This window comes from Marmoricola sp. URHB0036 (genome assembly GCF_000426045.1).
Taxonomy (GTDB): domain Bacteria; phylum Actinomycetota; class Actinomycetes; order Propionibacteriales; family Nocardioidaceae; genus Marmoricola.
Genome location: NZ_AUEP01000020.1, coordinates 1 through 57,671, shown reverse-complemented (window position 1 = coordinate 57,671; position 57,671 = coordinate 1). Strand labels below are relative to the sequence as shown.

The 57,671-nt window shown below is 71.0% G+C and carries 47 protein-coding genes and 1 riboswitch (1 of these 48 running past the window's edge); of the genes, 23 read left to right on the top strand and 24 right to left on the bottom strand.

Translation table 11 applies throughout. The annotated features are described in order from the left end of the window. The 4 genes in view from H976_RS0120025 to H976_RS0120010 are tightly spaced (at most 30 nt apart) and all read right to left on the bottom strand, a layout consistent with a single transcriptional unit that may run on beyond the window. A protein-coding gene (locus tag H976_RS0120025) for a hypothetical protein (protein ID WP_027862986.1) crosses the window boundary here: on the bottom strand, nt 1-4,513 show its 5' portion. It extends 101 nt beyond the left edge of the window; the window shows 4,513 of its 4,614 coding nt (coding positions 1-4,513); the start codon lies at nt 4,511-4,513; the stop codon falls past the left edge of the window. 3 nt (nt 4,514-4,516) lie between these two features. Then, complete coding sequence (locus H976_RS0120020; protein ID WP_027862985.1) at nt 4,517-7,801, bottom strand: hypothetical protein; 3,285 nt, start codon at nt 7,799-7,801, stop codon at nt 4,517-4,519. 3 nt (nt 7,802-7,804) lie between these two features. Continuing rightward, nucleotides 7,805-9,913, bottom strand: coding sequence for a DUF6603 domain-containing protein (locus tag H976_RS0120015; protein WP_027862984.1), 2,109 nt, complete (start codon nt 9,911-9,913; stop codon nt 7,805-7,807). A gap of 30 nt (nt 9,914-9,943) precedes the next feature. Further along, nucleotides 9,944-10,780 carry a hypothetical protein gene (locus tag H976_RS0120010; RefSeq protein WP_027862983.1) on the bottom strand — a complete coding sequence of 279 codons (837 nt, stop codon included), beginning with the start codon at nt 10,778-10,780 and terminating at the stop codon, nt 9,944-9,946. Nucleotides 10,781-10,972: 192 nt separating this feature from the next. Here H976_RS0120010 and H976_RS0120005 point away from each other — a divergent pair, with 192 nt between their 5' ends. From H976_RS0120005 to H976_RS27525, 4 genes are all read left to right on the top strand, one after another. Continuing rightward, nucleotides 10,973-13,762, top strand: coding sequence for a LuxR C-terminal-related transcriptional regulator (locus H976_RS0120005; RefSeq protein ID WP_027862982.1), 2,790 nt, complete (start codon nt 10,973-10,975; stop codon nt 13,760-13,762). A gap of 127 nt (nt 13,763-13,889) precedes the next feature. Next, a complete protein-coding gene (locus tag H976_RS0120000) occupies nt 13,890-14,585 on the top strand; it encodes a hypothetical protein (protein ID WP_027862981.1) in 696 nt (231 codons plus the stop codon). Then, on the top strand, nt 14,582-15,265 hold the full coding sequence (locus H976_RS27530) for a DUF2306 domain-containing protein (RefSeq protein WP_036227570.1): 684 nt from the start codon (nt 14,582-14,584) through the stop codon (nt 15,263-15,265). The genes H976_RS0120000 and H976_RS27530 overlap by 4 nt, the downstream gene beginning before the upstream one ends. Beyond that, nucleotides 15,262-15,537 carry a hypothetical protein gene (locus tag H976_RS27525; RefSeq protein ID WP_051277151.1) on the top strand — a complete coding sequence of 92 codons (276 nt, stop codon included), beginning with the start codon at nt 15,262-15,264 and terminating at the stop codon, nt 15,535-15,537. Before H976_RS27530 ends, H976_RS27525 begins: the two co-directional genes overlap by 4 nt. 145 nt (nt 15,538-15,682) lie before the next feature. Here the strand turns inward: H976_RS27525 and H976_RS0119985 are convergent, their stop codons facing one another. The 4 genes from H976_RS0119985 to H976_RS31025 all read right to left on the bottom strand — a co-directional run bounded on the left by H976_RS0119985 (nt 15,683) and on the right by H976_RS31025 (nt 19,050). Then, nucleotides 15,683-17,047 carry a HAMP domain-containing sensor histidine kinase gene (locus H976_RS0119985; protein ID WP_027862980.1) on the bottom strand — a complete coding sequence of 455 codons (1,365 nt, stop codon included), beginning with the start codon at nt 17,045-17,047 and terminating at the stop codon, nt 15,683-15,685. A 27-nt stretch (nt 17,048-17,074) separates the two neighbouring features. Next, entirely contained in the window at nt 17,075-17,746 is a 672-nt protein-coding gene (locus H976_RS0119980; RefSeq protein WP_027862979.1) for a response regulator transcription factor, read from the bottom strand. A 118-nt stretch (nt 17,747-17,864) separates the two neighbouring features. Further along, nucleotides 17,865-18,239: a VOC family protein gene (locus tag H976_RS0119975; RefSeq protein WP_027862978.1), complete on the bottom strand. Its 375-nt coding sequence runs from the start codon at nt 18,237-18,239 to the stop codon at nt 17,865-17,867. A 22-nt stretch (nt 18,240-18,261) separates the two neighbouring features. Continuing rightward, a complete protein-coding gene (locus tag H976_RS31025) occupies nt 18,262-19,050 on the bottom strand; it encodes an ArsR family transcriptional regulator (RefSeq protein ID WP_051277149.1) in 789 nt (262 codons plus the stop codon). Between the two features lie 43 nt (nt 19,051-19,093). Between H976_RS31025 and chrA the strand changes: the two genes are divergently transcribed. Beyond that, entirely contained in the window at nt 19,094-20,491 is a 1,398-nt protein-coding gene (gene chrA, locus H976_RS0119965) for a chromate efflux transporter (RefSeq protein WP_155918558.1), read from the top strand. 11 nt (nt 20,492-20,502) lie between these two features. On the opposite strand, the gene H976_RS27520 is transcribed toward chrA, so the two are convergent. The 8 genes from H976_RS27520 to H976_RS0119920 all read right to left on the bottom strand — a co-directional run bounded on the left by H976_RS27520 (nt 20,503) and on the right by H976_RS0119920 (nt 27,614). Beyond that, nucleotides 20,503-20,904: a response regulator transcription factor gene (locus H976_RS27520; RefSeq protein ID WP_196804155.1), complete on the bottom strand. Its 402-nt coding sequence runs from the start codon at nt 20,902-20,904 to the stop codon at nt 20,503-20,505. Nucleotides 20,905-20,980: 76 nt separating this feature from the next. Then, nucleotides 20,981-22,228: an MFS transporter gene (locus H976_RS0119955; RefSeq protein ID WP_027862975.1), complete on the bottom strand. Its 1,248-nt coding sequence runs from the start codon at nt 22,226-22,228 to the stop codon at nt 20,981-20,983. A gap of 30 nt (nt 22,229-22,258) precedes the next feature. Next, entirely contained in the window at nt 22,259-22,594 is a 336-nt protein-coding gene (locus tag H976_RS27515) for a hypothetical protein (protein ID WP_036227566.1), read from the bottom strand. 18 nt (nt 22,595-22,612) lie between these two features. Continuing rightward, nucleotides 22,613-22,906: a hypothetical protein gene (locus H976_RS27510; RefSeq protein ID WP_036227563.1), complete on the bottom strand. Its 294-nt coding sequence runs from the start codon at nt 22,904-22,906 to the stop codon at nt 22,613-22,615. A gap of 290 nt (nt 22,907-23,196) precedes the next feature. Next, a complete protein-coding gene (locus H976_RS0119935; RefSeq protein ID WP_027862974.1) occupies nt 23,197-23,553 on the bottom strand; it encodes a lipopolysaccharide assembly protein LapA domain-containing protein in 357 nt (118 codons plus the stop codon). A 40-nt stretch (nt 23,554-23,593) separates the two neighbouring features. Next, on the bottom strand, nt 23,594-25,411 hold the full coding sequence (locus H976_RS0119930) for a sugar phosphate isomerase/epimerase and 4-hydroxyphenylpyruvate domain-containing protein (RefSeq protein WP_027862973.1): 1,818 nt from the start codon (nt 25,409-25,411) through the stop codon (nt 23,594-23,596). Beyond that, complete coding sequence (locus H976_RS0119925) at nt 25,411-26,265, bottom strand: shikimate dehydrogenase (RefSeq protein WP_027862972.1); 855 nt, start codon at nt 26,263-26,265, stop codon at nt 25,411-25,413. The genes H976_RS0119930 and H976_RS0119925 overlap by 1 nt, the downstream gene beginning before the upstream one ends. After that, on the bottom strand, nt 26,262-27,614 hold the full coding sequence (locus H976_RS0119920) for an MFS transporter (RefSeq protein WP_027862971.1): 1,353 nt from the start codon (nt 27,612-27,614) through the stop codon (nt 26,262-26,264). The genes H976_RS0119925 and H976_RS0119920 overlap by 4 nt, the downstream gene beginning before the upstream one ends. A gap of 123 nt (nt 27,615-27,737) precedes the next feature. Between H976_RS0119920 and H976_RS0119915 the strand changes: the two genes are divergently transcribed. After that, on the top strand, nt 27,738-28,754 hold the full coding sequence (locus H976_RS0119915) for a LacI family DNA-binding transcriptional regulator (protein WP_027862970.1): 1,017 nt from the start codon (nt 27,738-27,740) through the stop codon (nt 28,752-28,754). A 327-nt stretch (nt 28,755-29,081) separates the two neighbouring features. Here H976_RS0119915 and H976_RS27505 read toward each other — a convergent pair whose 3' ends face one another. Further along, the gene (locus H976_RS27505) at nt 29,082-29,831 is read right to left on the bottom strand and encodes a GAF and ANTAR domain-containing protein (protein WP_036227561.1); all 750 of its coding nucleotides are present in this window, start codon (nt 29,829-29,831) and stop codon (nt 29,082-29,084) included. Further along, the gene (locus H976_RS30480; RefSeq protein WP_051277143.1) at nt 29,828-30,478 is read right to left on the bottom strand and encodes a GAF and ANTAR domain-containing protein; all 651 of its coding nucleotides are present in this window, start codon (nt 30,476-30,478) and stop codon (nt 29,828-29,830) included. Before H976_RS30480 ends, H976_RS27505 begins: the two co-directional genes overlap by 4 nt. Nucleotides 30,479-30,872: 394 nt before the next feature. On the opposite strand from H976_RS30480, the gene H976_RS0119895 reads away from it, so the two are divergent. The 5 genes from H976_RS0119895 to H976_RS0119875 all read left to right on the top strand — a co-directional run bounded on the left by H976_RS0119895 (nt 30,873) and on the right by H976_RS0119875 (nt 35,764). Further along, nucleotides 30,873-31,631 carry a sensor histidine kinase KdpD gene (locus H976_RS0119895; protein ID WP_027862969.1) on the top strand — a complete coding sequence of 253 codons (759 nt, stop codon included), beginning with the start codon at nt 30,873-30,875 and terminating at the stop codon, nt 31,629-31,631. Between the two features lie 157 nt (nt 31,632-31,788). Continuing rightward, entirely contained in the window at nt 31,789-32,601 is an 813-nt protein-coding gene (locus tag H976_RS0119890) for an SDR family oxidoreductase (protein ID WP_027862968.1), read from the top strand. Beyond that, nucleotides 32,598-33,686, top strand: a complete 1,089-nt coding sequence (locus H976_RS0119885) for a diacylglycerol kinase (RefSeq protein ID WP_027862967.1) — start codon at nt 32,598-32,600, stop codon at nt 33,684-33,686. The genes H976_RS0119890 and H976_RS0119885 overlap by 4 nt, the downstream gene beginning before the upstream one ends. Beyond that, nucleotides 33,683-34,744 carry an MBL fold metallo-hydrolase gene (locus H976_RS27495; RefSeq protein WP_051277141.1) on the top strand — a complete coding sequence of 354 codons (1,062 nt, stop codon included), beginning with the start codon at nt 33,683-33,685 and terminating at the stop codon, nt 34,742-34,744. The genes H976_RS0119885 and H976_RS27495 overlap by 4 nt, the downstream gene beginning before the upstream one ends. Nucleotides 34,745-34,822: 78 nt before the next feature. Then, the gene (locus tag H976_RS0119875) at nt 34,823-35,764 is read left to right on the top strand and encodes a homocysteine S-methyltransferase family protein (protein WP_027862966.1); all 942 of its coding nucleotides are present in this window, start codon (nt 34,823-34,825) and stop codon (nt 35,762-35,764) included. Here the strand turns inward: H976_RS0119875 and H976_RS0119870 are convergent. From H976_RS0119870 to H976_RS30175, 3 genes are read right to left on the bottom strand one after another with little or no spacing between them, the layout of a single operon-like run. Beyond that, complete coding sequence (locus tag H976_RS0119870) at nt 35,754-36,851, bottom strand: class I SAM-dependent methyltransferase (protein ID WP_027862965.1); 1,098 nt, start codon at nt 36,849-36,851, stop codon at nt 35,754-35,756. The two genes, H976_RS0119875 and H976_RS0119870, sit on opposite strands and share 11 nt — an antisense overlap. Next, the gene (locus H976_RS29140) at nt 36,848-37,543 is read right to left on the bottom strand and encodes a hypothetical protein (RefSeq protein ID WP_051277139.1); all 696 of its coding nucleotides are present in this window, start codon (nt 37,541-37,543) and stop codon (nt 36,848-36,850) included. The genes H976_RS0119870 and H976_RS29140 overlap by 4 nt, the downstream gene beginning before the upstream one ends. Before the next feature lie 56 nt (nt 37,544-37,599). Then, nucleotides 37,600-40,800, bottom strand: coding sequence for an AAA family ATPase (locus tag H976_RS30175; RefSeq protein WP_027862964.1), 3,201 nt, complete (start codon nt 40,798-40,800; stop codon nt 37,600-37,602). Between the two features lie 48 nt (nt 40,801-40,848). Beyond that, nucleotides 40,849-40,964: riboswitch (TPP riboswitch) on the top strand. Between H976_RS30175 and H976_RS0119855 the strand changes: the two genes are divergently transcribed. From H976_RS0119855 to H976_RS0119840, 4 genes are all read left to right on the top strand, one after another. Next, nucleotides 40,958-42,013, top strand: a complete 1,056-nt coding sequence (locus H976_RS0119855) for a thiamine ABC transporter substrate binding subunit (RefSeq protein WP_155918555.1) — start codon at nt 40,958-40,960, stop codon at nt 42,011-42,013. It overlaps the preceding riboswitch by 7 nt. Beyond that, nucleotides 42,010-43,635, top strand: a complete 1,626-nt coding sequence (locus H976_RS0119850; protein ID WP_027862962.1) for an iron ABC transporter permease — start codon at nt 42,010-42,012, stop codon at nt 43,633-43,635. Before H976_RS0119855 ends, H976_RS0119850 begins: the two co-directional genes overlap by 4 nt. 70 nt (nt 43,636-43,705) lie before the next feature. Next, entirely contained in the window at nt 43,706-44,725 is a 1,020-nt protein-coding gene (locus H976_RS0119845) for an ABC transporter ATP-binding protein (RefSeq protein ID WP_027862961.1), read from the top strand. Between the two features lie 11 nt (nt 44,726-44,736). Further along, on the top strand, nt 44,737-45,810 hold the full coding sequence (locus H976_RS0119840; RefSeq protein ID WP_027862960.1) for a phosphatase PAP2 family protein: 1,074 nt from the start codon (nt 44,737-44,739) through the stop codon (nt 45,808-45,810). On the opposite strand, the gene H976_RS27485 is transcribed toward H976_RS0119840, so the two are convergent. Beyond that, complete coding sequence (locus H976_RS27485) at nt 45,800-47,005, bottom strand: amylo-alpha-1,6-glucosidase (protein WP_051277132.1); 1,206 nt, start codon at nt 47,003-47,005, stop codon at nt 45,800-45,802. The two genes, H976_RS0119840 and H976_RS27485, sit on opposite strands and share 11 nt — an antisense overlap. A gap of 274 nt (nt 47,006-47,279) precedes the next feature. On the opposite strand from H976_RS27485, the gene H976_RS29135 reads away from it, so the two are divergent. The 4 genes from H976_RS29135 to H976_RS30475 all read left to right on the top strand — a co-directional run bounded on the left by H976_RS29135 (nt 47,280) and on the right by H976_RS30475 (nt 51,845). After that, nucleotides 47,280-48,497 (top strand): NlpC/P60 family protein, encoded by a 1,218-nt coding sequence (locus H976_RS29135; protein WP_196804154.1) that lies wholly within the window; start codon nt 47,280-47,282, stop codon nt 48,495-48,497. Nucleotides 48,498-48,586: 89 nt separating this feature from the next. Next, nucleotides 48,587-50,548: an acyl-CoA dehydrogenase gene (locus tag H976_RS0119825; RefSeq protein WP_027862959.1), complete on the top strand. Its 1,962-nt coding sequence runs from the start codon at nt 48,587-48,589 to the stop codon at nt 50,546-50,548. Further along, nucleotides 50,548-51,531, top strand: a complete 984-nt coding sequence (locus H976_RS29130) for a class I SAM-dependent methyltransferase (protein ID WP_051277126.1) — start codon at nt 50,548-50,550, stop codon at nt 51,529-51,531. Before H976_RS0119825 ends, H976_RS29130 begins: the two co-directional genes overlap by 1 nt. Next, on the top strand, nt 51,516-51,845 hold the full coding sequence (locus H976_RS30475; protein ID WP_196804153.1) for a hypothetical protein: 330 nt from the start codon (nt 51,516-51,518) through the stop codon (nt 51,843-51,845). The genes H976_RS29130 and H976_RS30475 overlap by 16 nt, the downstream gene beginning before the upstream one ends. Here the strand turns inward: H976_RS30475 and H976_RS0119810 are convergent. Then, nucleotides 51,839-52,333: an inorganic diphosphatase gene (locus H976_RS0119810; protein WP_027862957.1), complete on the bottom strand. Its 495-nt coding sequence runs from the start codon at nt 52,331-52,333 to the stop codon at nt 51,839-51,841. The two genes, H976_RS30475 and H976_RS0119810, sit on opposite strands and share 7 nt — an antisense overlap. Before the next feature lie 128 nt (nt 52,334-52,461). Between H976_RS0119810 and dacB the strand changes: the two genes are divergently transcribed. Genes dacB through tilS form a run of 3 tightly spaced genes read left to right on the top strand, consistent with a single transcriptional unit; the run spans nt 52,462 to nt 55,980 of the window. Beyond that, complete coding sequence (dacB, locus tag H976_RS27470) at nt 52,462-53,916, top strand: D-alanyl-D-alanine carboxypeptidase/D-alanyl-D-alanine-endopeptidase (protein WP_051277124.1); 1,455 nt, start codon at nt 52,462-52,464, stop codon at nt 53,914-53,916. Next, nucleotides 53,913-54,977 (top strand): zinc-dependent metalloprotease, encoded by a 1,065-nt coding sequence (locus H976_RS0119800; protein WP_231389001.1) that lies wholly within the window; start codon nt 53,913-53,915, stop codon nt 54,975-54,977. The genes dacB and H976_RS0119800 overlap by 4 nt, the downstream gene beginning before the upstream one ends. A 7-nt stretch (nt 54,978-54,984) precedes the next feature. Then, on the top strand, nt 54,985-55,980 hold the full coding sequence (gene tilS / locus H976_RS27465; RefSeq protein ID WP_036227555.1) for a tRNA lysidine(34) synthetase TilS: 996 nt from the start codon (nt 54,985-54,987) through the stop codon (nt 55,978-55,980). Nucleotides 55,981-56,033: 53 nt separating this feature from the next. On the opposite strand, the gene H976_RS0119790 is transcribed toward tilS, so the two are convergent. After that, the gene (locus H976_RS0119790) at nt 56,034-57,077 is read right to left on the bottom strand and encodes an LLM class flavin-dependent oxidoreductase (RefSeq protein WP_027862955.1); all 1,044 of its coding nucleotides are present in this window, start codon (nt 57,075-57,077) and stop codon (nt 56,034-56,036) included. Nucleotides 57,078-57,140: 63 nt separating this feature from the next. Here H976_RS0119790 and hpt point away from each other — a divergent pair. Beyond that, a partial coding sequence (gene hpt / locus H976_RS0119785; RefSeq protein WP_027862954.1) for a hypoxanthine phosphoribosyltransferase occupies nt 57,141-57,671 on the top strand: 531 nt, incomplete at its 3' end.

Below are 57,671 nucleotides of genomic sequence, written 5' to 3'. Positions count from 1 at the left end.
CGCGCACGTAGGTGAGCGGCAGGAACTCGTCGATCCCGCTCCCGGCGAGGTCGTCGAGCTCCACGGCTCGCAGCTTGGCCAACGCGAGCGCCTCCGACGCGGTCTCGGCCAGCAGCTGCCAGCTCCAGGGCTGCGCCGGATCGGGGTGTACGGCGAGCAGGATGGTCTGGGGCGGCCGGGCGCTCGGGGCGTCGAAGTACGCCGCGACGCCGGTCGTCACGGTCGGAGCCGGCAGGACCTCGCTGACCTCGTCGACGACGAGGGCGGTCGCGCTCGGTGCCGTCACCAGTCCGGGCCGGCCGGCGGCCACGACGTGGGCGCGTGGTCCGTCGGGCCGGGTCCATGCCCGCAGCTCGTTGCCGCTGGCGGAGGGCTTCAGCTCGTCGGCCAGCCAGCCCTCGGCCGGCACGAGGGGCAGCTGGAAGGCCTGCAGCGACGCGAGGTCGCGACCGTCGGCCTCGAGGAAGAGCCGCAGGTCGTCGTACGCCGCCACGCTGCTGCGCACCCGACCCATCCGCGAGAGCCAGTCCTCGACCGCGAGGGCATCCACATCGGGCACGGCACAGTCCCCGAGCCCACTCTCGACGTCGAACGTCGGCACCACCGCCTGGCCACCGAGGCGACGGGTGATCGCGACCAGGCTGTCGACGGCCTGCGGAGCGGCGCACACGGCCTCCAGTCGCGCGGCACGGGTCTTCGCGTCGGCCGACGGCGGCTGCGGCATGCCCTGCGTGATCAGCAGGTCGACGTCGCGCAGCACGGTCGCCCCGGCCGACGCGACCCCGATCGCGTCGCGCGCGCTGACCTCGGCTCCGCGGTGCTTCGACCCGGGCAGGCCGAGGTCGCGGAAGGGGGTCATCAGGTCGGCGTCGAGACGGGCGTCGGCGAGCGTGTCCGGGTCGAGGTCCTCGGCCGCGTCGGCCACGGTCTTGATCGCCTGGGCCAGGTCATCGAGAGCGGTCGCGAGGCGGTGCGCCGTGGGCAGCAGGTCGCCGGCAGCGGGTCGCGCCACAGCGAGCACCGTTCCGGCGTCGGTCGAGGCGGCCTCGGCGGGCGGCACCAGGTCGGCGGGCAGGGCCGGACGCGACCGGGCCAGGACCTCGCCGGCAGCCTGGGCCAGCGAGAGCAGGCGTCCGAAGGCCTGTTCCTCGACGCGCGCCGCCGGGTCGTCCTGGGCCGCGACGAGCCGGTCGTGGAGGGGCGGCACGCTCGCTGCCCCTGCTCGCGCCTCGACCAGCACGTCGAGGGCGCACACGTCGAGGTCGTCGAGCCCGACCTGGTGGTCGCCGACCCTGATCTGCCAGTCGGCGGCCGCGCCGAGCACGTCCTCGGCCCAACGCTCGGTCGCGGGGGCGAGCACGGCGCGGGGTGCCGTGCGGGTCCATCCCGGCGTGCCGCCTCCAGGGTCGAGGACGACGACCGTGCGGTGCGTGAGGGTGACTCCCGACCTCGGCTCCCGGACGACGTCCACATCGGGCGGCGGGGTGCCGTTGGCGGCGGCCGTGAACGTGGCACCCGCTGACTCGGGCCGCCCGGTCGTGATCTGGTGCACGCCTTCGGCCACGAGGAGGTCGGCCACGCTCTCGACGACCTGGTCGAGCTGGGTGATGACCTCCTGAAGGGCGGGCCGGTGGTCGGCGTTCGTGCAGGTCGCCAGTGCCTCGGCCTGGTGCTGCCACACCTCGTAGCCGTCCACGACCTCCTCGGGCACGACGAGGTCGCTGCCCGCAGCGACGGTGCCGGGGTCGCCCTCCGTACGACGCTGGGGGAAGGCCGCTCGCAGGGCGGCGATCTCGGCGTACATGGTCCGGTCGGCGAGCAGCCGCTCCAGGCGGTAGCCGAGGACGGCACCGAGGGGCTGGCCGTTGCCGAGAGCATCGAGGACCTCGCGGCCGAGCCGGACCCGGCGCGAGGTCAGGTCGAGAGAGGCGAGGGACGACTCGTCACCGGCGTGGGCCAGCTCTCCCGCACGCAGCACCCCGGCCGTCCGCGCCTGCGCCAGCGACGGGGCGTGCACGTAGCCGACCTGTTGGGGCGGTGACACCAGTGGTGCGGGGGTGACCGAGTGGCCCGGCGAGCCTGTCCATCCGGCCGGAGCCTCAGGCACCACGGCAGACGGTCGGGGGCGCACGTCGGTGAGGATGCCCCAGGCGCCGACCTGGAGTCCGGTCGGTCGTGCGGAGCGCTGCTGGTCGAGGCGCTGGGCGGCCAGGGAGGTGTACCAGGCGTCCAGACGGGTGCTGGCGCAGGCCAGCGTCTCGCTGGTCAGGCGGGTGTAGTCGGCGTCGCTGAGCTCGGACTCGGCCAGGACCCGGAGGGCGTCGCGCGTGCCGGCGAAGCCGTTGACGTGCTCGTGCGGGAGGTTCAGGGCGCCGAGGAGGGCCGCGCGCTTGGCGTCGTCGAACACCTGGCTGGTGATCGTCTCGCTAGGCAGCTGCTGGGCCACGCCCGCCCCGGCGATCTCGGAGACGGTGCTGGTCATGGCCGTGGCGAAGGCGTGCGCCGCGGGCAGCTGCGTGGCCGCGACCTCGGTGGGCACGGACACGGCCTGGCTAAACAGCTCGAGGTTGGCGGCTCCGAGGATCCGGATGCTGTCGAGCTCGCCGGCCAGCGCCAGCGCGTGCTCGGCGAGCAGGAAGAGGAGGTCGTGCGGGCGTTCGTCCTGCTGTGGCTGGACGAGCAGGAACAGGTCGATGACGTCGCGGCACAGGCGCGAGAGATAGGTGGACGGGGACTCCCAGCCCTGCCGGTTCTTGTTCGTCCTGGCCACCGGCACCCGCATCGGCTTGATGCCGTTGAGGGCGAGCCATTCCAGCTCGGTGCCGTGGATCAGGTCACCGAGGGTCAGCGCCATCAGGTGGCGGTACGCCGGCAGGGTGATCTCGGCGTTGACGAGTCCGGTGGCCGCGATCGAGCGCACCAGCTCGGCATTGGACCCGTGGGCCTGTGCGGGGACGGGCGGTGCCTGGTCCATCATGAAGATGATGCTGGCCGCGCGTCCGACGACGTCGCGGACGGCGTACGCCCCCGGGTGTGGCACCGGCGACAGGCCCAGGATGCGGACCAGCTCGGTGGTGGTGTCGGCGACGCTGCGGAGCCGCGGCACCGCCTCGGCCACGGGCTCGAAGAACGCCCGGGCCACCCTGAGCACGTCGTGCAGCCGCGTCAGCTGCTCCGGCTCGCCGTCGGATCGGGTCCACCGTGAGGCAGGCAGGATCGGGAGCACGCCGTAGGGCTGGCGCCCGATGCGCAGGGTCGGCACCGGGCCGCGACCCCGGACGAAGGCACCCACGTGCTCGCGGACGAAGGGCATCACGGTGTCGAGCTGGTCGAGGTAGCGGTCGACCGCGGTCTGGTTGATGATCCCGTTGATCGACCCGGGGCGTCCCAGTGTCCCGACGACCTCGCCGATGGTGGCGGGGAACAGCGCGAGTGCCATGTTGCGGGCCAGCCACTGCTCGCGGCGGGAAGCGCCGTCCCATCCGGCGGTGACCCCGGCCGGCAAGCCGAGCGCAGCCTCGAACGTCGTACCGTCGGGTGCGCCGCCGCGCAGCGCCGACAACGCGGAGAACGGCGCAGATGCGGCCTGCGGGTTCACGACCTGGTCGTAGCCGGCGTACACGTCGCCGGTGGAGGTCCACCCGGAGGGCTGGTCGGTGAGGTTGTTGGTCGGCGTGCCCTGCGCGACGAAGCCGACCTTGTCGGTGCGGGCGTGCGCCGAGAGCAGGCCGGCGAACGCCTCGGCCTCGATGTCCGGCGTGCGTCCGGCGGCGTCCGGCGGTCGCGCCCCCACGACGACGAGGCGGTCGAGGCCGCGCCTGGAGACCGCCGACTGCGCTCCCGCCTGCACCTCCTGGACGGTGGCGAGGTCGATGACCGTGGCCATCCCGATGGCAACCGCGGCGTCGAAGTCCGTGGCCCACCTCAGGCCGTCGTCGGGGTGCAGGAGGTGGGGGTCGTCGGGGTCGAAGGCATCCTGGCCCTGGTCGCGCGACGGGCCGACCTGGAGGTCCGCGGCCGCTCGCGTGACGTGTTCGAGGAGGACCTGCTGCCCGTCGAGGAAACCGACGACCACCCACGAGTCGGGGAGCAGGGCGGCCGTCGCCGCCTGCTGGTCGCGGTCCGGCACCGGGTCGGCACCGGGTCGAGTCGCGTCGGCGACGTACGCCGTGCGGGTGGGTCCCACTCGCCGGGCCAGCACCTCCCAGGCGGCGCGGCGGCGGTGGTCCAGCGCGCCTGGCACGGTCTTCTCGTCGTCGGTCTCCGGCGCGGCCTGCGCGGTCCAGAAGTCGGCGCCGGCCTCCTTGTCGACAGCGGTGAGGCCGGGCTCCGAGGTCGCCACGGAGATGTCATCGGGATAGATGCGGACGCGGAGCACCGGGATCGGAACGGCGGTGCCGTCGGGCAGCGTCTCGTCGCGGGTGCCGTACTTCGTCTCGAGGCGCACCGGCACGAGCGCGACGGGGAGGTCCTGCTGGAGGTCGGACCAGAGTCCGGGTGGCGGGGTCGGCATCGCTCACTCCGTCGGCAGGTAGTCGGGGGCGCGCAACAGCAGCCGGAACGGGCGTTGGAAGAGGCTGGCGCCGACGACCGCGCTGCTGTCGTCGGCGAACACCGCGGCGGGAGTGAGGTGGGCGATGGCGGGCTGGATGCCTTCCCAGCTCCAGTCGTCGGTGACGGTGTAGGTGCGTCCGGGCGGGCCTCCGGGATCGGCGTTCCTGGGCGGCTGCGGATCGGTGTTCTCGTCCAGCCCGAACCTCGGCTCGTCGTGGGGCTCGAGCAGCGAGATGTACCAGCAGTGCCGCCGGTTGTCGGGGGCGACCTCGGTGCGCAACCGCGCGATGGGGATGTCCAGGGCGACGTAGGTGACGTCCTCGCCGAGGAAGCCGCGGAACAGCTCCTGGGCGATCTCGTTGTCGCTGGTGAACTGCGGATCGTTCTTGTCGGCCGAGGCGGTGCCGTGCTCGGCGCTCACCAGCGTGGAGGGGTAGCGCCGCAGCAAGTCACCCTTGATGACCACCATCGTCAGCTCGTGGCGCTTGCCGGCCGGGCCGTGGTCGGGGAAGTCGCCCACCCAGGTGTCCATGCTCGCGATGTCGGGGTCCGGCGCCCCCCAGAACTTCGCGAAGCAGGTGCCACGCAGATCGGTGGGGTAGCCCCGCCACAGCAGCTCGCGTGCCATCTCGTGGTTGGCACCGGCGAGGAAGGCCTCCACGAACCGCCAGTTCACGGCCAGCAGGCAGATCGAGTTCGGCGGCAGGTCGCGGACTCCTCCGAGGATCCAGTCCTCGTCGAGCGCCCGCAGCCGCTCGACCTGCGGTTGCGGGAACCGGGGCGAGGCCATCGCCGGGAAGTACGGCGACCTGGGCCGGCGTACGACCAGGCTGCTCCAGCTCGGGTGGGCGTACTCCAGCATCCGGCCGTACGCCGCCCGCGGCTCCAGAGCGTCGACCATGGTCTCCCGGGTCGCGAGGTCGAAGGTCGCCAGCGACGGCGGCACGATCCGGGCGTCGATCGGAGTGCGGTCGGCGGCCACCCCGTCGAAGACCTGGCGCACGATGGCGCGGTCGTCCTGGGCAACCTCGCCGACGACGTCCTCCAGCGTGGGCGAGGTGATGCCGAGGTTGGTGAGCGCGGCCGACCGGAGCGCGTTGCTCGCGTTGAAGACCTGGGCACGCTCGGCGGTGACACCGACGGCCTCGGTGAACACGCCCAGGGTGGCACCCAGCTGGTCGGAGATGCCTATCTGCACGCTGGCGGCGCCGAGGTCGATCCGTGCCTTGCCCGCGGCCTCGTTGTCGGTGATGGCGAAGGCGTTCATGGCGGCGACCGTCGCCATCGAGACCATCGGTCTCTCGGCGTCGGGCAGCTGGGCGATCTCCTCGCTCACGTCCGGACGGAAGTGGTGCGCGCGGGCCGCGACCGGCAGCTCCTCGACGACACTGCCGAACTGCGAGGCCTTGCGCCTGCTGATGAACACGTGGACCGGACCGTGGTCGATCTCCTCCGGCCCGTGCGCCGGCTGGACATCCTCGAACCGGGTCGCGATCTGGGTGACCTCGGCGGGGACGTCGCGGATCCGTTGCAGCAGCTCTCCGGGGTCAGCCCCGCCCTGCTCGCGTACGCGCACGGCCAGGTCACCGGTGTCGAGGACCTGGCCCAGCACCCCGGGATCGATCGCTCGGGGGGTGGTGAAGCGACTCGGCAGCACCGCGGCGTCGCTGGTGCGGATGGACTCGACGGCCGTGCCCACTGCGGTGACCAGGGACGTCGGGTCGTCGGCTCGCAGGTCGGCGCGGACGCCGTAGCGCGCCACCTTGGCGAACGTCGAACCCAGGACCTCGCGCGGCAACGTGGTGGCGTCGACCGCAGCTCGCACCGTCGTACCCGGATCCTCCAATACGCGTGCGAAGGCAGGGGCCGTGACGCGCAAGGCGCTGGCGGCCGACGCGCTGCCCAGCCGGTCGTGCACCACCAGCGCAGCCTCGGAGAAGAGGCGACTCCACCGCATCCGTGCGTTGGCCGCGAGCACGGAGGAGAGCTGCGACCAGGCGTCGGTCATCAGCGGCTCCTGGTCCTGCTGCACCACGCGGGTCCCCATGCCGGCGGCCATCCGGAGGTAGGGATCGGCGTTGAGCTGCTCGACCCATGTCTGCGCCTCGCGCTCGCCTGCAGCAATCTCCCGCAGCGTCGGCTGGTCGGGCTCGCCGTCGAGGGAGGTGACGCAGGCCGGCCACTGCCCGTAGAGCGGCGGCCCCACCACCGGGGTCTCCTCGGCAGCGCCGGCCACGATGTCGAGCAGCTCCTTGATCCGGCGGTGCAGGGCGTCGGCCTGCGGCTCGGCCGGAGACCCGACCGACAGCGGGCCGGCGACGTCGTCCCTGGCGATCGCGGTCGGGACGTGGTGCACGACGGAGGGGAACAGGTCCGGCGGGTCGTCGCGCTGCATCAGCGCGGCCCGCGACTCGATGGTGACCAGTCGTTCGCCGAGATGTTCCAGGCTCGGGCCGGTGATCCCGTGCAGCTTGCGGGCCAGCGTCTCGAAGTCACCGGCCGGCCCGGTGCGGAACCGCCACGAGTCGTAGACCGGGAGCACGAGTCCGCCCGCCGGGGTCCAGAAGGCGGTGCTGGCATCGCCCTCAAGGTCGCCGAGGCCCACACGACGGCCGGCCTCGTACGTCGGCAGCAGCACCGCCACGTAGTCGTGGTCCGGGGCCAACCGGGTCGGGCAGACCAGACGCGAGCGGATGTTGGCCGCCACTGGCTGGTCGCCCCGGACGGCGGCCTTGGCCCCCTCAGCGTCGGCGTCGTGCACCTGAACGTGGGCCCACGCCCACGCGTCGGCCGGCGACGGCACCGCGGCCGGACCGCTGAGCTTGAGCACCGGGTTGGGGCTGCCCGGGCGCACACTGACCTGCATCACGGTGCGATCGACGACCGCGAGCATCAACCACGGGTCGAGCCGCTCGTCCCGGCCGGGCGCGACCTGGGCCGGGCTGAACATCCAGGGCAGGTCAGGGTGCGCGAACTCGATGACCGCGAGGTAGTTGGGCTCGAGGTTGTGGCTGTCGGGACGCGGGGACCGGCGCACGATCTGGTCGCTGCTCACGCCCTCGACGTCGCCGGGCCCGAGCACCGCCATCGGTGCCGAGTCGGCGGGCATCGTGCTCGGCGTCGCCTGGCCCTGCCGGTTGGCGGTGACGGTCACCGAGGTCGTCACGAGGCGCCGACTGCCGACCTGTCCGGTGGTCTTCCCGGCGCCGACACCGCGGCGTGACCACGACACGAACTGGAGGCTCATCTCCTAGCCCACCTCCCAGGCGCGCGCCACCTGCAGACCGGCGGCAGTGGTGGCGTCCTGCGCGGCCAGGCCGGCGATCAGCTCACTGGCGACACCGGCGTGCTGGCCGGCCAGGGAGAGACCCGTCGCTGCCGCCACGAGTGCCGGGTCGCCGGATCCGGCGTACGCCTCGGTGAGGGTGGCGGTGGCGTCGCGCAGCTGGTCGACGGAGGCGATCACGGTGACCCCGGGGTCGCGCACCGTCACGAAGGGCTGGTGCACCTCCTTGGGCACCATCGAGTGGCCGGCCATCGTCATGACTCCGGCCGCGAGCTCGCACACCCGCTTGGGGATGAAGAAGTCCTCGGCCAGTACGGCGATCTCGGGATGCACGTCGTCGCGGCCCTGCGGGGCGTCGCCCGAGGTTCCGCCCTGCGGGTCGAGGTCGAACCCGGCGTCGAAGCGGGCATAGCCGGCCGAGGACAGCTTGGCCTTGTCGTCCTGGGTACGGAACTGCGAGGGCGGGAACTGGTCCTGCTGCATCCGGAGCTCCGGCTGGCCCTCGGGTGCGGCGACGCCCAGGGTGGTCGCGACCGGGAGGGGTACGCCGTCCATCCGCTGCAGGTCGATGTCGAGGGGTACGGCGGTCTGGCGGAACGCCACCTCGGCCATCGGGTGCATCGCGGCGTGGTCCTCGGCCACACCCGGGCGCAGCCGCACCACGTGCGGGACCTCGCGACTCGTCGCGGTCCAGTTCGCCGGGACGCCGAGCTCGTGGACCAGCACGCCGAGCGGGTCGCGAGCGGGGGGCAGGGCGGCCGCGTCGGGGGATCCGAAGGTGATCTCGGGAATGTCGACGCCGACGGAGAAGAACAGGATGTCGACCTCCGCGTGGCCGCGGATGCGCCAGGGCGAGGTGCCGGAGAGATGACCGTCGAGCTCGATGCTGCCGATGTCGAAGTCGGCGCACTCGATGCTGACCCCGGCCGAGAAGTCCACCTGGAAGCCGAACGGGTCGAAGACGATCAACGCGTCGAAGTCGAAGTGGCCCTTGATGCCGAAGCCGTCGATGCCGGCCTGGAGCTCGGCGTGGGCACCGAACTGCACGGAGTTGGTGGTGACCGCGAGGTAGGCGCCGAAACGCGCACGGAGGAACGGGCCCGGGGAGAGCTCGGTGCCGATGCGCTTCATCCCACCCATGCCCTCGGGTGGGGTGAAGGCGGGGTGGAATCCCCCGGCGGAGAAGGCGAACAGGGCGTTGTCGCCGCCACGGATGCGCACCTTGATGTCGCCCTCGACCGGGAGGCCGACGATCTGGGAGTTCGAGAGCGTGGCGTCGAGGGCGAGGCCGTCCGCGTCGATCGTGACCAGGACGAGGGCCTCGAGCCGGATGATGGCTGCCTGCTCGAACGGCAGTGTGATCGCGAGCCGCCCGACGATGACGACGCCGTCGTTGGACACCAGCACCGCCAGGGTGGCGGCGACGATGGTCGGCGTACCCCAACCCAGCTTGAGCATCGGGCCCACGACGAGGTCGCCCGGGGAGTGGGGGAAGCAGCTCGAGAGCACGGGCAACAGGTGCGGCGCATCGGCGACCGGGTCGTGGGGGAACAGCAGGTTCGACAGGTCGCCCGAGGAGGCGGCGGCGCGCAGGGCGTCGGTGTCGGGCCGACGGTTGATGCCGACCAGGCCACCGACCCCGACGAGGGTGAAGCCGAAGGAGAGCTGGATCGGCGGCGTGAACTCGGCCGCGAGCAGGATCAGGATCGAGAACTCATCGGTGGTGAGGATGCCGAAGCCGCTGACCGAGACCGGACCGAGGCTGGCAGAGATCGCGCCCTGCCACTCGTCACCATGCTTGGCCAGATAGCCGCCACCCGAGAAGCCGGGCAGGTCGAGCTCGGCGCTGGCTCCCTCGGGCGGTTTCAGCGCGAACGTCGGTGTCAGCGCAGGTCCGTGGTCACCGAACGCCACCGCGAGCGACAGCGAGAGGCGGGCCTTGTCGACGGCCAGCTTCAGACCGGCCAGGTCGAGGTCGGCCGAGGCCACCACCTCGAGGCTGATCGAGCTCTCCTTCAGGCCGGGATGACCGGCAACGTCGAGTCCGAGTTCGATCGAGTTGTCGTCAGCCACGGCGCACCGGCTCCGTCGTCGTACGCCGACTCATGCGGAGCTCTTCTCGCCGAGGCTGAACTGGGGGCCGGCGCCCTGGGTCAGCACTAGCTCGGGGGTGTAGCTCTCGTCCAGGGCGGCGACGTGCACGATGGCGCCGAGGGCTCCCAGCAGCTGCCCGAGGTCGACCTTGGCCTCGAGACCGGGCCGGGCGGCATCGCCGAAGCCGAGCCTGAGCGAGTACAGCGGAGCCCCCGGAAGCGTGGACAGGACGGCAACCAGACGAAGCGCGCCCACACTGATCCCGGCGGTGTCGTTGCCGGCGTGGATCCCCGGATCCCAGGAGAGCTGGGCGTTGATGGAGGCCTGCTCGGCCGGTGGCTGCACCCCGCCGGAGAACGCCATGCGCCAGCTCGCGTCGCCCTGCGAGGAGACGGCGAAGGTGAGCGGTCCCAACGGCGTGGCAGCGATCGCGAGCCCGGCCGTGGCCTGGAGCACGATGCCGTGCCGGGCCGGAGCGGGGTCGGTCATCGCGAAGCCGATCGTCACGCTCTTGCCCGGCTCGACGGTGTAGGTGAGGGTGACGGCCCGTGACCAGCCGTCAGGTTGCATCGATCCCACGCTGAGGTGGTCGGGGTCGAGGTCGCGGACCTTGAGCAGGAGGAAGATCAGCAGCGAGGCCCAGTCGGGTGGGTCGATGAGCTGCTCGAGCGCGGTCAAGGCGTCGGCCGGGAGCTGCTCCGCCTGGTCGACCGTGCGACCGACCGTCTGGCCCGCCTGGTCGAAGACCTGGCTGAGCGCGTCAGGAGCAGCGGCTGCCGCGTCCGCGGCCGACTGGAGCACCTGGCCAAGGACCTGGCCGAGCGTCTCTGGCGTCGCCGTCACCATGCGGAGCTCCTGCCGACGAGCCCGAGCGCGAGCTCCGTCTCCAGCGAGCCTGTTGCCCTTCTGCTGGGCTGTCAAGGAGTGGACCCGCGGCGGTCTGGACGGGAGCCACTCGCGACCCGTGGCACGAGGAGACATCTAGGCCGCAGGGGATCACACACGGCACTTCGGGCGCGTGGCTCCTATGATCCGTAGGTGTCGACAGCAGTGCTCGCCACAAAGCTGTTCGCGCCGGCCAGGCGCCCGCAGGCCGTCGAGCGCACCAGGCTGGTCGAGATGCTCGACGCCGGCTTCGCCCCGGGGCATCGTCTGACACTTGTCTCGGCGCCGGCCGGGTTCGGGAAGACCACCGCGCTCAGCGACTGGGTCGCCCAGCTGCGTCAGCGGCACCCCCTCGCCCGCGCCGGGTGGGTGTCGCTCGACGCGGGGGACAACGACCTGACCCGGCTCCTGACGCACCTGGTGGCGGCCTGGGCACACCTCGGGATCGAGCTGGAGGCGACGACGGCTCTGCGACCGCTACCCGACAACCCCTCCGCCGTACTGACGGCCCTGGTCAACGCCGTCGCCGAGGCAGCCGAGGAAGCGCCCGGGATGCAGAGCATCCTGGTCCTCGACGACTACCACGTCATCACGAGCCCCGAGGTGCACGAAGCCACCACGTTCCTCCTCGAGCACCTTCCCGATCAGCTGCACCTGACCATCGCTACTCGCGCCGACCCGCCGCTGCCGTTGGCTCGGCTGCGCAGCCGTGGCCAGCTCACCGAGGTGCGTGGCGCCGACCTGCGCTTCACCAGCGACGAGGCACAACGGTTCCTCAACCAGGCGATGGGTCTGGACCTGGATGCGGCTGACGTGGATGCCCTCGAGGAGCGCACCGAGGGTTGGATCGCCGGTCTTCAGCTGGCCGCTCTGTCGTTGCGCGCCATGGCGACCCGGCCTGAGGTCACCGACTTCATCGAGGCGTTCACCGGCAGCAACCGGTTCGTCATCGACTACCTGGCTGACGAGGTTCTGGCCCGGCAGCCGGACGAGGTGCGCCACTTCCTGTTGCGCACCTCGGTGCTTGATCGACTCACCGGGCCGTTGTGCGACGCGGTCAGTGGCCTGACGGGCGGAACAGCAATGCTCGTAGATCTGGAGCGCGCCAACCTCTTCGTCGTCCCGCTGGACACGCAGCGTGCCTGGTACCGCTACCACCACCTGTTCGCCGACGTGCTGCAGTCACGCCTCCTCACCGAGGAACCGGAGCTGGTTCCCCAGCTGCACCGGCGGGCCTGTGACTGGTTCGCCGCGAAGGGCCTGACCACGGACGCCGTGCGGCATGCGCTGGTGGCCGAAGACTTCACCCGGGCCGCCCACTTGATGGAGGAGGCGCTCCCCGAGGTCCGTCGCGCGCGACAGGACAGCCTGTTGCTCGCCTGGGCTCGATCGTTGCCCGCCTCGGTGCTCCGTCGCAGTCCGATGCTGAGCATCGTGGCCGGTTGGGAACGCATGATGGCCGGCGACCTCGACGGGCTCGAGGCCTGGCTCGATGACGCCGACGCAGCGCTCGCGGCGGGAGCCGACGAGCCGGGGCTGGCGAACGCGTGGGCGGCCAACGACGAGCTTCGTACGGCGCCGGCCACGATCCTGGTCTATCGCGCGTCGCTGGCCCAGGCGCGGGGCGATGTCGCCGGAACGGTGCGCCACGCACGCGCGGCGTTCGACCTGGCCGACTCCGGGGACCACCTCGTGAGAGGCAGCGCGGGCGGCTTCCTCGGCCTGGCTGCCTGGGCTGCTGGCGACATCGAAGAAGCGATTGCCACGTTCTCCGAGGCACTGAGAAGCCTGCACGCGGCCGGGAACCTCGTCGATGAGCTGGACGCCACGGTCGTGCTCGCCGACATGTGGGTTGCCGCCGGTCGACCCAGCGGGGCCCGCGCCCTCCACGAGCAGGCGCTGGTGATCGCAACTGCGAACGGAGAGCCGTATCCGCGTGCGACCTCCGACCTGCACGTCGGCCTGGCCGAGCTCGACCGTGAGGTCGGCGACACTTCGAGCGCCGAGACACACCTGGAGACGGCCGCCGTACTCGCCGAGCAAGCCTCCATCAGCGAGAACCGGTACCGGTGGCCGCTGGTCAAGGCCCAGGTGCGCGTCAGCAGAGGCGACTTCGAGTCGGCACGATCGCTGCTGGAGGAGGCCGCCAGCCTCTACCGTCCCGGCTTCCACCCCCAGGTGCGGCCGATCGAAGCGATGGTGGTCCGGCTGCACGTCGCCACCGGCGACCTGGCCTCGGCCGCGAGCTGGGCTGAAGCGCAGGGCCTGAGCGTGGACGACGAACCGGAGTACTTGCGCGAGTACGAGCACCTGACCCTGGCTCGGCTGCTCCTGGCGCAGCACCGCACCGACGCCGCCGATCTTTCCGGGCTCCTGGCCCTGCTGGCACGAATGGAACGTGCGGCCGCGCACGTCGGACGCCTCGGCAGCCTGGTGGAGATCCGGATGCTGCAGGCCCTCACCCACCATGCCCGTGGCGATCATGCGGCAGCGTTCGGGCACCTGGTCCAGCTACGCGCGGAGGCCGCGGAGCCGCAGAGCTACGTGCGGTTGTTCCTCGACGAAGGAGCTCCGATGCTGGAGCTGCTCCGAGATGCGGCCGGCCCCCGCGACGTACCCGACCAGCGCCTCGATCCGAAGGACCGGGCCGAGCAGGAGGAGCGAGACGAGCTGGTGAGGGCGTGGGCTCGCTCGCTGCTCGAGCGCGAACAGTCACCGGTCGAGGCACCTGCCACAGCGCAGTCCCTGCCCGAGCCGCTGAGCCAGCGCGAGGTCGAGGTCCTCCAGCTCCTGGACTCCGAGCTGACCGGGCCGCAGATCGCCGATGAGCTCTACGTCTCGCTGAACACGTTGCGCAGCCACACCAAGCGCATCTTCACCAAGCTCGACGTCAAGACGCGGGCTGCCGCCGTACGCCGGGGGCACGAGCACGGCGTCCTGTGAGCCCCGGCTGGGCCCCGATGTCACATCGTGAATCACATCATGTGGTGACGCGGCCGATCCCCGCCCGTCCCTAGGTTCCAGGTACCCCCGCGGGACCCGCCGCGGACTACCGAAGAGGGATCCCGACATGACCATCACCCCGAACAGGCTGACCCGCTGGGCCGGCATCGCCGCCGCTGCCGCTGGTGCCATCTTCATCGGCGTCCAGATCAACCACCCGCAGCTGAGCGCGACTTCCATCCAGACCACCGACGTCTACGTCCGCGACTCGTTGAAGCTGCTCATGGGCGTACTGGCGCTGGCCGGCATCACCGGCATGTACCTGCACCAGGTCCGCAAGAACGGGCTCCTCGGGCTGATCGGCTACCTGGTGTTCGCTGCGGGGTATCTCAGCATCATCTGCGTCTCGTTCACCGCCGCCTACGTGCTCCCGGAGGTGGCCACCTCCAGTGCCGGTTTCGTCAACGACGCGATCGCCGTCAACACCAGTCGCGGCACCGTGCACGGCGACATCGGGGCGCTCGCTACCGTGATGAAGGTCGGCGGCCTCGCCTTCCTGGTCGGCAGCCTGCTGTTCGGCATCGCCCTGTTCCGCGCTGATGTCCTGACCCGCTGGGCCGCCGCTCTGCTCGCCGTCGCAGGCGTGGCCACCGGCGCTCTGGCGCTGATGCCGGACGCGCTCTACCGGCTGCTGGCATTCCCCAACGGCATCGCCATGATCGCCCTGGGTTACTCGCTGTGGAAGGTCGCCAGGGTCGAGGAGACCATCGCCCCGACCGCCGCTGAGGCTGCCACGGCGCCCAGCACTGTCGGTGTCGCATGAACCAGGCACCAGCTCCTGGACGGGTCGTCCGGACCGGGTGGTGGATTCCTCCCGCCCTCCTGGCGCTGGCGCTCATCCCGATCGCGGGTGGCGCCGGCCGCCTCGTCGAGGTGCTCGGTGGACCCGAGGTTCTCCCCAGCGACCCGCGGTTCGCCGCGTCCCCGGTCCCGCTGGTCATCCACGTCGCGTCCGCCATCGCCTACGCGATCTTCGGGGCGTTCCAGTTCTCCGGCCGGCTGCGTCGCAGCCACCCGGGGTGGCACCGCCGCACCGGACGGCTCCTGGTGGTTCTGGGCCTGGCGGTCGCGTTCTCCGGGTTGTGGATGACCCTGGCCTACGCGCAGAAAGCCGGCACGGGCGACATCTTGTGGGTGACCCGCCTGGTGGTCAGCGCCGTGATGGGCGCCGCCGTCATCCTGGGGCTGGCGGCCATTCGGCGCCGCGACGTCACCCGGCACCGGGCGTGGATGACCCGCGCCTACGCGCTCGCGCTCGGTGCCGGAACCCAGGTGTTCACCGTCGGGTTCGGCGAAGCACTCTTCGGCACCGGGGTCGCCAACCACGACCTGATGATGGCGGCGGCGTGGGCCATCAACCTCGCCGTTGCCGAGTGGGTCATCCGCCGCCCTGCGCGTCGGCGGACGACGAGTGGGCGCACGGCCCTGGCCGGTGCGTCATGACCACCCCGTCACCCGACGCCCCCGCGTCCTACGACCTGCGCCTCCGCGGACATCTCGACGAGCGCTGGTCGAGCTGGTTCGACGGATTCACCCTCATCCACGAGGACGACGGGTCGACCATCCTGCGCGGTGCGGTGCGCGACCAGTCCGAGCTGCACGGCCTGCTGGCCAGGGTCCGCGACCTGGGCACGACACTCATCTCGGTGACGCCGACCGACGTCACCGGTGTGAACTCCGAGCGCGGCGCTTTCCCGGCACGGCAACATCGCTAGCCCGGTCCCGGTCGACCTCAAGGAGGAGCTGATCGGCAAGGTGCTGTTCCCCGCCCGGTCCCGCGGGGCGCCAAGGACGTGACCTTCACCGTCACCACCACGGCGGGTGTCGGGCCCCCCGGTCCGATCACCGTGGACATGCCGCCTAGCTAACGGGCAGGTCCAGCGCCACACTGCTGCCGTCGATCGCCGCCGTACCTCCGTGTGCATGGGCGACGGCCTGGACCAGGGACAGACCCAGACCGGTGCCCCGACTGGTGCGACTGGACTCGGCGCGCGTGAACCTGTCGAACGCCTTGCCGACGAAGTCGGGCGCAAAGCCGGTGCCCTCGTCGCTGACGGTGAGCCGGACCCGGTCACCGGTGTCCGTGGCGGCGATGGTGACGGTGCCGTCGCCGTAGCGCAGCGCGTTGGAGACGAGGTTGCCCAGGGCAAGGTCGAGCCAGTGCCGGTTGCCCGTCACGACCACGTCGGTCGAGGGCCCCTCAGCTGTGCCACCAGGCGACCGGGCCTCGATGCGACGGCCCAGCACTGCTGCTTCGGCCTGGTAGCGCCCGACGAGGTCGGCAATGAGCACTCCGGTGTCGACCTGCTCGCCGTCGAGCGTGTCTCCGGCGCGCACCTCCTCGAGGTCGAGCAGTGCGTTGGAGACCGCGATGAGCCGCTCGACCTGGTCCTGGAGCGACTCCAGGGCTGCCTTCGTCTCGTCCGGTGGCCGCGGACGCCGCAGCGCCATCTCGAGCTCGGTGCGCATGACCGAGAGCGGTGACCTGAGCTCGTGGGAGGTGTCGGCAAGGAACTGGCGCTCGCGTTCGTTTGCGGTGCTGATCCGGGCCAGGAGTGCGTTCAGCGTGTGGCCGAGTCGGGTGATCTCGTCGTCATGGCTCGGGTCCACCGGAAGTACCGGCGCGTCGCCGGCACGCTCGGCGGCACGACGGTACCGCTCCACCGGCCGCAGTGCAGCGCGGGCGACGCCGTACCCGACCAGGGACGCCGCGACCAGGGTGGCCAGGTCGGCGATGACGAGCTGCGCCAGCAGCTCGCGCAGCGCTTCGTCGTGCTTGCGCCGGCTGATCGCCGAGGAGACGACGACGGATCCGGCGGGGGTTCGAACCCGGGAGGTGAGGACGCGGTAGGGCCGGTTCGAGGGTGGCAGCATGCTGCCCACGTCCTGACGGACGGTCTCGCCGGCGCGGACGCCGATGACTGTCTCGATGTCGCTGAGTCGGGTCCGGGCGTCGCCACCGACGACGCGGCCGGCTCGGTCGTAGACCTGGTAGCTCTGCCCCGGAGTGTCGGTCGGCGGGGTGGCGCCGGTGGACAGGTTTCGGATGACCACGGCGTGGTAGGCGTCCAGGTCCTGGTTGAGCTGGCGGTTGAGGGCGAACTCGACGCGCCAGTACACGAACGCCCCAGCCAGCACCAGGACCACCGTCATGGTCGCCGCCACCGCCACCACGAGCCGGGTCACGATCGGTCGGTCACCGAACAGGCGGCTCCACAGGCTCATCTCCGGCTCATGACATCAGGGCGGGGCTCATCGCGTGGTGATCTCGAGGCGGTACCCGACTCCGCGCAGGGTGCGGATGGTGACCTGGTCGGAGGCGGCCAGCGCACGTCGCAGGCGGGACATGTGCACGTCCATGGCGTTGCTGGAGATGTCGACCTCGAAGTCCCAGACGTCGTCGTAGAGGCGGTCGCGGCTCACCACGCGTCCACGGGCCGACATCAGGGAATGAAGCATGTCGAACTCGCGCCGAGACAGGTTCACCTCTTCCTCGTGGACCCAGACCCGCCGGTCCCCTTCGTCCATCACCACGTCGCCCACGGTCAAGCGGGTGTCCTCGGGGTCGCGGCGGCGGCCGATGGCACGCAGTCGGGCATGCAGCTCCTCCAGCGCGAACGGCTTGACCAGGTAGTCGTCGGCGCCCGCCTCGAGTCCGGCGACGCGTTCGGCGACCGTCCCGCGGGCGGTGAGCATCAGGATGGGTACGTCGTTGCCCTCGCGGCGCAGCTGTTGGCAGACCTCGGTGCCGCTCATCCCGGGCAGCATGAGATCGAGTACGACGGCGTCGACGTCGGCCTGGCGGGCAGCGAACAGGGCGCTGGTGCCGTCGTGAGCACCGGTGACCTGGACGTCGTTCTCGGTGAGATAGCCGGTGATCAGCTCGACCATGCGTGGCTCATCGTCGACCACCACTACGTGCATCGGGTCAGCCTAGGCGGGTTGCCGGTCGCGACACGTTGCGCCACGAGCCGCAGGCTAGACACCCGGACCTGTCGTGAACCTGAACACGTGCGGCCTGAGGACGCAGCGGACAAGTGGGTCAGTTCTCGAACAGCTCGACCAAGTTGCCCGCGGGGTCCTCGAGCAGGATCTGGCGACCGCCCGGCCCGGTCACCACCTCGCTACGGAAACGGACGCCGGCCTCGCGCAGTCCGGTGACCTCGGCGTCGAGGTCGTCGACGACGAGATGGATGCGGTTGCGGCCGGCGCGGTCGGCGTCGCTCGGTGTGGCGCGCGCTCCGGAGCTGGCAGGCCCCGACAGCAGGAGCCGCAACGGGCCGCGTACGACGTCGGCGAACGCCGGCGCCGGGTGGGTCTTCACGGTGAAGCCCAGGTGGGTGGTGTAGAAGGCGATGGCCGCTTCCACGTCGTCCACGACGTAGCGGACGCTGGCGTACTGCTCGGGTGCGGGCACAGAAACCCCTGCGTGTCGTGGCTCAGTGGCGGTGAATGCCGAGAGACGGGAGCAGGTGCCTGATGCGGGTGTCGATGTCCGCAGCGACCTGCTGGAAGACGGCGTAGCTGGCGCGTGCCGAGCCGCTCGTCGCGGCGGGATCGCGGATGCTCCAGTGAGTCCGGCGTGGGGTGTGGGCGAACTCGGGGCATGTCTCACGGGCTCTGTCGCACAGGGTGACCACGTGGTCGAACCGGCGCCTGTTCAGCGTGGTGAGGCCCCGGGGCCGCTGGCTGGTGACGTCGATGCCGAACCGCTCGTCCAGGACCCGAACCGTGTGGGGGTGCAGCTCGGGCTTGGGTCGGGTGCCGGCACTGGTCACGCGAACGCTGGCTGCGCCGTGGTGACGCAGCAGGGCCTCGGCGATGGGTGAGCGGATGCTGTTGCCGGTGCACACGAAGAGCACGTCGGCGGGTCGGTCAGGCTGTCGCCTGGTCCTACCGCGGTGCTGCGTGGGGTGCAGGGAGGGGTGCAGGGCCGCGCCGGTCTCGGCCAAGGCCTCAGCACAGCGATCCAGGTCGAGGTGGTAGTAGCTGTCGCGGCCGTCGTAGCTGCTTCGGGTGGCGCCGACCAGGCCTCCGTCGCGCAGCAGGCGAAGGTGGTAGGAGAGCAGGTTCTGCGGCTCGTCGAGCAGTGTCACCAGCTCGCGAACCCGGTAGTCGCTCTCCGCCAGAGCGGTGAGGAGCTGCCAGCGCAGCGGGTGGGCGGTCAACCGGACGAACGCCGGCGGCGCCGATACTTGACGGGTGGACACCACGGCTCCAAGATACATCAAACGAGTTTGATGGAACACGAGCGAGAGGCCGGCGCCGCGAGTGACGAGCGAGCTGGGTGACGAGCCGACGCCTGTCCTCGGCGGTGACGCCCTTCCACTGCGCGAGGCGACCAAGGCGTGGTTCGGCATCTCACTCCAGACCTTCGGCGGTCCGGCGGGCCAGATCTCGGTCATGCAGCGCACCCTGGTGGACGAGAAGCGCTGGATCGGCCAGCAACGGTTCCTGCACGCGCTGTCCTACTGCACGTTGCTGCCGGGGCCGGAGGCTCAGCAGCTCTCCATCTACGTCGGCTGGTTGCTCAACGGGGTCCGCGGAGGCCTGGTCGCCGGTGTCCTGTTCGTGCTGCCCGGGTTCGTGGCGCTGCTGGGGCTGACCGCGGTCTACCTGGCGGCCGGCGACTCGACCCTGGTCGCCGCCCTGTTCGCGGGGCTGGCCCCAGCGGTCCTGGCGATCGTGGCTCAGGCGGTCGTCCGGGTCGGCGGCCGCTCGCTGACCCATCCGGCGCTCGTGACCCTCGCGGTCGCGGCTTTCGTGGGCCTGACCGTGTTCGCGGTCCCGTTCCCGCTCGTGGTCGCGGCCGCAGGCGCCATTGGCTGGGCGCTGGGCCGGTGGGCGCCGCAGACCATGCGGCGGCCCGGTGACCACACGAGGACGGTCGACGGTCCGCCTCCGCTGGTTCCCGACGACGCCCTGCGCCACGCCCGACCCAGCCGCTCCTATGCGTGCAAGGTCCTGGTCATCGGCGTGGTCGCCTGGGCCGTTCCGGTCGGGCTCGTGGTCGCGGCCACCGGCACCGGGACCGTCTTCACCGACGGGGTCCGGTTGTGGACCGTCTCCAGCCTGGTCTCCTTCGGTGGCGCCTACGCCCTGCTCTCCTACATCTCCCACCAGGCGGTCGTCGTGTACGGCTGGCTGGCGCCCGGTGAGATGGTCCGTGGCCTCGCGCTGGCCGAGACCACCCCCGGGCCGCTGATCATGGTCACCCAGTTCGTGGCCGGCATCGCTGGCTACCGGCACCCGCCGGCGGGGATGGATCCCTGGGTCGGCTTCCTCGTCGGCAGCGTCCTGTGCACCGTGCTCATCTTCGTCCCGAGCTTCACGCTGGTCTTCCTGGGCGCGCCGTTCGTCGAACGGCTGCGCGGCAACCAGTCCCTCTCGGCCGCGCTGACCGGCATCACCGCGGCGGTGGTCGGCGTCATCGCCAACCTCGCGGTCGTCTTCGCGCTTGCCACCCTGTTCGGCGACGTCGAGGTGGTGGTGTGGGGGCCGGTGCACCTGCCAGTGCCGCAGCTGGGCACGTTCAAGCCGCTGTCGCTCGGCGTCGCGCTCGTCGCGGCCGCACTCCTGTTCCGGCTGCGGTGGACGGTGCTGCGCACCCTGGGCGTCTGCGCACTCCTCGGGCTCGCCGCCGGGCTGCTCGGAGTGGCCACGACCTGAGCGCCGCGACCTCAGTGCTGGTCGAGCAGGTTCCGGATGATCTCCGGGAGGCGCGTGGCCTGTGCCTTCGAGACGCACGCGGTGATGCCGATGGTGCGCGCCTGCTCCTGCACGGTGCTGTCGAGGTGGGCCGAGAACAGGATGATCACCTGCCCCGGGTGGTGGACCAGCATCTGCTCGGCCACCTCGAGTCCGGTGAGACCCGGCATCCGGTTGTCGAGGAGCACGACCGACGGGGTCGGCGGGGGATCGAGCTCGCGGAAGTGTTCGAGCGCCTCCAGGCCGTCTGCGGCCTCCGCCGCGATGCTGAACCCACCGCGCTCGAGGATGGTCCGCGCGAGCATGCGCAGGTCGGGCTCGTCGTCGACGACGAACACGCTCGGCGCGGTCGCAGTCTCGTGGGGCGCTGTCATGGTGGCCGCCATCCTAGGTGGCGGTGGACCGCCACCGGTTCGTGGTCTCGTCGCCACGTGGTCGGTTCCACCTGTCTCAAGCCGGGACGTCCTGGTGATGGCGGCGAAGTGCGAGGACGAGCAGGACTGCGGAACACAGCTGCAGCAGGCCGACGAGGACCACGAGCAGGATGCGGTGCTCGGTGTACAGCCCGCCCGCGAGCACTCCGCCGGCGGGCGCGGCGACACCCTGGAAGGCAGCGAAGACGCCGTAGGCGGTGGCGAGGCGGCGTTGTGGGACCAGGTCGGCCACGAGCGCCTTGACCGTGGAGTCCTGGACACCGGTCACCGCGCCCCACAGCAGCACCCCGGCGAGTACGACGGTGAGCGCATGGGCCAGGGTGAGCGCCGGTACGGCGACGATGGTGACCGGCAAGGTGTACAGGACCGCCGCCCCCCAGCGGTCGTAGGCGAACCCGGTCACCAGCGCGGCCACGGCCTCGGTCGCCATCGCCGCGGCGTAGATCAGCGGCACCACCGCAGTGCTGACCAGCCCGGCGTCGACGAGGTGGAAGGAGATGACGCCGAACGTCATCAACCCCAAGGTGCCCAGGGCGCACGAGGTGGCGAACGCGTAGAACTGCACGGACAGGGCCCGGGGTTCGACGATCGTGCTCACCGGCGCGGGAGCTGCGTCGGGGGCGGACGCGACCTCGTGAGCGTTCTCGGGGTCGTCGGTGTGGCGCTTGAGGCTGAACAGCAGCACCATGCAGGCGGCCCCCGGGACGGCCAGTACGGCGAAGGCGGGCCAGGTCACCCCGACCAGGGCGATCACACCGGCGACGAGAAGCGGACCGGCGAACGCCCCGACCTGGTCGAGCGCCTTGTGTACGGCGAACCCACGGCCGCGTCCGACCGAGACAGCCACTCGGGCAAGCAGAGTGGACTTCGACGGGCTCCGGATGGCCTTGCCGGCGCGCTCGAGCAGGATCAGCGTCGCGGCCAGGGCCAGCCCGATGCTGCCGACGAACGGTGTCACCGCGAGCAGTGGGACGCAGATCGCCGTCATCGCATAGCCGAGGATGGTCAGCGACCAGTAGCGACCGCCGTGGTCGGCGTACGGGCCGGAGAAGAGTCGCAGCACCAGGGCGATCGCTTCGCCGGCGCCGGTGATGAGTCCGACGGCCAGGGCCGACGCGCCCAGGGACGCCAGGAACGGCCCGGCCACCGAGCGCATCCCCTCGTAGACCATGTCGCCGGCGAGGCTGACCACCCCGAAGGCGACCACCGTCCGCCACGGGGTCCACGCCGGTGGCGTCCGGCGGATGGTTCCAGGCGGGGTCACGCCGTCCAGCCTAGGCAGCGACCTGGCAGCTCAGGCGAACAGCTTCCTTTGACGGCCGGTGACCTTCCTGCCCTGCTTGCGGATCTTCTTGCCGGCCTTCTTGCGGACCTTCGCCGTCCGGCCTGAGAGATCAGGCGGATCGGGTGCGAGCTTGCGACCCTTGCGCCTGGATTCCTTGACCGGATGCGCCACCGCCCTCGGCAGCATCAGCCGCACCGACGTGGCGAACAGCGATCGCGCCAGGCGCAGCAGCGGAATGCCGAGCGGCAGCAGGATGATCGTGACGCACAGCAGCAGGGCCACGAGGCCGAGCAGGCCGGCAAGGATCCAGAGCAAGGCACCGAGCAGTCCGCGGAGGATTCTCATCGCGCGTGCTCCGGCGTCTCAGCTGAGCTTGGACTTGAGCCGGGACGTCTTCGAGGTGTTCCGGCCGGTGATGGTGGACGCGATCACGACGAGGACCGACGAGACCACGATCGCCACGAGCCAGCGCACCCAGTCGACACCGGAGGTCGTGTCCCCGCCGAAGGCGGCGTACACGTACCAGCCGATCAGGACTCCGCCGATGCCGCAGAGCACCGTGAGCCAGATCGGAATGTTGTCCTTGTCTCCGGGTGCCACGAACTTTCCCAGCAACCCGATGATGATGCCCGCGATGATGACGCCGATGACACTCATGTCGGTTCCCTCCCCAGGGTGCGGCCGCGGGTCTCGCGACCTCTTCTAGCCACTACCCCGGGGGAGGGGACCTCAATCGTGCAGTGGGTGTGCCTCGGCTCAGACGCCGCCGCGGCGTCCCCGGACGCGACCGAGGATGAAGAGCACGAGGGCGATGATGACCAGGATGACGAGAATGGTCCACAACATGGTGAGACTCCGTCCGGTTGGTGGTGTGGTGACTGGCCGGAGCCCGAGCGGCCGACCTGCGGAAGGGTGCCCCGATCCGACATGGGGCAAACGGGGCGCTGCTAGGCCTTGCGTCCGCGCTTGACCCGTCGCCGCAGCTGGAGGATGCGCAGGACGCCGGCCGCAGCGACGACCGCGGCGCCGGCAACGGCCGCGAGCAGCAGCGTCGCGGCGAGCGGCGCGTGGCCGTCCCAGCCGAAGAACGAGACCTCCACCTTCTGGGTGTTCTGCAGGATGAACACGGCCAGCAGGAGCAGGAGCACGACGAGCAGGAGTACGGCGGACCAGAACCCGCTGGTGCGTGACCCGCGAAGGGGGTCGGGCTGGCCCGCTGGGCGCGCCGATGGCTCGTGCTCGGAGACCGGGTCGTCCTCGGGACGTGGTTCCTGGGCGGAGGACGGGGAGTCGGCAGAGGTCACCTTGGGGGCGTACCCCACCTGGGCCGGCCCACACGCCCGGTCACGGGTTGCCGCCGAGCTGCGAGACCAGTCGCACGAAGGTGTTGGGGCTGCCGTACCCGTCGTACCCACCGCGCCGCTCGAGCAGCTCGACGTGGAACCCGGTGCCGAGGTCCTCGGTGAACGCGTGCAACAGCTCGGCGTCCCCCACCCGGTCGTAGAGCAGCTGGTGCTCGCGGAGGTGGTCCAGGACCTCCGTCGGCAGCCCGAACCGGGCGTCGAGATCGGCGTAGTAGTTGTCCGGGACGCGCATCAACGGCACGCCTCGCGAGCGCAGGCTGGCGACGGCGGTCGCCACGTCGTCGCACCGCAGCGCCACCTGGGTGACGCCGTGCGGGTGCGCGCTCTGCGGTGATGCCTCGGTCACGTTGAGCACGATGCGTACGTCGCCCGCGGTTGGTCGCAACGCGATGCTGCGCAGCCGACCATGCGGTTCCATGAACTCCTCGGGCGACTCCGGAGCGAAGCCGAACACCGTCCGGAAGAAGGCCATCTCCTCGTTGAGCTGCAAGGGGGAGACGGAGATGACGACGTGGTCGAGGCCGGTGGAGAAACCGGCACCGCCGGCACTCGTCGGCACGAAGTCGCCCTGCCAGTGGTCGCCGTGCCCCGGGGTGTCGCTGACGAAGACGTGCAGGCCGGACGGTGACGCGATCCCCGGCAGCATCGCCTCACCCGTCCCGCGCGTGGAGTCCACCTCGGGCCAGAGCAGCGCCCGGGCCCGTGCTGCGACCGCCTCCACCGGTCGCGCGGCCAGGCCCAGGGCGGACGCATGGTTGGTGTCGGACTCGCCCGCCGCCTCGTTGACGACGACATGCGCCTCGCCGTTGCGCCACCAGGCGACGGGCTTGGATCGGTGACGACCGGCCAGCGCGAAACCGAGGGCGTCGAGCAGCTTGTCGACATGGTCGTCACCGGGTGTGCAGGCGAGCTCGAGGAAGGCGGCGTCGGTGCGGGTCGCGACGGCAGGAGCGGCGCTGACCGTGGCCCCCTCGATCGGAGGTACGACGCGCGCCAGCTCGTCCTCGAGGAAGACCAGCGACCGCATCGCGTCGCGCGCCGTCACGTCGGGGTCTGTCTCGCGGACCACGTCGCTGAACACCTCGAGCGAGAGGGGACCGCGGTATCCGGCGGCCAGCGTCGCCGCCACCACCCCGGTCACGTCGAGCGTGCCCTGGCCTGGGAAGCAGCGGTGGTGCCGACTCCACTCGAGCAGGTTCATGTCCAGCCACGGAGCATCGGCGACCTGGAGGAAGCCGATGCGGTCCCCGGGGATCCCGTCCAGCGCGGAGCCGTCGTCGCCACGCGCGAGCACGTGGAAGGTGTCGACCGCGAGGGTGATCGCAGGGTGATCGGCGCGGACGACCGCCTCCCAGGCCTGAGCCAGGCGATGGACGTGGCGTCCCCAGGCGAGCGCCTCGAAGGCCACGGTCACGCCGGCCTCCGCGCTGACCTCCCCGACGCGGTGCAGCTGCTCGGCGGTGAGGTCGAGGTCGTCGACCGCCCCGGCGCTGGCGTTCGAGCAGGCCAGCAGGGTCGTCGTACCCAGCTCGGCCATCACGCCGAGCTTGGTGCGCAGTCGGTGCAGCACAGTCTCGAAGGCGTCCGGGGGCACACCCTCGACATCACGGATCGGCTGGAACAGCGCGATCTCCAGTCCGAGGTCAGCGCAGCGCGACGCCACCTCGCGGGGCGCGAGCGGTGACCCGATCAGGTCGTTGTCGAAGAGCTCGATCGCGTCGAACCCGGCGCCGGCGGCGGCGCCGAGCGTGTCCTGGAGCACGCCGCTGAGGGAGACCGTCGCGATGCCCTTGCGCATCAGCCGGTCAGCTCCTTGAAGTGGGCCTCCATCCGGGCGGAGTCGGCCGGTCGGCCGGTGAAGTACTCGAAGGCGCCGACCGCCTGTTGCACCGCCATCCCGCCGCCGGGGAGCACCCGGCAGCCGCGTGCCCGCGAGGCTGAGATCAGCGCGGTCTCGAGCGGGAAGTAGACGACGTCGCTGACCCAGAGGTCGCTGCGCAGGCGGGCGAGCGGGACCACCGAGCCCGGGTGGCCGAGCATGCCGACCGGAGTCGCGTTGACGACTCCCTGCACGTCGGCCAGTGCGGTCTCGAGGTCGCGTGCGATGCCGACCCGGTCCGGCCCGAAGCGGGCGGTGAGCCGGTCGACGCAGGCGGCCGCCGTCGCCTCGTCCGCATCGAGCACGTCGACCCGCGTCGCCCCCTGGCGCAGCAGCCCGTACCCGACGGCGACACCGGCGCCGCCGGCACCGATGAGCAGTGCCCGGTCGTGCACCGCGTCGGGAAGGACGGCACGGAAGGCTCGTCCGTAGCCCGACCAGTCGGTGTTGCGTCCGAGCATCCGGCCCTCGCGGAACAGGACGGTGTTCACGGCACCGAGGTCGCGGGCGTCGTCGGAGAGGTCGTCGAGCAGCGGCACCACTGCCTGCTTGAACGGGTGGGTGATGTTGACCCCGTCGAACCCGAGCCGACGTACCCAGGTCAGCAGCTCGGGCAGGTCGGCCTTCGTCAGGCCGTGGACGTCGGCGTCGATCAACCGGTAGGTCAGGGACAGCCCGGCCTCGCGACCCTCGCGTTCCTGCATCGCCGGGGTGAGCGAGCCGCCGATTCCTGACCCGACCAGACCGAGGGAGAAGGAGCCCTCGTCGTTCACGCCTGGCTCACCACGCTCGAACGGAGCGCGGCGCGAGAGGTGACCCCGATCTTGCGAGTGGCGACGAGATGAGTGGCCGCTGGACCGGTGATGACGGCGACGGCCGAGATGACGCAGGCGCCGACCGCGAAGGCGGCGACCTTGACCCAGTTGTCGGCGTTGCCGTCCATCAGCCAGCCGGCGATGGTCGGCGTGAAGCCGGCCAGCGCGAAGCCGAACTGGGTGCCGATGGCCATCCCGGAGAGGCGGACGCGGGTCGGGAAGTACTCGGCGTACGTCGCCGGCCACACCGCGTTCGGCATGCTGTAGACGACGCCGGCCAGCAGCACGCCGAGCCCGAAGGTCAGCGCGTGGCTGCCCGACGAGATGGCACCCAGGAAGGCCGTCACCAGGACCGCGCTGCCGAGCACGCCGGTGACGAACACCGGCTTGCGGCCGACCCGGTCGGAGAGCCGGGCCCAGAACGGGATGGTGCAGATCGCGACCAGGTTGGCCACGATGGCGAGCCACAGCATGAAGGTGTTGCTGAAGCCGATGCCGAAGTCGTCGGAGGTGGCGAAGTTCAGTGCGAAGACCTGGAACATCGTGTTGACCATCGCGATGAAGGCGGCGAAGAAGACGCGCAGCACGTTCTGCCAGTGGTCGCGGAACAGGACGCCGAGGGGAGCCTTGGCCACCTCGTCCTGCTGCTCCTCGGCGCGGAACTCCGGGGTCTCCTCGAGCTTGAGCCTGATGTAGAGGCCCACGAAGACCACGATCGCGCTGAGCAGGAACGGCACCCGCCAGCCCCATGCCTGCAGCTGGTCGTCGGAGAGCACGGCGGCGAGCGGGAGGAACACGGCGGGCGCCAGCACCTGGCCGCCCTGGGTCCCGCTGAGGGTGAAGCTGGTGAAGAACCCGCGCTCGTTGTCCGGTGCGTGCTCGAAGGACATCGAGTTGGCGCCGGCCTGCTCGCCGGCGGCGGAGAGACCCTGCAGCAGTCGCAGGATGACGAGCAGCGTGGGAGCCAGCAGCCCCACCTGGTGGTACGTCGGGAGGCAACCGACCAGGAACGTCGAGGTGCCCATCAGCAGCAGCGTGCCGACCATGATCGTCTTGCGACCGAGGCGGTCTCCGATGTGGCCCATCAGGAACGAGCCGATCGGCCGAGCGACGTACGCCACGCCGAAGGTCGCAAAGGCAGCGATCGTGGCGGCGGAGTCGTTGCCCTCGGGGAAGAAGATGTCCGGGAAGACCAGCGCCGCGGCGGTGCCGTAGATGGCGAGGTCGTAGTACTCGAGTGCGCTGCCGAACCAGGCAGCCACCGCCGCCCGGCGGGGAGTCCTGACGAGGTCGGAAGGTGTGTTCATCGGGCCACTTCTCCTGCTCTCGACCGGCCGCTTGCCGTCCCGATCGGGTCTGGTTCCCCGGAACGTAGGAGTGGCGCCGGTCACATGGCAAGCGTTTGCCATTTCTTGCCATATGGTGGCCGCATGGGTCCCGTGCCGCAGCGTCGCCCGACCCTGAACGACGTCGCCGAGGCGGCCGGGGTGGCAGCTTCGACCGTGTCGCGCGCGTTCACCCGCCCGCAGCGCATCAACCACCGCACCCGCGCGCACGTCCTGCGGGTGGCCGAGGAGCTCGGCTACGTGCCCAACCCGACGGCGCAGGCGCTCGGGTCCGGGCGCACCCGCACCATCGCGTTGCTGGTCCCCGACATCACCAACCCCTACTTCTCGGGGGTCATCAAGGGCGCCGAGCGCGCGGCGGCGGCGGCCGGGCTGACGCTGGTCCTGGGCGACACCGCCGAGAACCCGACCGCCGAGGCCGAGCTCGTACGCCGCCTCGAGCGTGCCGTGGACGGGTTCGTGATCAGCGCCTCGCGGCTCACCGACGACGAGCTGCGCGCCGCCGCCGAGCGCAGCCCGATCGCGCTGGTCAACCGGGCCACCGCAGGACTCGGATGTGTGGTGGCCGACTACGACTCCGGGACGAGGCAGATCGTCGACCACCTCGCGTCGTACGGCCACCGATCCTTCGTCTTCGCCGGCGGCCCCGCGGAGTCGTGGTCGGGCGCCCGTCGCTGGCACGGACTGCAGGCGGCGGCCGCGGAGAAGGGGATGGAGGCCCGCAGGTTCGGGCCCTACATGCCGACCCTGGGAGGAGGACCGGCCGCCGTCGACGCAGCGGTCGCGTCGGGTGCCACCGCAGTCGTGTGCCACAACGACATGCTCGCGATCGGGGTGATGCGTCGGCTGGCCGAGCGCGGTCACCGCGTGCCTGAGGACGTCAGCGTGGTCGGGTTCGACGACGTGTTCGGAGCCGAGTTCTGCCAGCCGACCCTCACCACGCTCGCCGAGCGCACCGCCGATGCCGGCGCACGGGCGGTCGAGGTGCTGGTCCAGCAGCTGCCGCACCGCCAGACCGAGGTCGAGGGCCCGACGCGGGTGCTGCCGACGCACCTCGTCGTGCGTGGCTCGACCGGTCCGGTGCCGGTCCGGGACGAGTAGAACGCCGGGCCCCCGCCGGCCAGGTGGTGGCCGACGGGCGCCCGACCCCATCTCGTCCGAGTCGCGCCACTAGGAGGGGTTCGCGACTCTTCGGAGTTCCCCCGGGCTCACGGGCCGGTGGCCGGAGGCGGCGGTGCCTCGGCGACCAGTAGGGGACCCGCGGCGGGTCGGACCGATGCCGACCTGCGCTGCGGGTGCGGGGGAGATGGTGCACGCGGGACCTTTTCGCTGCTCGGTGTTCACGAGCAGCGGGGTCCGGGCTGCGGCGCCGATGGCGCTGGCAGTACGGTACGCCCGGCAGGCGCGGCCTGACCAGAGCGAGAGCGGTCAGCTGTCTCGACTGGCGAGAACCTCGTCGGCCCGGTGGGGTGGGTACACGATCGAGCGGGCGAGCTCGCTGAGCTTGAGGTTGTGGCTGCGCGCGAAGGAGCGGAGCAGCTCGAAGGTCTGGTCCATCGGCATCTGGCCACGCTCGGAGAGCACGCCCTTGGCCTGCTCCACCACGATGCGCGTGTTCAGTGCGCGCTGGAGGTTCTCCGCGAGCACCGAGGAACGGTGGATGCTGCGCTGCTGGAGGATCCCGATGGTGGCGATGTCGGCCAGCGCCTTGGCGATCACCTGGTCGTCGTCAACGAGGGATGCGGCGCGGACACCGAACAGGTTCAGGCCGCCCACGGTGGCGTCGCGTAGTCGCATCGGGAAGGCGTAGACCGAGCTGAACCCGTCGGCCACCGCCCGCTCGGCGAAGGCCGGCCAGCGGTCATGGGTCGCGGAGATGTCGTCGACGGCGATGATCTCCCCGGTCGCCACGGCCTCGAAGCAGGGACCCTCGCGGGTCTGCACCTGCAACAGCTCGAGCAGGCGTGCCTCCTCGCTGGACGATGCGACGCGTTGCAAGCCACCCCGTGGGTCGGTCAGCAGCAGTCCCGCCTCGTCGACCCCGAGCAGCTCGAGACAAGTGCCCATCAGCCCGTCGAGCACCTCCACGACGTCGAAGTCGTCGACCAGGGTGTCGGCCAGCGCCACGAAGCGTTCGGCCAGCGCGGCCTGCCGTACCAGCCTTTCGTCTGGTGTCATGCGTCCTCCTGAGAAAGTCGCCGCTGTCGCAGCAAGATGGCGTCGGCGAGCTCGTCCACGGTGGTCCCCTCGGCAAAGGCGATCGCCCGCATGCGCAGCAGCGCCTGGTCGACCGGTACGCCGAGCTGGACCATGGCCATCCCGGCGGCCTGGTGCACCCGCATCGGATCGGCCTGGTCCGGCATCGGCAGCCCGTCGCCCTTCTCGGCCAGGGTCAGTGCCACCGAGTCGGCAGTGACCAGGCCCTGCGTGAGCTGGTCAGGGGTCAGGCCACCCGGTGAGTTCCGGTAGAGACTCATCGCGCCGATCCGGGCAGTGCCGAGGAGCAGCGGGAAGGCAAACGCCGCCAACACACCGGAGTCCACGGCGCCCCTGGCGAACGTGGGCCACCTCTTCAGGGCCGGATCGTCACCGTCGCTGAGGTCGGGGACGAGCACCGCAGCACCAGATCGGGAGGCGTCGACACCCGGGCCCTCGCCCAGGGTGTGCTGCAGATCCTCGACGGCGTGCGCCTGCGGGGCGGACGCGAGGGCGGTGACGCTCTGCCCACCGTCGGTCAGCATGGTGACCCCGCAGCTGCTCACCCCGGTGACCGTGACAGCGGCTCGACACAGTCGCTCGAGCTGATCGGTCGGTGCCTTGGTCACGTGCGGGCAGCCGTCGTGAGCTGGTGACGCACGGGGCGGGAGTGGGCGGTCGTGACCGTCATCGCGCACCCCCCATCTGTTGATCGGCCGGACTAGTCGCCGCCGGACCCTCGAAATCACCCTAGCCCCGGCTGCCGCGTTCGGCACGGGGGCGAGCCGCAATCTTTGGGACGGCATCGAAAGGAAATCTCGTGCGCCTTGCCCGACTCTGTCCGGGTATGGCGGCCGGGCACCCAACCTCCTGTGGACGACCCCCTGAAATGGACCCGGACCTCGCCCTACCATGCCAGCATGTCCGCCGCCTGGGAGTCGTCGATGCTGGGCCGCGACACCACCCAGCAGCGTGACCTCGAGGAGGTCGGACTGTGCCGCTGCTGGGGGGAGGACCGAGTCGATGCAGGCTGAGGACGAGCGGCACGAGATGCTCCTCCGCGAGCTGGGCCGGATCAACAGCCAGCTGGCCTCCCAGCGCCGGCTGAACGCGATGACGGTGCACGACCTGTCCTCGCCTGCGCAGGTGATCCTCGGGCTGAGCGAGGTGCTGCTCGAGCACCAGGTCCTCGAGCCGATGGTGCGCAAGCAGCTCGAACAGCTGCACCGCTCGGCGATCACCATGACGGCGCTGATCACCGACCTCAGCCACGGCTTCTCGCTCGACGACATGGAGAGCCTCGAGCTCGAACGTCTCGAGCTGTCCGAGCTGGTGAGGTCGGTCGTCGAACGCACCCGTCTGCTCGCAGATGCCAAGAACATGAAGCTGGTGCTCTTCGCCGACGAGCCCGGCTGCTGGGTCGACGGTGACTCGATCCGGCTGGAGCGGGCGATGGTCAACCTGCTCGGCAACGCCATCAAGTTCTCCCCGCCCGGGTCGAGCATCTCGGTCTCCCTCGACCGCGGCCGTCACTTCGCCCGGATCTCGGTGCACGACGAGGGTCCGGGCATCAGCGAGGACGGCAAGGCCCGCATCTTCGAGGTCTTCCAGCGCGAGGAGGAGACCGCCCACCTGCCCGGCCTCGGCCTCGGCCTGTTCATCACCAAACAGATCGCGGAGAGCCACGGCGGCACCGTGAGCGTCGAGTCCGAGCACGGCCACGGCGCCACCTTCCTGCTCCAGGTGCCGCTCGCCCGGGAGGCGCTGGCCGACCTGGCGTGAGGGAGGGCGTCGCCCCAAGTTTCCCCGGACGTCCGGTGAAACTCCGGGCTGGCAGGCAAAGTTCTGCCCGCCAGCCCACAGAATCCCCGGACGTCCGGGGAAACCCGGCGACCTGAGACTGGTCCACCAAGAACTAGAACGTGTTACATTTTCGCGCATGATTCTGGACCGCTTCAAGGTGGACGGGAAGGTCGCGGTCGTCACCGGCGCCGGACGGGGGATCGGCGCGGCGAGTGCCGTCGCCCTCGCCGAGGCGGGTGCCGATGTCGTCCTCTCCTCACGCACGGCCGACCAGCTCGAGCAGGTCGCCAAGGACGTCGAGGCGGCCGGGCGACGAGCCCTCGTCGTACCCGCCAACCTGATGGACCTCGACGCCGTCGCCGGCCTGGCCGATGCGGCGTACGACGAGTTCGGCCGGCTCGACATCGTCGTGAACAACGTCGGCGGAACTATCCCCAACGCACTGCTCGACACCGACCCGGCCTACCTCGAGGAGGCCTTCCACTTCAACGTCTCCACCGCCCACGCACTCACCCGGGCCGCGGTGCCGCAGATGCTGAAGAACGACGGCGGCTCGATCGTGAACATCTCCAGCGTGATGGGCCGGGTCTCCGGCCGCGGCTACCTCGCCTACGGCACGGCCAAGGCCGCACTCGCGCACTACACCCGGCTGGCGGCCCTCGACCTGAGCCCGACGATCCGGGTGAACGCGATCGCGGTCGGCAGTGTGATGACCAGCGCGCTCGAGTTCGTGGCCAGCGACGAGGCGACCATGCACCAGATGACCTCGAAGACGCCGTTGGGTCGCGTGGGTGAGGTCGAGGACATCTCGGCGGCGGTGCTCTACCTGGCCAGTCCCGCGGGCGGCTTCGTCACCGGCAAGGTGATCGAGGTCGACGGCGGTCTGCAGATCCCCAACCTCGACCTCGGTCTCCCCGACCTGGTCGCCGGATCGGGTGCCGAACAGTGAGCGACGTCAAGCGCGTCGTCGCGTGGTCGACCGGCACGGTGGGTCGGCACGCCATCGCCGGCATCGACGCCCGTCCGGATCTCGAGCTCGTGGGCGTGTGGGTCTCCAGCCCGGAGAAGGTCGGCAAGGACGCAGGTGAGCTCGCGGGACTGGGACGCGAGCTCGGTGTCCTGGCAACCGACGACAAGGAGGCGCTGTACGCCCTCGAGCCCGACTGCATCGTGCACACGGCGATGGTCGACGACCGCATCTTCGAGGCGATCGCCGATCTGACCGAGATGGTCGAGCGCGGCATCAACGTCGTCTCGAGCGGCCCGGTGCTGCTCTGCTACCCGCAGGGGCTCGGCCTCGACGACTTCGTCGACGCCATCGACGCCGCCGGGGAGAAGACGGGGGCCAGCCTGCACGTCAACGGCATCGACCCCGGGTGGGCCAACGACGTGCTGCCGCTGGCGCTGACCTCGCTGTCGCAGCGGATCGACCTGGTCCGGGTCAGCGAGATCGCCGACTACTCGACGTACTACCAGCCAGTCGTGATGAACGAGATCTACGGCTTCGGCAAGCCGATGGACGACGTGGCGATGCTCTGGCAGCCCGGGATCCTCACCACCGCATGGGGTCCCGTCGTACGCCAGATCGCGGCCGGGCTCGAGCTCGAGCTCGACCCCGACCTCGAGGAGATCGTCGAGCGCGAGCCGGCCGACCGCGAGCTGAGCACCGCGAGCGTGGACATCGCCGAGGGCACCATGGGTGCCGTCCGCTTCCAGGTCAAAGGCTTGGTCGACGGAGTGCCGCGGGTGATCCTCGACCACGTGACGCGCACCCACGTCGACCAGATGCCGTCCTGGCCGCAGCCTCCCGAGGGCGGCGGTTGCTACCGCGTCGAGGTCGAGGGCGAGCCGGTGATGCGCATCGACTTCACCCACCACGGCGAGGACGGTGACCACAACGTCTCCGGGATGATCGTGACAGCGATGCGGCTGGTGAACGCCGTGCACGCCGTCTGCGAGGCCGGGCCAGGACTGGTGTACGCCAAGGACCTGCCACCGGTCACGGGACGTGGGTTGGTAGCGTCCGCGACGTGACCCGACCCCCCGGCGCCGAGCGCGTCGTCGACCGTGCTGGTCGGGGGGAGTGGACCGAGCCGGGCGCCTTCGAGGTGGCGCCGGGCGTGCACCGGTTGCCACTGCCGTTGCCGATGGACGGGCTCCGTGCGGTCAACGTCTACGTCATCGAGACCGACGACGGACTGGTGCTGATCGACGGTGGCTGGGCCATCCCCGAGTCACGCACGATCTTCGACGCGAGTCTCAAGCAGCTCGGCTACACCGTGCGTGACATCCGCCGCTTCCTGGTCACCCACATGCACCGCGACCACTACACGCAGGCTTCGGTGGTCGGTCGTGAGGTGGGCGCGCACGTGGCGCTCGGCCTCGGGGACAAGGCCACGATGGAGCTGATGCACAGCGACGCCCTCGACGAGGACCCGAACATGGACCGATTGCGTGCCGCCGGGGCCGAGGAGCTGGCCGAGGGCTGGCGGGCGATGATGCCGTCCAGACCGCCGTCGATGGACGACTACGGCATGCCCGACGAGTGGCTCGACCGAGACCTGGTCATCGACATCGGGTCGCGTCGGCTCGGGGCGGTCTCGACGCCCGGACACACCCAAGGGCACTACGTCTTCGCCGACGAGGAGGCCTCGTTGCTCTTCGCGGGCGACCACGTGCTCTCCACGATCACGCCCTCGATCGGCTTCGAACCGGCGTACGTCCAGCAACCGTTGCGTGACTACCTCGCCTCGCTCGCGAAGGTCCGGGCGATGCCGGACCTGAAGCTGTTGCCGGCGCACGGCCCGGTGACCGAGTCCTCGCACACGCGGGTCGACGAGCTGGTGGCGCACCACGACGTACGCCTCGAGCAGTCGTTGCGCGCTGTCGACTCCGGAGCACGTACGGCGTGGGAGGCGGCCGGCGAGCTGCCGTGGACCCGACGCGAGCGCCATCGCGACGAGCTCGGGCCGTTCGACGGCGTGCTGGCGGCGTTCGAGACGCTCGCCCATCTCGAGCTGCTGGCCCTCCAGGGAAAGGTGTCTCGCATCGCGGGCGCGACCGTCCGGTTCGAGCCGCTTCGCCCGGCTTGAGAGTCAGATCGGCCGCGCGCGGGGCTGCGCAAGGCCCGGTTCCGGGGCACCATCGACGGAACCGCTTAGGAGACGTTCATGCCCACCTCTCTGCCCCTGTCCGCGAGCGGGTCCGTCTACCTCACCGACGGCGGCCTCGAGACGACGCTGATCTTCCTCGACGGCCTCGCCCTCCCCGACTTCGCGTCGTTCCCGTTGCTCAGTTCCGAGGACGGCAAAGCACACCTCGACCGCTACTTCAGGCCGTACCTCGACACCGCGGAACGCGTCGGGTCCGGCTTCGTCATCGACACGGTGACCTGGCGGGCCAACCCCGACTGGGGTGCCCGGCTCGGGTGTGACCCGTGGGCTCTCGCCGAGGTCAACCGCCGGGCGGTCAGCTACGCCGCGAGGGTGGGCGCCTCGCGGCCGGGCCTGGAGACCGTGGTCAACGGCGTCGTCGGTCCACGCGGCGACGGCTACGTGGTCGGCGAGACCATGAGCAGTGACGAGGCCGCGAGCTACCACTCGCTCCAGGCCAACGCCTTCGCCGCCGCGGGTGCGCAGCTGATGAGCGCCGTCACGATGACGTACGCCGAGGAGGCGATCGGCGTCGTCGAGGCGGCCACGGCGGCCGGCGTGCCCGTCGCGGTCTCCTTCACCGTCGAGACCGACGGGCGACTGCCGTCGGGTCAGGGCCTGGGTGCTGCGATCGAGCAGGTCGACCGGGAGACCGAGTCGGTGGCGGCGTACTTCATGGTGAACTGCGCCCACCCCACCCACTTCGCCTCGGTCCTGGCGGACGGCCTCGCGAACGGCGAGCCGTGGGTGCAGCGGGTGCAGGCGATCCGCGCGAACTCCTCGACGATGAGCCACGCCGAGCTCGACGCCGCCGACGGGCTGGACCGCGGTGACGTGCAGGGGCTGGCCGACCACTACGCGCAGCTGCAGCAGATCCTGCCGCACCTCCGGGTGGTCGGTGGGTGCTGCGGCACCGACCACGAGCACATCGCCGCCATCGCGGACGCCGTCACGGCCTGAGCACGTAGAACCGGAAGACGTCGTGCTCGATGGGCGCGACCTCGACGGCTGCGTAGCCCGCCTGCTCGGCGTAACGCCGCATCGTCGCCGGACGGAAGAGTGCGCCGGTCGCTGTCGAGTCGCCTTGCGAGCGGCCCACCGGCAGGCAGTGCAGCACGCTCGACGCGGCCAGCAGCCGTTCGATCTCCGAGCCGTCCGGGGCGAACTCCTCCTCCGCACGCTCGTCCATGACCACCACCCGTCCACCGGGGCGCAGCGCCCGGCCAGTCGATGCCAGCGCCTCGACGGGATGAGCCATGTCGTGCAGGGCCTCGAAGTAGAAGGCGACGTCGAAGCTGTCCTCGCCGAGGTCGGCAGCTGCGTCGACGACCTCGAAGCGGACCCGGTCCTCCAGCCCGGCGTCGGCGGCGTGCAGCCGCGCCTCCATCACCGAGGCGTCGTCGCTGTCGACACCGAGGACGGTGAGTGCGGGGTGGGCCTGGGCCAGGGCGATGCTCGACCACCCGACCCCGCAGCCCAGGTCGACCGCTGCCGCCCCGTCGCGGGCCAGCAGCGCGGCGACGTCCGGCATCGCCGGCAGCCACTCCGGGACGAGCTGGCCGAGGAACGCGATGCGGTTGAACAACCCCTGCCCGAGCCGGACGTCGTCGCCGTACTCACCGAAGGAGATGCCGGTCCCGTCACGATAGGTCTGCGGCAGCCGGGGCAGAACCGCGCCGACGCCGCCCAGGAGGAGAGCCATGGACGCGGCGTACACGGGCGAGTCGGGCTCGGCAAGGGCCATCCGCTGTCCCCGGCTCGTGACGTATCTCCGCGTCCGGCGGTCGCCGGGCTCGGCGACCTCAACCAGGCCGCCGATGGCCTGCTGCTCGAGCCACTCCTCGGCGTAACGCTCGTCGATCCCGGTCGCCGAGGCCAGCTCGCCCGCGGAGCGCGGCTGGGCGAGCGCGGCGTACAGGCCGAGCTGCGACCCCAGGTGCACCGTGGCCAGCTCGAGGGATCCGAGCATCGCCATGAACAGGCGCTCCATGATCGCGCCGCCGGCCTCGATCGCCGCCGGCTCCGGGGTGGTCTCGACGGCGGTCATGACCGGCTCCCGACGAGACCGGCACCGAGCTCTCCGGTCTCGCGGCGCACGCGCTCCTGGGTCTCGACGTTCCAGTTGCCCCCGCAGGTGATGAAGAGGCGGTCGATCCGACCCTCGTGCACGTGGGCGATCACGCTTCCGACGGCGGCGCTGTCGTCCTCGTCGTGGGTGCGGTAGGCGTACTCGACCACGAAGCCCGTCATGGTCGCCTGGACGTCCCAGACCGTGAGGGTCCTCCCGGCGGACTCCTCCTTCAGGCCCGCTTCGAGGGCGTCGACGCCCCTGGTCCGGACGCGGCCGTGGGGGACGATCATGTCGACCTCCACGTCGTCGCTGAAGGCGTGGCGCGTCAGGGTGCTGGTCTCCAGGGCGCAGCGCAGCTCCGGCTCACCCTGGATGAACACCTCGATGTCGGCCGGTTCGAGGTTGTGGAAGGTGACATCGGCCGTGCTCAGCGCGGTCGCCTTCTCGGCGAAGGCGCTGGTGCCCGGCAGTGCCGAGTTCACCATGGCCGAGTCGTAGTCGGTGAACCAGTCGAGGGCGACGTAGTGCGTCGGGTCGTCGCGGTCGACGTACAGCTGGCCACCCACGGCGGTGCGCTGCCCGTCGGTGTCGGTGACCCACTGCCGCTCGAGGCGGACGAACTCGTCGTAGTGGTCGGTGTGGAAGTCGATGATCTGCAGGAAGCCCATGGCGAGGCCTTTCTCTGTGAAGGGTTGGTGTCATCCCGCAGGCGTGGGATCCGACCTCACGACGTGGGACGGGTGTCCCACGTCGTCGGGGACTCCGGTGCGTAGATGCAGTAGGTGCCGGTGCGGACCGACGCGCGCAGGTGCCGGCCGAGCTCGGGCAGCGCGTCGTCGATGCGCCGGATGGCGTCGCGCACCCGCGAGGTCACCGTGGTGCGGGCGCGTTCGGCGGGGTCCCCCGCGCGTCGGGCCCGCCCACCGAGGCCGTACGCCGCCCCCAGCTCGGCCAGCAGGAACTCCCGCTCGGTCGTCGCCTGCTCCGAGGCATCCGCGTCACCCGTGGCCTCCGCCTCGGTCAGGCGTTCCTCCAGCTCGGCGAGCCGTGCGCGGTAGGCCTCCCGCGCGGGCGCGTCGATGACCTCCCCGAGGTCGCTGCGTGGCGCGCCGGTGGCGCCGACCAGGTCGAGGACGTGGGTCTCGCGGTCGGGCTGCGCGAGGAGCACGGCGAGGTCGGCCATCCCCTTCACCGCTGGGAGGGTGGCTTCCCGCCCGCGCCAGCCCACCATCCAGAAGGACCCGGCGCGTCGGAAGGTGCCGATCGCCTCGGTGACCTCGGTGACCTCGGCCGTCGGGGCCGGTCCGAGGAGTTCCTCGACCTCGGCCACCCGCTCGAGGATCCCCGCGCCGCGGTAGAACGCGAGCGACTCGGTGAGCAGCGCGCGGCGCCGCTCCTCGTCGCCGGGCGCCCGGCGACGCCTCAGCATCTCCGCGAAGGCGCGCTGGGTGTTCGCGACCGGCAGCGCGGCCCCGGCCATCGCGTTCCGGTCGAGTGCCCGCTCGAAGTGGCCCGCTGCCGCGTCGTAGTCCCCCAGGAGGGTGGTCAGCTGACCGAGGGCGAGCTCGACCGAGCCGAGGAACGCGGCGCCGATCCCGTCGACGAGGAACAGCTCGGCCCACGGCGCGAGCTCGTCGTGGACCAGTCGGGCGGGCTCTCCGCCGATGTCCTGTTCCCAGAAGCCGCCGACGACGGCCGAGAGGTTGGGCAGCCACTCCTTGTCGACCGGCAGGTTCGCGAGGATCTGCGGGACCAGGGGGAGGGCGGCCGAGCGGACCTCGGCCGGCTGTCCGTGGAAGAGCCGGACGACCGAGCCGCCGTCGCCGGCCAGCTCAGGCAGGTCCCCGAAGACGGTGAGCATGTGCTCCATGGCCGCTGCCGCGAGTCCGCGCTCGATCTGCGGCCAGGCGGACTGCACGTGGCTCAGCACCAGGGCGTTGCGACTTCCGCCCAGCTCGGCGAGCCGGCCGATCTCGGTCGCGCAGGACCCCATCTCGACCAGGTCACCGGCGAGGTGCGCCTCGAGGCCGCGCCACAGGACGGTGTACCAGGAGAAGAATGGCTGCCGCAGGCGCGCGACCAGACGCTCGAACTCGCCGATGTCCTGTCTGGCGCCCCCGAGGTCACCGCGCTCCAGCCGGGCGACGACGCGCAGCCGGAGCCCGAGGAGCTCGAGTGCGACGTCGGGGACCAGTCGGGCCAGGTCGATGATCTCGCCCGCCTGCTGCTTGCGCAGATCGACGTACGCCGGGCCGGCGACCGCGTCGCAGTGGGCGGCCAGCGCACCCGCGAGCGCCGCCGGGTCGTCGAGCCCCCGGGCCATGGCGACCGCCTCCTCGGCGAGCGTCCGACGCCGTTCGGTCGTGGCGGAGAAGGACAGCGCGACCGAGAGTCGGGCGAGGACCTGCGCCCGACGCACGGAGTCCTCGCGGCCGAGGCGCACGAGAGCTTCCTCGAGCAGGTCGGTCTGCGCCCGGTCGAAGAGGAACACCTCGAACCCCGACAGTCCGGACGCGAAGCCCAGCGCCGCGCGCGCGAACAGGTCGGCGTCATCGGCGCGACGTGCGAGCTCTGCTGCCGCGAGGAACGCCTCGCGTGCCCGGTCGAGCTCGCCGGTGCTGAGCCGCGTCTCGCCGGCGAGCAGCAACAGGTCGGCACGTCGAGGGGACCCGACGTCGACGAGCTCGAGGACCCGGTCGCACCAGCCTGCGGCGTCCTCGTAGGCCAGCATGGCCGTGGCGGCACGGGACGCATCCTGGGCCGCGGCGGCCGCGGTGTCCGTGGAGACCAGCGGCAGCGCCTGGATCAGGTGGTGCGCACGCTCGGCTGCCAGGGCGCCCGTGCGTGCGTACCCTGCGTCGACCAGCTCGGCCGCCGCGAGGTGCAGCTCGCGGCGACGGGCGGGAGCGAGGGTCTCGTGGACGGCGTCGCGGATCAGCGCGTGGGAGAAGTCGAGGCGGTCGCCCTCGTGCGTCACGAGCCCTGCGTCGACCAGGTCGTCGACCATCGCAGCCAGCTCGGCAGGCGGCGTACCGAGCAGCGAGGCCAGCCGGGTCACCGACGATGACGCCCCCAGCACCGCCGCGGCCCCGAGGGCGGCCTCGGCGGGCTGGGCGAGTCGAGCGACGCGGCGACGGATGGTGGCCTTGGCCGACTCGGGCAGCACGGTCGCGACCGAGCCCACGCCCCGTGAGGCAGCCAGCCGGGCCATCTCCGAGACGAAGAGCGGGTTGCCACCGGTGCGCTCGGCGACCGCGCGCGTCTCGTCCTCGCCGGGGTCGCGACCGGTCGTCGCGGTGATCAGCGCGCGTACGTCGTCGCTGGGCAGACCTCGCAGCAGCCAGGACTCGCCACGGCTGGCGATCCGGGCCGCGAGGTCGCGCTGCTCGGCGGTGACGTCGGTCTCGTGGTCGCGCCAGCCGCAGACCACGAGGACGGCACGCTGCGCCAGGTCCGAGGTCAGGTGCTGGAGGAGCCGCAACGACCCCTCGTCGACCCAGTGCACGTCGTCCAGCAGGAGCACGACGGGCTGCTCGCGGGCCAGGTCGTCGACCACACCGGCCACGGCATCGAACAGCGGGAAGCGGCCCGGCACCTCCGACTGCGCCTCGCCCGTCCCCTCGAGCAGCGGCAGCGCCGGCCGAGCGCGATCGCCCCACTGCTCCGGAGGATGTACGGCGGCCGCGGCCCGCAGTACCTGGGACCAGACCCAGAACGACGGAGTTCCGGGGTCCTCCCACCCCGTGCCGCGCAGGACCGTGCACCCCTCGGCGCGGGCCGCCACCTCCAGGAGCACCCGTGTCTTCCCGATGCCCGCGTCACCGTGGACCCAGAGCACGCGCCCGCGTCCGGCTCGGCAGTCCGCCAGCAGCGTCTCGGCCCGGGCGACGACGTCGTCACGACCGAGCAGCGGCTGGGCGTTCACGGTGGACTCCTCGAGGACGAGAGCGAACCTGCTCAGGCTAGTGTGGACGGCGTCCGACAGGGGAGCGCCCGGGATGACATCGGGGGCGCTGAGAGTGCGGAGAGCCGCAGACCCTTGAACCTGCCCCGGTTAGCACCGGCGAAGGAAGTCGAAGGAGATGACCCTGATGCGGTCACGACTGCTGCCCACCGTCCTGAGCACCCTGCTGCTGGCCACGGCACTCGCCGGGTGCGGCTCGGACTCCAAGGAGAGTCCGAAGACCCTCGTGGTCGCCACCCATGACAGCTGGGCGATGTCGAAGTCCGTGCTGGCGAAGTTCAAGGCCGAGACCGGCATCACCGTCAAGGTCCGGCCGCAGGGCGATGCCGGCGAGCTCACCAACAAGCTGGTGCTCACCAAGGACTCCCCGTTGGCCGACGGCGTCTACGGGATCGATAACACCTTCGCCTCGCGGGCGGTCGACGCAGGCATCCTGACGGCGTACGACGCCAAAGAGCTGCCGTCCTCGGCCGAGCAGTACCGCCTCACCGGCGACGCCAAGGACGATCTCACCCCGATCGACTACGGCGACGTGTGCGTCAACGTCGACGACTCGTGGTTCGCCAAGAAGAACCTGACGCCGCCGAAGACGCTCGACGACCTGGCCAAGCCGGCGTACAAGGGACTGTTCGTGACTCCGGGCGCGACGACCTCCTCGCCCGGGCTGGCCTTCCTGCTCGCGACGATCGCGGCCAAGGGCGACGGCTGGCAGGACTACTGGAAGCAGCTGATGGCCAACGACACCAAGATCACGGCCGGGTGGACCGACGCCTACGAGGTCGACTTCACCGCGGGTGGTGGCAACGGCGACCGACCGATCGTCACGTCGTACTCCTCGTCGCCGCCGTTCACCATCCCCAAGGGCGCCACCGAGCCCACGACCAGCGCGCTGCTCGACACCTGCTTCCGCCAGGTGGAGTACGCCGGCGTGCTGAAGGGGTCCGACAACCCCGCCGGCATGAAGAAGTTCATCGACTTCATGGTCGGTCAGGACTTCCAGGAGGCACTGCCGGACAACATGTACGTCTATCCCGTCGACTCGACGGTCAAGCTGCCGGCCGACTGGGCGTCGTACGCGCCGGTCTCACCGCACCCCTACTCGGTCGACCCGTCAGCCGTCACCAAGAACCGGACCACGTGGCTGCGCGAGTGGCGCGACGTCACCAGCCAGTGACGCTCCGAGTGCGGTGGGGCACCGTGGCGATCGCCGCGGTGCCCCTGACTGCGCTCGTGCTGTTCTTCGTCTACCCGGTCGTGGGCATGCTGGCGCGGGGGCTCTGGCCGGACGGGTCCCTCGACCTCGGTGCTGTGACCGAGGTGCTCGGGCGCCCGCGCACCCATCGGGTGCTCTGGTTCACCGTCTGGTCGGCCGGCGTTGCCACACTCGTGTCGGTGCTCGCGGGACTCCCGGTCGCGTTCGTGCTGCACCGGCTGCGCTTCCCCGGTCGTGACCTGCTGCGCGCGCTCGTGGTGGTGCCGTTCGTGCTGCCGACGGTGGTGGTCGGCGTCGCGTTCCGCCAGCTGATCGCGCCGTCCGGTCCGCTCGGCTCGCTCGGGCTCGACGGGACCGCCACCGCGATCGTGGCCGCGCTCGTCTTCTTCAACATCAGCGTCGTCGTCCGCACGGTCGGAGCCTTCTGGGAGGCCATCGACACTCGTCGCGAAGAGGCAGCGGCCGTGCTCGGCGCCAGCCCGTGGCAGGTGTTCCGCACGGTGACGTTGCCCGCGCTCGTGCCCGGGATCGTGTCGGCGGCCAGCGTGGTGTTCCTGTTCTGCGCCACGTCGTTCGGGGTCGTGCTGACCATGGGCGGGCTCCGTTACTCCAACGTGGAGACCGAGATCTACCTCCTCACCACCCAGGAGCTCGACCTCACCGGCGCTGCCGCCCTGTCGATCCTGCAGCTGGTCGTCATCACCGCCCTGCTCGTCCTCGCCGCCCGCGTACGCCGCTCACCCGGTCCGGTCGACCGCACCACCAAGCGGCTGCCTCGACCGCGTCTGCGTCAGCTGCCGGTGCTGCTCTGGGCCGGGCTGGTCATCGTCTTCCTGATGGCCCCGCTCGCGTCGCTCCTGTCCGCCTCCCTGCGTCAGGGCGACACCTGGGGACTCGACAACTACCGCGCCCTCGGCACCACCGGCGCCCACAACGCCCTGCTGGTGCCGGCCACCACCGGGCTCGCCAACTCGCTGCAGATCGCGATGGTCGCGACGGTGATCGCCCTCGTCCTCGGCTCGTGCGTCGCCTTCCTCGTCTCGCGGCCCGGCGGTGGCCGCCCCATGGGCGTGCTCGACGGGGTGTTCATGCTGCCGCTCGGGGTCTCCGCGGTCACCGTCGGCTTCGGGTTCCTGATCACCCTCGACAAGCCGCCCCTCGACCTGCGCGAGTCGGCACTGCTGATCCCGATCGCGCAGGCGATGGTGGCGCTCCCGCTCGTCGTACGCACCCTCGCTCCGGTGCTGCGCTCGGTCGACGACCGTCAGCGGCAGGCGGCCGCCTCGCTGGGGGCCGGACCGCTCCGCGTGCTGCTGACCGTCGACGTTCCTGTCGCCTGGCGAGCGCTGATCGCGGCTGCGGGCTTCGCGTTCGCCGTCTCGCTGGGCGAGTTCGGGGCCACCAGCTTCCTGGCCCGCGACGACAACCCGACCCTGCCCGTGGTGATCTATCGGCTGATCGGCCATCCCGGCGCCGAGAACTTCGGGATGGCGATGGCGGCGTCGGTCGTGCTCGCCGCGACCACCGCTGTGGTGATGTTCGCCGTCCAGCGGCTGCGGGTCGCATCGGTCGGGGCGTTCTGATGCGCAGGTTCAGAGGGGTGTGCAAGCGAGCGGGGCGCAGCGTGCTCCCCTCTGGACCTGGGCATCTGAGATGAGTGGCCTGGACGTCCGAGACCTGACCGTCCGCTTCGGCGCGACAGCCGCGGTCGACCACGTCGACCTCGCTGTGCCGGCCGGATCGGTGGTCGCCGTGCTCGGTCCGTCCGGGTGCGGCAAGTCCACGTTGTTGCGGGCCGTGGCCGGCCTCGAGGTCCCGGCCTCCGGCACGGTGTCGTACGACGGGCAGGACCTGGCCGGCACTCCCACCCACCGTCGTGGCTTCGCGCTGATGTTCCAGGACGGCCAGCTCTTCGAGCACCTCGACGTCGCCGCCAACATCGCCTACCCGCTCCGCCTGCGCCGCCGCAGCCGCGCCGACCAGCGCGCGCGTGCCCGCGAGCTCCTCGCCCTGGTCGGCCTCGAGGGGTACGCCGACCGGCTGCCCGCCACGCTGTCCGGAGGCGAGCGCCAACGGGTCGCGCTGGCCCGCGCGCTCGCCGTCGAGCCGCGACTGCTCCTCCTCGACGAGCCGTTGAGCGCCCTCGACCGCGGCTTGCGTGAACGGCTCGCGGGCGAGCTGCACGACATCCTCCGCGCCGCCGGTGCGACCGCGATGCTGGTGACCCACGACCACGACGAGGCCTTTGCGGTCGCCGACCGGATGGCCGTCATGCGTGAGGGTCGCATCGTCCAGGCCGGCACCCTCGAGGAGGTGTGGAGCCGTCCGGTCGACGGCTGGACGGCGGCCTTCCTGGGCTATGCGACCGTGCTCACCGGCGACCGGGCCGCCCGGCTCCGTGAGCTGGTCGCGCCGGGGGAGCCGTGGGAGTCGGTCGCCCTGCGACGCTCGGCCCTGCGGGTCGATCCGACCGGCCCGCTGACGGCCCGGGTCGAGGAAGCGCGTGTCACTCCCGACCAGATCCGGCTGCAGCTCGACGTGGACGGAGCCGGTTCGCTGCCGGGCGTCGCCGACCCCGGGAGCGACGTACGTGTGGGGGCTCGGGTGCGTGTGTCGATCGACACGTCGAGGATCGCACTTATCCCTTCGGACCTGTCAGGGGTCGAACCCTAGAATGACCCGTTGTGAAGCGGCGCGCCTATGCAGCGATGGTGACGAACGCCGTGTTCATGGGCGTTCTGGCCATCATCGTGAGCCGCGCGGTCGACTACCCGCTGCGAGACCCGGACGGTTTCCTGGGCCCGGCCTGGGTGCGGCTCCCGATGCTCTGCGTGGGTGCGTTCGCCGCTGACATCCTGCCGCGCACGTTGTGGCGGTCACGGCTCAACCCGACCCAGTTCAAGGTCGAGGCCAAGCTGCTCATCCGCGAGCACTGGACCAGGGACCGCATCCAGCTGGTGATCCTCGGGCTGATCAGCTTCTACGTGACCTACGTCAGCTACCGCAACCTGAAGAACTTCCTGCCGTTCGTGCGCAGCGAGGGTGCCCGGCTGCACGGCGACCTCGAGCTGCACAAGTTCGACCACTGGCTGCTGTTCGGGCACGACCCCGGCATCCTGCTGCACGACCTGCTCGGCACCAACGTCGCGGCCTACGTGCTCTCGTGGGTCTACCTGCTGTTCCTGCCGATGGTGCCGGTCTCGGTGATCGTCTGGTTGGTGTGGTCGCGCAACGTCAGCTTCGGCTACTGGTTCGTGACCGCGCAGTGCATGTGCTGGACGCTCGGCACCGCGAGCTACTACATGATCCCGACGCTGGGCCCGAACTTCGCCTTCGAGTGGATCTACCAGGACCTGCCCAAGACCGGCGTCAGCGACCTCCAGAACGCGTTGTACTGGGGGCGCCACGACGTGCGCTTCGACCTGTCCAACGGCGTGCAGTCGGTGGCCGGCTTTGCCTCCCTGCACGTCGGGATCACCTTGATGATGGCCCTGGTCGCGCAGTACACGCTGCGTCACCGGTTCCTGAAGATCATCCTCTGGGTCTACATGGGCCTGGTCGTGCTCTCGACGACCTACTTCGGCTGGCACTACATCGCCGACGACATCGCCGGAGCAGTGATCGCGTTCGTGTCCTTCTACCTCGGCGGCATCGCGACCGGCCAGCGGTTCGACCGACATCTGCGACATTCGTATCCGACGACGACGACGAGCGACGTGCCGGTGGACACCGACGACCGGAGCGTCGTCAGCGGCTGACCTGGGGCGCGTCTCCCAAGGACACCCCCCGGCCGTCCCACCCGTCGTCGAAGGCGATCATCGCCCCGACCGTCCACGCCTGCACCCGGTTGGCGATCGGGATGTCGCGCAGCTCGCCGTCCGGCGTGACGGCGTACAGCTCGGGGAAGTCTCCGAGCTCGGCCACGGCTCGTCGTACGCCCTCCCGGACCTGGCCGGCCGCGTCGTCGTACCCCGCGCGGCGGAGCCCGCCCCAGCACAGCCAGCTGTCGAAGGGCCAGACCGCGCCCCGGTGGTAGCCCTCGGTCAGGAACGCGGGATGGCTGCTGCTCAGCGTGCGGACGCCGTACGCCGTGAGCACGTCGGGCCGGGTCAGCCGCTCGGCCACCAGGGTGGTCGCCTCGGGAGAGAGCACATCGGCCCACAACAGCCAGCCGAGCTGGGAGCCGGCGCCGGGGACGGGTCGGTCGTCGGACTCGAGGGCCATCACGCCGTGTGCGAAGGCGTCCTCGACCCGGCGCCGTAGGAGGGCCGCCCGCGCGGCCCAGTCGTCGGCGCGGTCGGGATCGAGCCGGACCAGGGCGTCGAGGGCCGCGACCGCGACCGCTTGGGAGTCCGCGTCGGCCATCGGCGCTCGTGGTGCGGTGCCGTCCTCCCGGACGATCCCGCCACCGTGGGCGTCGGTCCCGGGATCGAGCGCGTCGCGCCATCCCTGCTGGCTCAGGCCGCCCGGGAAGGTCCTCGGTCCGCAGCGCACGAGCCCGTCCCCTGCGGTCAGGGCCCGGTGCAGCCAGTCGGCGGCACCCACCCGCGCTGCGTCGAGCTCCTCGGCCAGCGCCCGGTCTCCGGTCGCGTCGAGGAGCACGAGGAACCACGACGTCGCGTCCGAGGTGCCGTAGTAGCGCAGCGCGCCGTCGCGGACCGGCCACCCCCGCTCGACCAGCCACTCGGGGGCGACCGGCCGGTCCTCGTGCAGGATCCGGCCGGGCTGCTCCTCGGTCTCCGGGTCCTCCCGGCGGCCCTGGCGAGCAGCCAGCGCGCGCAGCGTCGCCGCCGCTACCTCGGGCTGGTGCGGGAGCACCTGGAGGGCGGTGATCAGCGAGTCGCGACCGAAGAGCGCGTGGAACCGCCCGGGGTCGGCGGCGTCCACCGGAAGTCTGGAGGCGTACGCCCAGCCGTCGGGGGACAGGAGGGGCTGCAGGGACGCGTGCGACATGAGTGAATCCTGCCAAACCCATGAGTTACATCGGTGTAATTGTCAAGTCGACACGCGTATTACAACGGAGTAATTATGTGAAAAGTGTTTCATGTGTGACGCGTGAGCCCTAACGTCTGTTTTGTCTCGTGTCGCGGGGAAGCGACGCGAGACCCCCAACGGAAGGCTTTCTTCGGTGCGACCCGTCGCTCGCATGGCCATTGCGGCCGCAACGACCTTGGCAGTCACCCTCCCGATCACCGGCGCCGCTGTCGCGGACCCCGGAACTTCCACGGTGCCCACGCAGGCACAGGTCGACCGGGCCAAGGCCGCGGTGACCCACAAGCAGCAGAGCGTGCAGCAGCTCGAAGCCGCGCTCGACGCGGCCAATGCCCGGATGGACGCGGCCTCGACCGCGGCCGAGACCGCCTTCGAGCGCGCCAACGGCGCCCGGTGGCGGTTGCAGGAGGCCCAGAAGGCCAGCAAGGCCGCGCAGCTCCGCTCGCGCCAGGCCGCCGCCGACGTGGCCTCGCAGCGCGACGGCATCGTCACCCTCGTCACCGAGAGCTACCAGAACGGCACCGAGCTCAACGCCGCCAGCGCCCTGGTCTCCGACGAAGGTCCGACCGGCCTGATGAACCGCTACGGCGTCGTGCAGAGCGCCGGTGACTCCATGCAGGCCCGCTACGACCGCTTCAAGGTCGCCTCGGCCCGTGCCAAGACGTACGCCGCCCAGGCGGCCAAGGCCGAGAAGAAGCAAGAGGCCCTCGCCGCGGAGGCCAAGAAGCTGGCCGTCGCTGCCGGCCAGGCAGCGGCTGCCGCGAGCGCGGCCGCCAACACGATCGCGGTGCAGAAGCAGAACCTGATCGAGGAGCTGGCCAAGGCCCAGCACATCTCGGTGGGCCTGGCCACCCGTCGCCACGCGGCGCTCGAGCGGATCGCCCGTCAGAAGGCAGCCGCCGCCGCGCAGGCCAAGGAGGCCGCCGAGCAGGCGGCGCTGCAGAAGCAGGCCGAGGAGGCCAAGAAGAAGGCCAAGAACGCCAAGGCCGACCAGCAGGACTCCACCGAGGCTTCCAACGACCAGAGCGACTCGTCGTCGTCCGCCGGCGGATCCGCCCCGCCTCCGATCGCCAACCCGGCACCGAACCAGTCGGTGGCCGTCCAGCGCGCCATCGCCTACGCCAAGGCACAGCTGGGCCGGCCGTACCAGTGGGGTGCCGCGGGACCCAGCACCTTCGACTGCTCGGGGCTCACGATGCAGGCCTGGGCGCGGGGTGGGAAGTCGCTGCCGCACTACTCGGTCGCGCAGTTCTACCAGAGCACCCGCGTCTCGATGGCCGATGCCAGGCCCGGTGACCTGCTGTTCTGGAGCAGCAACGGTGGCCCCAGCGGCATCCACCACGTCGCGCTGTACCTGGGCGGTGGGCAGTTCATCGAGGCCCCGCACACCGGCGCCAACGTCCGCTACAACTCGATCTACAACTGGTACCCGGACTTCGTCGCCCGTCCCTGACGGAGCCGGCCTGGCGTCGGCTCGGCAGCCGCTGTCCGCGGTGCGGGGTTCGTACTGCGCGGCCCTGAGGCATGCGGCAGAGTTGGACCATGGCCGACCGTGAGCTCCCCGACGTCGACGTCCCCGCCCTCACCGCGCTGCTCGACGGCAAGTACGCCGACATCCGGCAGCTGACCCGCAAGAACCTCGCGGAGTACGCCGGTGTCCTCGACGACGCGATCGAGATGCCGCGCGAGGAGTTCCGCGAACGAGTCCTCGAGCTGGTCAAGCTGATGGCGGAGACCGGCGCCACCGGTCTCGGGTTCCCGACCGAGTACGGCGGCGGCGGCGACATCGGTGCCTCGGTCGCGGCCTTCGAGACCCTCGGGTTCGGCGACCTCTCCATCCTGGTGAAGGTCGGCGTGCAGTTCGGGCTGTTCGGTGGCGCGATCCTCCAGCTCGGGTCGAAGCACCACCACGACGCCTACCTCACCGACCTGGTCAGGGCCGACCTGATGGGTTGCTTCGCGATGACCGAGACCGGTCACGGCTCCAACGTGCAGGCGCTGGGCACCGTCGCGGCGTACGACAACGAGGCCAAGGAGTTCGTGATCACGACTCCGGACGACCTCTCTCGCAAGGACTACATCGGCAACGCCGCGGCGCACGCGTCGATGGCGGTGGTGTTCGCCCAGCTGGAGATCAACGGGGGCTCGGAGGGCGTGCACGCCTTCGTCGTCCCCATCCGGGACGAGAAGGGGAAGCCGCTCGACGGCGTCCGCATCGAGGACGACGGACCCAAGATCGGGCTCAACGGTGTGGACAACGGGCGGATCTGGTTCGACGGCGTACGCGTGCCGCGCACCAACCTGCTCAACCGCTACGCCGACGTGACCGAGGACGGACGCTACGTCTCCGACATCGAGAACAAGGACCGGCGGTTCTTCACGATGCTCGGCACCCTGATCCAGGGACGGGTCTGCGTCGGCGGCGCCGGCATCACGGCCAGCAAGGTGGCGCTCGCGGTGGCGATCAAGTACGCCAACCAGCGACGCCAGTTCGGCTCCCCGGAGACCGGCGAGGAGGAGCTGCTCCTCGACTACGGCATGCACCAGCGCCGGCTGCTCCCGCTGCTCGCCAAGACCTACGCCCTGCACTTCACCCAGGAACAGCTGCTGGCCGAGCTGCACAACGTGCTCTCCACGACCGATGCCCCGGACCGCCAGCGCCGGGCCCTGGAGTCGCTGGCGGCCGGCACCAAGGCCCTCGGCACCTGGCACGGCAGCCGGACCATCCAGGAGTGCCGGGAGGCCTGCGGCGGGGCCGGCTACCTGATGTCCAACCGGCTCGGTGCCTTGCGGGCGGACACCGATGTGTTCACCACCTTCGAGGGCGACAACCACATCCTGCTCCAGCTCGTCGCCAAGGGACTGCTGACCGACTACTCCTCCAGCTTCGGCGACCTCGACCAGCTCGGCATGGTGCGGTTCGTCGCCGGGCTGGCCGTGGAGACGGTCCTCGAGCGCACCAGCGCGCACAAGCTGCTGGAGCGGATCAAGGACGTGCTGCCGGGTGGCAAGGACGACAGCTGGGACCAGGAGGCGGGACTGCTCGACCCGGAGTACCAGCTCGCGATGTTCCGCTGGCGCGAGGAGCACATCCTCTCCGGCGTGGCCCGTCGCCTGAAGCGGGGGATGGACCAGGGCATGGACGCGGTGGACGTGTTCAGCCGGGTGCAGGACCACGTCATCGCCGCCGGGCGCGCACACGTCGAACGGCTCGTGCTGGAGACCTTCGTCGACAAGCTCGGGCCGATGGTCGACAGCGACAACAAGGTCGCGCTCGCGATGCTCTGCGACCTGTTCGCCCTGTCCACCATCGAGGCCGACCGCGGCTGGTTCATGGAGCACGGTCGCCTCTCGAGCGCACGCTCCAAGGCGATCAGCCGTGAGGTGTCAGGGTTGTGTCGCCGGCTGCGCCCGATCGCGGAGGACCTCGTCGACGGCTTCGGGATCCCGCCCGAGATGCTCAAGGCCGAGATGCTGCACGGTCCCGACGTACGGTCAGCCTGATGCTCGGGCGGCTCCGGATCCCGGGGCTCGGCGGGTGGGGCGAGGATCCGTTGTGGGCGACGGTCTACGACTGGAGCGTCGAGCACCCGCAGACCGGCGGACTGCTCTGGAAGATCGGCATCGGCAGCGACCTGCGCCGCCTCTACTCGGCTGCGGCGGAGATCGGCCGGCAACCGGCGGGGTCGTCGGTGCTCGACGTGCCCGTCGGCGGCGGCGTCGCGCTGCGCGGGCTGCGGACCGGCCAGGGCATCCGCTACGTCGCCGCGGACATCTCCCAGGCCATGCTCGACCGCACGATGCGGGTTGCCCGCGAGCGCCACGTCGTGGCCCAGGTCGAGCCGGTCCTCGCCGACGTTGGGTCGCTACCGTTCGCCGACGACGAGTTCGACCTGGTGGTCTCCTTCACAGGCCTGCACTGCTTCCCCGACCCGCACCTCGCCGTCCTCGAGATGGCCCGGGTGCTCCAGCCGGGAGGAGTGCTGACCGGCAGCGCCCTGCTCACCGACACCGGCCTGCGCTACCTGCCAGTGCGCCAGGCCGGCCGCCTCGCCGGCCTCCTCGGCCCCGGCGCGTCCAGCACCGACGTGCAGAACTGGCTGGCCGAGGCCGGCTTCGAGGACATCACCCTGGACCTGTCGGGGCGATCGGGTACTTCCGCGGGCGGAAGGGGTAGGGCGGTGGGTTTCCCCGGACGTCCGGGGAAACTCCGGGGTGGCAGGCAATGCTTTGCCCGCCAGCCCCCAGAATCACCCGCCAGGCCCATCCGCTTCGTCCGCTGCGGCCTCCGGGTCAAGTCAGGTCCCAGCCCCACCCAAGTGCGTACGACGAGAGTGGGCTCACCAGCCGAAGGGGAGCCACCATGTCCATCGCCACCAGCACACCGACCGTCCAGCCCGTACGTCGCGAACCGCTCGTGCTCGCGCTCGTCGCCCTTGTCGTTGCCGACCTCGTGGGCGGACTGCTCGCCGTGTCGTCAGGTGTGAACACCTGGGGCGAGGCCTGGGGGAGCAAGGCGCTCCTGGCCGCTCCGGTGCCGATGATCGGCGTCCAGATCGTGCTCACGGTGCTCGCGGTGCGGCTGAACGGACGAAGAGCAGCCGTGGCGGCCGGGTTGCTCGCCGCCGCCTGCTTGGTGAGCGTGGTCAGCGGGTTCTTCGACGGCGGGCTCGGCAACGACGAGCTCACGACCGCCCTGGCGGCGTACCAGACCTTCCTGCTCGCGGTCACCGGCGTCGTCGGTGTGCTGGCGGCACGGCTGGCCTGGCGTCGCGGCAGGGGCCACCGAGGGGGTCAGTGAGCGAGCGGGGTCTCCTTGAACCGCTCGAAGGACTCGCGTACCTCGGCCTCGGCCTCGGTGCGGCCGACCCAGTTGGCGCCTTCGACGGACTTGCCGGGCTCGAGGTCCTTGTAGACCTCGAAGAAGTGCTGGATCTCCAGGCGGTCGAACTTGGAGACGTGGTTGATGTCGCGCAGGTGCTCCAGGCGCGGGTCGTGCGACGGCACGCAGAGGACCTTGTCGTCGCCGCCGGCCTCGTCCTTCATCCGGAACATGCCGATGGCGCGGCAGCGGATCAGGCACCCCGGGAAGGTGGGCTGCTGGAGGATCACCAGCGCGTCGAGCGGGTCGCCGTCCTGGCCGAGGGTGTCCTCGATGAAGCCGTAGTCGGCGGGATAGGCGGTCGAGGTGAACAGGGTGCGGTCCAGGCGGATGCGACCCGACTCGTGGTCGACCTCGTACTTGTTGCGCTCGCCCTTGGGGATCTCCACCAGTACGTCGAACTCCACCGACTCAACCTTTCGCCAGACACACGCCGGGCACTGCACCGGCACCGTGCGCCGTTTCGCCGGGCGCACCGGGCTAGTCTCGCAGCACTTTCGCCCGAACGGCACATCGAAGGGGGCCAGACGCGACCGTGCGTGAGCAACGCCACTGGCTGGTCACCTTCCCCGTACGGTTCCTCGCCGAGATCGTCGTCCTGGTGCTGCTCGCCGGAGCGGTGCTGAGCTACCAGTACGACCTCGGCGAGCGGTGGTTCGGGTGGGGCAAGGCCGACCCGGCCACCGAACCCGCGGCCGTCCCACCCCCCGAGGGCCTCAAGCTCCCGGCCACCGGAGTCGCTCCGGTGGTTGCGCACCCGTCCAGGACCGTGCCCGGTGACCCGGCAAAGGTCGCGGCGGTCGTCCAGCCGATGCTGCGCAAGCGCGTGCTCGGCCGGCACTTCGGCGTCCTGGTCACCGACCTCCGCACCGGACGGCCGCTGTTCCGCTCAGGGGCGTCGACGGTCACGCCGGCCTCCACCACCAAGCTGCTCACCTCCACCGCCGCGCTCACCGCCCTCGGCCCGATGGCCCGGTTCCGCACCACCGTGCGCTACCTGCCGGCCAGCCACCGGCTGGTGCTGGTCGGCGGCGGCGACCCGTTCCTGGCCAGCTCGCCCAAGCAGGCGGCGGCCAACTACCCGGACCGTGCCGACGTCGTCACCCTCGCCCAGCGCACGGTCGCGAAGCTGCGCACCATGAAGGTCGCGCGCGTCCGGCTGGCCTTCGACGACTCCGCTTTCTCCGGCCCGGCGGTCAACCCGCACTGGCCCGCGAGCTACATCCCGGAGGAGGTGGTGCCGCCGATCAGTGCGCTCTGGGTCGACGAGGGCCAGGACGCCGACGGCTACGGCTTCGTCCCCGACCCCGCCACCCGCGCTGCCCAGGTGTTCCGTTCGGCCCTCGTGTCGGCCGGGCTGCGCGTCGGTCCCAAGGTCGACCGGGTGAAGACTCCGGCCGAGGCAACCGAGGTTGCGTCGGTCTCGAGCGCCCCGTTGGGCGAGATCGTGCAGCGCACCCTGGCGGTCAGCGACAACCAGGCGGCCGAGGTGCTGGCTCGCCACGTCGGTCTGGCCGAGCGCCAGGAGGGGTCCTTCGAGGCCGGTGCTGCTGCCGTCCTCGAGGTGCTCCGCGGGCTCGGCGTACCCCTCGCCGGGGACCGGTTGTACGACGGCAGCGGGCTCTCGCGCCAGGACGTGCTGAGCACCGAGACCCTCAACAAGGTGGTCCGTCTCGCGGCCAGTCCCGGCCACCCCGAGCTGCGTGACGTCCTGACCGGCCTGCCGGTGGCCGGGTTCACCGGCTCGCTGACCTACCGCTTCGCCCAGGGACCGGCCGCCGCCCGGGGCCGGGTGCGCGCGAAGACCGGCACCCTCACCGGCGTGCACGGACTCGCCGGTGTCGCCGACGACGCGAGCGGAGCCCGGATGGCCTTCGTGGTCGTCGCCGACCGGGTGGGCGCGCTGAAGAACCTCGAGGCGCAGACGCTGATCGACCGCATCGCCGGCGCCTTGGGCGCGTGCAGCTGCGGCGTAGGGTCTCGACCATGAGCGCTGACGGACCGAACCGACCCGGAATGGTCGACTGGGACCTCGCCGTCAGGGTGGGGTCCCGCCTCGTCGGGGAGGGTCCACAGGTCAGCCGTACCGAGGCAGTCGAGGCCGTCGAGGAGCTGCGCGCCGGGGCGGAGCGCTCCTCTCCGCTCGTCCGTGAGTTCACCGGCCTGGAGGCCAGCGAGCGCACCGCACCCGTGCTCGTCGTCGACCGGCCCGGCTGGGTCCAGGCCAACGCCGACGGCTTCGCGACCGTGATCGCCCCCCTGATCGACAAGCTCCAGGAGAAGAAGGGGACGCCTGGTCCGCTGACCGAGGCGATCGGTTCCCGGATCACCGGGGTCGAGCTCGGCGCGATGCTCGGCTTCCTCGGCTCCAAGGTGCTCGGCCAGTTCGACCCGTTCCACGAGAAGCCGGGCGAGCAGGGCCGGCTCCTGCTGGTCGCGCCCAACATCGTGCACGTCGAGCGCGAGCTGCATGCCGACCCCCACGACTTCCGGCTCTGGGTGTGCCTCCACGAGGAGACCCACCGCGTGCAGTTCACCGCGGTGCCGTGGATGACCGACCATCTCCGCTCCGAGATGAGCTCCATCGTCGGCGCCGTGCAGACCGACCCGAGCGAGCTGCTCGGCGACGCCGTGCGCAAGATCGGCGACATCCTCTCCGGCAAGGCCGAGGGAAGCCTGCTCGAGCTGTTCTCCGGTCCCGAGCAGCGCGCCGTCATCGAGCGCGTCACTGGGGTGATGAGCCTGCTCGAGGGCCACGCCGACGTCGTCATGGACGGCGTCGGGCCCGAGGTCATCCCGAGCGTGGCCGAGATCCGGCGCAAGTTCACCCAGCGTCGCAAGGGCGTCGGCGGCCTCGACCGGCTGCTGCGTCGGCTGCTGGGGCTCGACCAGAAGATGGCGCAGTACCGCGACGGCGCGGTGTTCGTGCGCGCGGCCGTCGACAAGGTCGGCATGGAGGGGTTCAACGCGGTCTGGGCCGAGCCGGCCAACCTGCCGACCAAGCAGGAGATCCTCGACCCGGCGCTGTGGATCGCGCGCGTCCACGGCTGACGCACCGATGACGCTCGACCCTGCGGTGGCCGCCGTGCGGCTCGCCGTACGCCGCACACTGGCCGCGGTCGCCGCCCCGGGAGAACCGGTGCTCGTCGCGTGCTCGGGCGGCGCCGACTCCCTCGCCCTGCTCGCCGCCACCGTCTTCGAGGCCCGTGAGGAGGCCTTGCGCGTCATCGGCGTGACCGTCGACCACGGCCTGCAGGAGGGCTCGGCCGACCACACGGCCACGGTGGTCGAGCAGATGGCTGCGCTCGGGGTCGACGAGACCGCGTCGATCCGGGTCACCGTCGACCCGGGCTCGTGGGGGATCGAGGCCGGTGCCCGCGAGGCGAGGTACGCCGCCCTCTCCCAGCTCGCCGCCCACTTCGAGTCAGGAGTGGTGCTGCTGGGCCACACCCTCGACGACCAGGCCGAGACCGTGCTGCTCGGCCTTGCCCGAGGCTCCGGTGGGCGGTCTCTCCAGGGGATGCGTGACTACTTCCGCGACTCGGAGGGCGTCGGGTTCGCTCGTCCCCTGGTCGGGCTGACCCGGGTGCAGACCGAGTCGGCCTGTCGTGCCGAGGGCATCGAGTGGTGGGAGGACCCTCAGAACACCGACCCGCGGTTCGCCCGGTCCCGGGTGCGCCACACCGTGATGCCGCTGCTGGAGCGCGAGCTCGGACCCGGGATCGCCGAGGCGCTCGCTCGCACCGGTGAGCAGCTGCGCGAGGACGTGGACTTCATCGAGCGGTTCGAGCTCGAGGCCTACGCGCGAGCCCGGACCGACGACGGCATCGACATGCGCGAGATCGACGGAGTGGGCGACGCGATCCGGTCCCGCTGTGCCAGGCGGGCCGCGATCGACCAGGGCGCCATCGCCTCCGAGCTCTCGCGCGCCCACGTGCTCGCCGTACTCGGACTCCTCGGCCACAAGGGCAAGCAGATCCAGCTGCCCGGACACGTCACGGCGTACGCCGAGGACGAGGTGCTGCACTTCCGGAGGACCACCCAAGCCGGATAGTCCAGAACGCAACGCCGCCTCGCCGCGTGCCTGGAGCGGCTTTTCGTCCTGGACTATCCGTGAATTGCGCCGGCCAGCAGGGAGAGGGTCTGCTCGCGGGCGGGGGAGGAGTCGGTGGGGGTGCCGAGGTAGGAGCCGGCGACCGGGTGGACCATCACCTCGTCCACGTCGTACGACGCAGCCAGCTCCTCGATCCTGGAGGCGGCGGAGGGCGGCGTGCCGATGACCCATCGGCTCGACATCGCCTCGATCAGGCCCTGGTGCTCGGCGGGGACCGGCTCCTTCTCGGCCTCCTCGACGAGGCGCTGCGGACGCAGGGGCTGGCCGGTACGCAGCGCGACCATCGCCTGCAGCTGCGGCAGGGCGAGGCGCTCGGCCTCCTCCTGCGTCTCGGCCACCACCACGTTGACCGTCAGGAACGTGCGCGGCGAGGGGTTGGTCTCGCTGGGCTGGAAGCCGGACCGGTACAGCGCGAGGGCCTCGGCGGTGCCCTGGCCGGAGAAGTGGTGGGCGAAGACGTAGGGCAGTCCGCGGGACGCGGCCAGTCGTGCCGAGTAGTCCGACGACCCGAGCAGCCACACCGGCGGCACCGAGGTCGCGGCCGGGGTCGCGGTCAGCGCGTGCGTCCGGCCACCGACCTGGAGGCCGACACCTCCCGGGCTCATCATCGAGATCACGTTGTCGACGTACTCCGGGAAGCGCGAGACCGCGTCGTCCTCGACCCCACCGCCGCCGTGGCGCAGCGCCCAGCTGGTGACCGGGTCGGAGCCGGGGGCGCGGCCGATGCCGAGGTCGATGCGTCCGGGGTACGCCGCCTCCAGCAGTGCGAACTGCTCGGCGACCACCAACGGCGCGTGGTTGGGCAGCATCACGCCGCCCGAGCCGACCCGGATCCGCGACGTGGCGCCGGCGACCATCGAGATCAGCAGCGGCGGGTTGGTCGCGGCGACCGCGGGCATGTTGTGGTGCTCGGCCAGCCAGTAGCGGTGGTAGCCGTGCTCCTCGGCCACCTTCGCCAGTGAGCGCGTGGCCGCGAGGGCGTCACCGGTGGTCTGGTCGCTGCGGACGGGCACGAGGTCGAGAACGGACAGCTGCATGTCCGCCTCAACACCAGGAGGCCGCCGAGACTTCCCGGCGTCACCCGTGGCAGGCTGCACACCATGGACGCAGCAGACGTCGACGGTGACCTGGTCAACATCCTGTTCACCGAGAAGGAGATCCTCGCGCGGCTCGAGGAGATGGCCCGCGAGATCGAGAAGGACTACGAGGGCCACGACCTGCTGATCGTCGGCGTCCTCCGCGGCGCGGTGATGGTGATGGCCGACCTGGCGCGCGCCTTCGACCGCCACCTCGAGATGGACTGGATGGCGGTCTCGTCGTACGGCTCGGGCACGAAGAGCTCCGGCGTCGTACGCATCCTCAAGGACCTCGACACCGACATCAGCGGCCGCCACGTGCTGATCGTCGACGAGATCATCGACACCGGCCTGACCCTGAGCTGGCTGACCGCCAACCTCGCCTCGCGCAACGCCGCCTCTGTGGAGATCTGCACCCTCCTGCGCAAGCCGGAGGCCGTGCGCGTGGCCCTCGACGTGAAGTACGTCGGATGGGACATCCCGAACGAGTTCGTGGTCGGTTACGGCCTCGACTACGACGAGCGGTACCGCAATCTGCGGGACGTGGGGACCCTT

Excerpts from the sequence above, each read along its gene's own strand:
- H976_RS27515 (WP_036227566.1), bottom strand. The coding sequence starts at position 22,594 with ATGAGAATCCTCCGCGGACTGCTCGGTGCCTTGCTCTGGATCCTTGCC.
- H976_RS27485 (WP_051277132.1), bottom strand. The coding sequence starts at position 47,005 with ATGTCGCACGCGTCCCTGCAGCCCCTCCTGTCCCCCGACGGCTGGGCG.
- H976_RS27520 (WP_196804155.1), bottom strand. The coding sequence starts at position 20,904 with ATGACAGCGCCCCACGAGACTGCGACCGCGCCGAGCGTGTTCGTCGTC.
- H976_RS0119890 (WP_027862968.1), top strand. The coding sequence starts at position 31,789 with ATGATTCTGGACCGCTTCAAGGTGGACGGGAAGGTCGCGGTCGTCACC.
- H976_RS27525 (WP_051277151.1), top strand. The coding sequence starts at position 15,262 with ATGACCACCCCGTCACCCGACGCCCCCGCGTCCTACGACCTGCGCCTC.
- H976_RS0119845 (WP_027862961.1), top strand. The coding sequence starts at position 43,706 with ATGAGTGGCCTGGACGTCCGAGACCTGACCGTCCGCTTCGGCGCGACA.
- H976_RS0119870 (WP_027862965.1), bottom strand. The coding sequence starts at position 36,851 with ATGACCGCCGTCGAGACCACCCCGGAGCCGGCGGCGATCGAGGCCGGC.
- H976_RS31025 (WP_051277149.1), bottom strand. The coding sequence starts at position 19,050 with ATGTATCTTGGAGCCGTGGTGTCCACCCGTCAAGTATCGGCGCCGCCG.
- H976_RS0119790 (WP_027862955.1), bottom strand. The coding sequence starts at position 57,077 with ATGCAGCTGTCCGTTCTCGACCTCGTGCCCGTCCGCAGCGACCAGACC.
- tilS (WP_036227555.1), top strand. The coding sequence starts at position 54,985 with ATGACGCTCGACCCTGCGGTGGCCGCCGTGCGGCTCGCCGTACGCCGC.
- H976_RS0119895 (WP_027862969.1), top strand. The coding sequence starts at position 30,873 with ATGCAGGCTGAGGACGAGCGGCACGAGATGCTCCTCCGCGAGCTGGGC.
- H976_RS0119930 (WP_027862973.1), bottom strand. The coding sequence starts at position 25,411 with ATGCGCAAGGGCATCGCGACGGTCTCCCTCAGCGGCGTGCTCCAGGAC.
- H976_RS0119980 (WP_027862979.1), bottom strand. The coding sequence starts at position 17,746 with ATGCACGTAGTGGTGGTCGACGATGAGCCACGCATGGTCGAGCTGATC.
- H976_RS0119800 (WP_231389001.1), top strand. The coding sequence starts at position 53,913 with ATGAGCGCTGACGGACCGAACCGACCCGGAATGGTCGACTGGGACCTC.
- H976_RS0119985 (WP_027862980.1), bottom strand. The coding sequence starts at position 17,047 with ATGAGCCTGTGGAGCCGCCTGTTCGGTGACCGACCGATCGTGACCCGG.
- H976_RS0119855 (WP_155918555.1), top strand. The coding sequence starts at position 40,958 with ATGACCCTGATGCGGTCACGACTGCTGCCCACCGTCCTGAGCACCCTG.
- H976_RS27505 (WP_036227561.1), bottom strand. The coding sequence starts at position 29,831 with ATGACACCAGACGAAAGGCTGGTACGGCAGGCCGCGCTGGCCGAACGC.
- H976_RS0119825 (WP_027862959.1), top strand. The coding sequence starts at position 48,587 with ATGGCCGACCGTGAGCTCCCCGACGTCGACGTCCCCGCCCTCACCGCG.
- H976_RS27510 (WP_036227563.1), bottom strand. The coding sequence starts at position 22,906 with ATGAGTGTCATCGGCGTCATCATCGCGGGCATCATCATCGGGTTGCTG.
- H976_RS0120000 (WP_027862981.1), top strand. The coding sequence starts at position 13,890 with ATGACCATCACCCCGAACAGGCTGACCCGCTGGGCCGGCATCGCCGCC.
- H976_RS0119920 (WP_027862971.1), bottom strand. The coding sequence starts at position 27,614 with ATGAACACACCTTCCGACCTCGTCAGGACTCCCCGCCGGGCGGCGGTG.
- H976_RS0119915 (WP_027862970.1), top strand. The coding sequence starts at position 27,738 with ATGGGTCCCGTGCCGCAGCGTCGCCCGACCCTGAACGACGTCGCCGAG.
- H976_RS29140 (WP_051277139.1), bottom strand. The coding sequence starts at position 37,543 with ATGGGCTTCCTGCAGATCATCGACTTCCACACCGACCACTACGACGAG.
- H976_RS0120020 (WP_027862985.1), bottom strand. The coding sequence starts at position 7,801 with ATGAGCCTCCAGTTCGTGTCGTGGTCACGCCGCGGTGTCGGCGCCGGG.
- H976_RS27530 (WP_036227570.1), top strand. The coding sequence starts at position 14,582 with ATGAACCAGGCACCAGCTCCTGGACGGGTCGTCCGGACCGGGTGGTGG.
- H976_RS0120010 (WP_027862983.1), bottom strand. The coding sequence starts at position 10,780 with ATGGTGACGGCGACGCCAGAGACGCTCGGCCAGGTCCTTGGCCAGGTG.
- H976_RS0119875 (WP_027862966.1), top strand. The coding sequence starts at position 34,823 with ATGCCCACCTCTCTGCCCCTGTCCGCGAGCGGGTCCGTCTACCTCACC.
- H976_RS29130 (WP_051277126.1), top strand. The coding sequence starts at position 50,548 with ATGCTCGGGCGGCTCCGGATCCCGGGGCTCGGCGGGTGGGGCGAGGAT.